This is a genomic window from Oceanobacillus jeddahensis (assembly GCF_000750635.1).
GTDB classification, from domain to species: Bacteria; Bacillota; Bacilli; order Bacillales; family Amphibacillaceae; genus Oceanobacillus; species Oceanobacillus jeddahense.
This window is the reverse complement of sequence record NZ_CCDM010000007.1, coordinates 57,672-115,342: the sequence shown is the minus strand read 5'-3', so window position 1 is coordinate 115,342 and position 57,671 is coordinate 57,672. Positions and strand designations below refer to the sequence as shown.

General features: G+C 37.5%; 55 protein-coding genes, 2 pseudogenes and 1 other annotated feature (1 of these 58 only partly in view). Of the genes and pseudogenes, 42 read left to right on the top strand and 15 right to left on the bottom strand.

All coding sequences use genetic code 11. The annotated features are described in order from the left end of the window. A protein-coding gene (locus BN986_RS23245) for an endonuclease MutS2 (protein ID WP_040984731.1) crosses the window boundary here: on the top strand, positions 1-233 show its 3' end. It extends 1,669 nt beyond the left edge of the window; only the last 233 of its 1,902 coding nucleotides appear in the window; its start codon lies off the left edge, out of view; its stop codon occupies positions 231-233. Between the two features lie 879 nt (positions 234-1,112). Here the strand turns inward: BN986_RS23245 and BN986_RS23240 are convergent. Further along, positions 1,113-1,634, bottom strand: a complete 522-nt coding sequence (locus BN986_RS23240; protein WP_040984729.1) for a GNAT family N-acetyltransferase — start codon at positions 1,632-1,634, stop codon at positions 1,113-1,115. Positions 1,635-1,849: 215 nt separating this feature from the next. After that, positions 1,850-2,117 (top strand) — a binding site (T-box leader). A gap of 64 nt (positions 2,118-2,181) precedes the next feature. Between BN986_RS23240 and BN986_RS23235 the strand changes: the two genes are divergently transcribed. Beyond that, a complete protein-coding gene (locus BN986_RS23235) occupies positions 2,182-3,867 on the top strand; it encodes a 2-isopropylmalate synthase (protein WP_052401120.1) in 1,686 nt (561 codons plus the stop codon). A gap of 78 nt (positions 3,868-3,945) precedes the next feature. On the opposite strand, the gene BN986_RS23230 is transcribed toward BN986_RS23235, so the two are convergent. Continuing rightward, positions 3,946-5,097: a VanZ family protein gene (locus BN986_RS23230; protein WP_040984727.1), complete on the bottom strand. Its 1,152-nt coding sequence runs from the start codon at positions 5,095-5,097 to the stop codon at positions 3,946-3,948. A 296-nt stretch (positions 5,098-5,393) separates the two neighbouring features. Between BN986_RS23230 and BN986_RS23225 the strand changes: the two genes are divergently transcribed. The 7 genes from BN986_RS23225 (at position 5,394) to BN986_RS23195 (ending at position 10,266) form a co-directional block, all read left to right on the top strand. Further along, on the top strand, positions 5,394-6,353 hold the full coding sequence (locus BN986_RS23225) for a 2-hydroxyacid dehydrogenase (RefSeq protein WP_040984725.1): 960 nt from the start codon (positions 5,394-5,396) through the stop codon (positions 6,351-6,353). Positions 6,354-6,645: 292 nt separating this feature from the next. Beyond that, positions 6,646-7,062, top strand: coding sequence for a DUF5367 family protein (locus tag BN986_RS23220; RefSeq protein WP_040984723.1), 417 nt, complete (start codon positions 6,646-6,648; stop codon positions 7,060-7,062). An 83-nt stretch (positions 7,063-7,145) separates the two neighbouring features. Then, positions 7,146-8,228 carry a bifunctional transcriptional activator/DNA repair enzyme AdaA gene (locus BN986_RS28035; RefSeq protein ID WP_052401118.1) on the top strand — a complete coding sequence of 361 codons (1,083 nt, stop codon included), beginning with the start codon at positions 7,146-7,148 and terminating at the stop codon, positions 8,226-8,228. A gap of 169 nt (positions 8,229-8,397) precedes the next feature. Beyond that, positions 8,398-9,207, top strand: a complete 810-nt coding sequence (locus BN986_RS23210) for a DUF817 domain-containing protein (protein WP_052401116.1) — start codon at positions 8,398-8,400, stop codon at positions 9,205-9,207. A 40-nt stretch (positions 9,208-9,247) separates the two neighbouring features. Then, complete coding sequence (locus BN986_RS23205) at positions 9,248-9,730, top strand: DUF2975 domain-containing protein (RefSeq protein ID WP_040984719.1); 483 nt, start codon at positions 9,248-9,250, stop codon at positions 9,728-9,730. Positions 9,731-9,739: 9 nt separating this feature from the next. Then, the gene (locus BN986_RS23200) at positions 9,740-9,967 is read left to right on the top strand and encodes a helix-turn-helix domain-containing protein (protein ID WP_040984717.1); all 228 of its coding nucleotides are present in this window, start codon (positions 9,740-9,742) and stop codon (positions 9,965-9,967) included. Continuing rightward, positions 9,964-10,266 (top strand): hypothetical protein, encoded by a 303-nt coding sequence (locus BN986_RS23195; RefSeq protein ID WP_040984716.1) that lies wholly within the window; start codon positions 9,964-9,966, stop codon positions 10,264-10,266. The genes BN986_RS23200 and BN986_RS23195 overlap by 4 nt, the downstream gene beginning before the upstream one ends. Positions 10,267-10,334: 68 nt before the next feature. Here BN986_RS23195 and BN986_RS23190 read toward each other — a convergent pair whose 3' ends face one another. After that, the gene (locus BN986_RS23190) at positions 10,335-11,045 is read right to left on the bottom strand and encodes a MerR family transcriptional regulator (RefSeq protein WP_040984714.1); all 711 of its coding nucleotides are present in this window, start codon (positions 11,043-11,045) and stop codon (positions 10,335-10,337) included. A 259-nt stretch (positions 11,046-11,304) separates the two neighbouring features. Here BN986_RS23190 and uvrA point away from each other — a divergent pair, with 259 nt between their 5' ends. The 6 genes from uvrA (at position 11,305) to BN986_RS23160 (ending at position 18,630) form a co-directional block, all read left to right on the top strand. After that, positions 11,305-13,761 (top strand): excinuclease ABC subunit UvrA, encoded by a 2,457-nt coding sequence (uvrA, locus tag BN986_RS23185; RefSeq protein WP_040984712.1) that lies wholly within the window; start codon positions 11,305-11,307, stop codon positions 13,759-13,761. A gap of 212 nt (positions 13,762-13,973) precedes the next feature. Next, a complete protein-coding gene (locus BN986_RS23180) occupies positions 13,974-14,696 on the top strand; it encodes a DUF998 domain-containing protein (RefSeq protein WP_244445079.1) in 723 nt (240 codons plus the stop codon). A gap of 448 nt (positions 14,697-15,144) precedes the next feature. Then, positions 15,145-15,927, top strand: a complete 783-nt coding sequence (locus BN986_RS23175) for an ABC transporter ATP-binding protein (protein WP_040984710.1) — start codon at positions 15,145-15,147, stop codon at positions 15,925-15,927. A gap of 109 nt (positions 15,928-16,036) precedes the next feature. Next, positions 16,037-17,140, top strand: coding sequence for a hypothetical protein (locus BN986_RS23170; RefSeq protein ID WP_148417199.1), 1,104 nt, complete (start codon positions 16,037-16,039; stop codon positions 17,138-17,140). 121 nt (positions 17,141-17,261) lie between these two features. After that, complete coding sequence (locus tag BN986_RS23165; protein WP_187378612.1) at positions 17,262-17,447, top strand: hypothetical protein; 186 nt, start codon at positions 17,262-17,264, stop codon at positions 17,445-17,447. Between the two features lie 286 nt (positions 17,448-17,733). Continuing rightward, on the top strand, positions 17,734-18,630 hold the full coding sequence (locus BN986_RS23160) for a diacylglycerol/lipid kinase family protein (RefSeq protein WP_040984704.1): 897 nt from the start codon (positions 17,734-17,736) through the stop codon (positions 18,628-18,630). 73 nt (positions 18,631-18,703) lie between these two features. Here the strand turns inward: BN986_RS23160 and BN986_RS23155 are convergent, their stop codons facing one another. Together BN986_RS23155 and BN986_RS23145 are read right to left on the bottom strand one after the other, a co-directional pair. Then, positions 18,704-18,949: a phage holin gene (locus BN986_RS23155; protein WP_040984702.1), complete on the bottom strand. Its 246-nt coding sequence runs from the start codon at positions 18,947-18,949 to the stop codon at positions 18,704-18,706. Positions 18,950-19,398: 449 nt separating this feature from the next. Next, positions 19,399-20,316 carry a LysR family transcriptional regulator gene (locus BN986_RS23145; protein WP_052401114.1) on the bottom strand — a complete coding sequence of 306 codons (918 nt, stop codon included), beginning with the start codon at positions 20,314-20,316 and terminating at the stop codon, positions 19,399-19,401. Between the two features lie 347 nt (positions 20,317-20,663). On the opposite strand from BN986_RS23145, the gene solA reads away from it, so the two are divergent. From solA to BN986_RS23060, 17 genes and pseudogenes are all read left to right on the top strand, one after another. Further along, complete coding sequence (gene solA / locus BN986_RS23140) at positions 20,664-21,833, top strand: N-methyl-L-tryptophan oxidase (RefSeq protein ID WP_040984699.1); 1,170 nt, start codon at positions 20,664-20,666, stop codon at positions 21,831-21,833. Positions 21,834-22,232: 399 nt separating this feature from the next. Continuing rightward, positions 22,233-23,447, top strand: coding sequence for a formaldehyde dehydrogenase, glutathione-independent (gene fdhA / locus BN986_RS23135; protein WP_040984697.1), 1,215 nt, complete (start codon positions 22,233-22,235; stop codon positions 23,445-23,447). Positions 23,448-23,594: 147 nt separating this feature from the next. Further along, positions 23,595-24,005 (top strand): GlcG/HbpS family heme-binding protein, encoded by a 411-nt coding sequence (locus BN986_RS23130; protein WP_040984695.1) that lies wholly within the window; start codon positions 23,595-23,597, stop codon positions 24,003-24,005. 718 nt (positions 24,006-24,723) lie between these two features. Next, positions 24,724-26,646 (top strand): threonine--tRNA ligase, encoded by a 1,923-nt coding sequence (gene thrS, locus BN986_RS23125; protein WP_040984693.1) that lies wholly within the window; start codon positions 24,724-24,726, stop codon positions 26,644-26,646. A 93-nt stretch (positions 26,647-26,739) separates the two neighbouring features. Beyond that, positions 26,740-27,195: a GNAT family N-acetyltransferase gene (locus BN986_RS23120; RefSeq protein WP_040984691.1), complete on the top strand. Its 456-nt coding sequence runs from the start codon at positions 26,740-26,742 to the stop codon at positions 27,193-27,195. A 273-nt stretch (positions 27,196-27,468) separates the two neighbouring features. Continuing rightward, complete coding sequence (locus BN986_RS23115; protein ID WP_040984690.1) at positions 27,469-28,194, top strand: GntR family transcriptional regulator; 726 nt, start codon at positions 27,469-27,471, stop codon at positions 28,192-28,194. Between the two features lie 61 nt (positions 28,195-28,255). Beyond that, positions 28,256-29,308, top strand: coding sequence for a TRAP transporter substrate-binding protein (locus BN986_RS23110; RefSeq protein WP_040984687.1), 1,053 nt, complete (start codon positions 28,256-28,258; stop codon positions 29,306-29,308). Between the two features lie 11 nt (positions 29,309-29,319). Next, positions 29,320-31,221, top strand: a complete 1,902-nt coding sequence (locus BN986_RS23105) for a TRAP transporter large permease (RefSeq protein WP_074435740.1) — start codon at positions 29,320-29,322, stop codon at positions 31,219-31,221. A 20-nt stretch (positions 31,222-31,241) separates the two neighbouring features. Beyond that, a complete protein-coding gene (locus BN986_RS23100; RefSeq protein WP_040984686.1) occupies positions 31,242-32,432 on the top strand; it encodes an iron-containing alcohol dehydrogenase in 1,191 nt (396 codons plus the stop codon). Positions 32,433-32,553: 121 nt separating this feature from the next. Next, the gene (locus BN986_RS23095; RefSeq protein ID WP_040984683.1) at positions 32,554-33,468 is read left to right on the top strand and encodes a selenium metabolism-associated LysR family transcriptional regulator; all 915 of its coding nucleotides are present in this window, start codon (positions 32,554-32,556) and stop codon (positions 33,466-33,468) included. Positions 33,469-33,635: 167 nt separating this feature from the next. Next, positions 33,636-35,414, top strand: a complete 1,779-nt coding sequence (gene xsc / locus BN986_RS23090; protein WP_040984681.1) for a sulfoacetaldehyde acetyltransferase — start codon at positions 33,636-33,638, stop codon at positions 35,412-35,414. 332 nt (positions 35,415-35,746) lie between these two features. Then, entirely contained in the window at positions 35,747-36,280 is a 534-nt protein-coding gene (locus BN986_RS23085) for a putative sulfate exporter family transporter (protein WP_052401112.1), read from the top strand. A gap of 188 nt (positions 36,281-36,468) precedes the next feature. Next, positions 36,469-37,011, top strand: coding sequence for a GNAT family N-acetyltransferase (locus BN986_RS23080; protein ID WP_040984680.1), 543 nt, complete (start codon positions 36,469-36,471; stop codon positions 37,009-37,011). Positions 37,012-37,069: 58 nt separating this feature from the next. Then, positions 37,070-37,177: pseudogene (locus tag BN986_RS26545) on the top strand (metallothiol transferase FosB); the annotation flags it as partial. Between the two features lie 182 nt (positions 37,178-37,359). Beyond that, positions 37,360-37,893: a cysteine hydrolase family protein gene (locus BN986_RS23070; RefSeq protein WP_040984675.1), complete on the top strand. Its 534-nt coding sequence runs from the start codon at positions 37,360-37,362 to the stop codon at positions 37,891-37,893. Between the two features lie 116 nt (positions 37,894-38,009). Further along, entirely contained in the window at positions 38,010-38,195 is a 186-nt protein-coding gene (locus BN986_RS23065) for a hypothetical protein (protein ID WP_040984673.1), read from the top strand. A 14-nt stretch (positions 38,196-38,209) separates the two neighbouring features. Further along, positions 38,210-38,464, top strand: a complete 255-nt coding sequence (locus tag BN986_RS23060) for a spore coat protein (RefSeq protein WP_040984671.1) — start codon at positions 38,210-38,212, stop codon at positions 38,462-38,464. Positions 38,465-38,827: 363 nt separating this feature from the next. Here the strand turns inward: BN986_RS23060 and BN986_RS23055 are convergent, their stop codons facing one another. Beyond that, entirely contained in the window at positions 38,828-39,451 is a 624-nt protein-coding gene (locus BN986_RS23055) for a response regulator transcription factor (RefSeq protein ID WP_040984669.1), read from the bottom strand. Between the two features lie 437 nt (positions 39,452-39,888). Then, on the bottom strand, positions 39,889-40,278 hold the full coding sequence (locus BN986_RS23050) for an SLAP domain-containing protein (protein ID WP_040984667.1): 390 nt from the start codon (positions 40,276-40,278) through the stop codon (positions 39,889-39,891). 156 nt (positions 40,279-40,434) lie between these two features. Here BN986_RS23050 and BN986_RS23045 point away from each other — a divergent pair, with 156 nt between their 5' ends. Then, positions 40,435-40,650, top strand: coding sequence for a DUF2187 family protein (locus BN986_RS23045; protein ID WP_040984665.1), 216 nt, complete (start codon positions 40,435-40,437; stop codon positions 40,648-40,650). Between the two features lie 120 nt (positions 40,651-40,770). On the opposite strand, the gene BN986_RS23040 is transcribed toward BN986_RS23045, so the two are convergent. The 4 genes and pseudogenes from BN986_RS23040 to BN986_RS23030 form a co-directional block, all read right to left on the bottom strand. Beyond that, positions 40,771-42,657 carry a PTS fructose transporter subunit IIABC gene (locus BN986_RS23040; RefSeq protein WP_040984851.1) on the bottom strand — a complete coding sequence of 629 codons (1,887 nt, stop codon included), beginning with the start codon at positions 42,655-42,657 and terminating at the stop codon, positions 40,771-40,773. 66 nt (positions 42,658-42,723) lie between these two features. Next, positions 42,724-43,155: pseudogene (locus tag BN986_RS28160) on the bottom strand (PTS sugar transporter subunit IIA); the annotation flags it as partial. Positions 43,156-43,180: 25 nt separating this feature from the next. Beyond that, on the bottom strand, positions 43,181-44,092 hold the full coding sequence (gene pfkB, locus BN986_RS23035) for a 1-phosphofructokinase (protein WP_040984664.1): 912 nt from the start codon (positions 44,090-44,092) through the stop codon (positions 43,181-43,183). After that, positions 44,093-44,839 carry a DeoR/GlpR family DNA-binding transcription regulator gene (locus BN986_RS23030; RefSeq protein ID WP_040984662.1) on the bottom strand — a complete coding sequence of 249 codons (747 nt, stop codon included), beginning with the start codon at positions 44,837-44,839 and terminating at the stop codon, positions 44,093-44,095. It abuts the gene before it with no gap. Positions 44,840-45,056: 217 nt separating this feature from the next. Between BN986_RS23030 and BN986_RS23025 the strand changes: the two genes are divergently transcribed. Continuing rightward, positions 45,057-46,082, top strand: coding sequence for a PTS sugar transporter subunit IIC (locus BN986_RS23025; protein ID WP_040984660.1), 1,026 nt, complete (start codon positions 45,057-45,059; stop codon positions 46,080-46,082). A 229-nt stretch (positions 46,083-46,311) separates the two neighbouring features. Here the strand turns inward: BN986_RS23025 and BN986_RS23020 are convergent, their stop codons facing one another. Further along, positions 46,312-48,225: a vWA domain-containing protein gene (locus tag BN986_RS23020; RefSeq protein ID WP_040984658.1), complete on the bottom strand. Its 1,914-nt coding sequence runs from the start codon at positions 48,223-48,225 to the stop codon at positions 46,312-46,314. Positions 48,226-48,259: 34 nt separating this feature from the next. Continuing rightward, positions 48,260-49,129 (bottom strand): AAA family ATPase, encoded by an 870-nt coding sequence (locus tag BN986_RS23015; protein WP_074435739.1) that lies wholly within the window; start codon positions 49,127-49,129, stop codon positions 48,260-48,262. A 219-nt stretch (positions 49,130-49,348) separates the two neighbouring features. Between BN986_RS23015 and BN986_RS23010 the strand changes: the two genes are divergently transcribed. Then, positions 49,349-50,302 carry a D-2-hydroxyacid dehydrogenase gene (locus tag BN986_RS23010; RefSeq protein ID WP_040984656.1) on the top strand — a complete coding sequence of 318 codons (954 nt, stop codon included), beginning with the start codon at positions 49,349-49,351 and terminating at the stop codon, positions 50,300-50,302. Between the two features lie 41 nt (positions 50,303-50,343). Then, on the top strand, positions 50,344-50,874 hold the full coding sequence (locus BN986_RS23005; protein WP_052401110.1) for a thermonuclease family protein: 531 nt from the start codon (positions 50,344-50,346) through the stop codon (positions 50,872-50,874). 64 nt (positions 50,875-50,938) lie between these two features. Here the strand turns inward: BN986_RS23005 and BN986_RS23000 are convergent, their stop codons facing one another. Next, complete coding sequence (locus tag BN986_RS23000; RefSeq protein ID WP_040984654.1) at positions 50,939-51,814, bottom strand: GNAT family N-acetyltransferase; 876 nt, start codon at positions 51,812-51,814, stop codon at positions 50,939-50,941. Positions 51,815-51,977: 163 nt separating this feature from the next. Between BN986_RS23000 and BN986_RS22995 the strand changes: the two genes are divergently transcribed. From BN986_RS22995 to BN986_RS22985, 3 genes are all read left to right on the top strand, one after another. Continuing rightward, complete coding sequence (locus BN986_RS22995; RefSeq protein ID WP_040984652.1) at positions 51,978-52,265, top strand: GNAT family N-acetyltransferase; 288 nt, start codon at positions 51,978-51,980, stop codon at positions 52,263-52,265. Continuing rightward, on the top strand, positions 52,266-52,496 hold the full coding sequence (locus BN986_RS22990; protein WP_040984650.1) for a helix-turn-helix domain-containing protein: 231 nt from the start codon (positions 52,266-52,268) through the stop codon (positions 52,494-52,496). It begins immediately after the preceding gene. A gap of 83 nt (positions 52,497-52,579) precedes the next feature. Next, complete coding sequence (locus BN986_RS22985; RefSeq protein WP_040984648.1) at positions 52,580-53,491, top strand: RluA family pseudouridine synthase; 912 nt, start codon at positions 52,580-52,582, stop codon at positions 53,489-53,491. Between the two features lie 73 nt (positions 53,492-53,564). Here the strand turns inward: BN986_RS22985 and BN986_RS22980 are convergent, their stop codons facing one another. After that, positions 53,565-54,551, bottom strand: a complete 987-nt coding sequence (locus BN986_RS22980) for a P1 family peptidase (RefSeq protein WP_040984646.1) — start codon at positions 54,549-54,551, stop codon at positions 53,565-53,567. A gap of 98 nt (positions 54,552-54,649) precedes the next feature. On the opposite strand from BN986_RS22980, the gene BN986_RS22975 reads away from it, so the two are divergent. From BN986_RS22975 to BN986_RS22965, 3 genes are all read left to right on the top strand, one after another. Continuing rightward, positions 54,650-55,165 carry a redoxin domain-containing protein gene (locus BN986_RS22975; protein WP_040984644.1) on the top strand — a complete coding sequence of 172 codons (516 nt, stop codon included), beginning with the start codon at positions 54,650-54,652 and terminating at the stop codon, positions 55,163-55,165. A 265-nt stretch (positions 55,166-55,430) separates the two neighbouring features. Beyond that, positions 55,431-55,616 (top strand): hypothetical protein, encoded by a 186-nt coding sequence (locus BN986_RS22970; RefSeq protein ID WP_040984642.1) that lies wholly within the window; start codon positions 55,431-55,433, stop codon positions 55,614-55,616. A 29-nt stretch (positions 55,617-55,645) separates the two neighbouring features. Beyond that, positions 55,646-57,532, top strand: a complete 1,887-nt coding sequence (locus BN986_RS22965) for an ABC-F family ATP-binding cassette domain-containing protein (protein WP_040984639.1) — start codon at positions 55,646-55,648, stop codon at positions 57,530-57,532. Positions 57,533-57,671 lie beyond the last annotated feature (139 nt).

Sequence of the window (57,671 nt, the reverse complement as noted above, 5' to 3'; positions counted from 1 at the left end):
AGAGTGTTGATTCACAATATAATGTAGCCGTTTTTTATAAAAATGAACTGCTTACGGTGAATGTCAAGCGGCTTTCTTTAGAGATCAAAGGGAAGGATTTATATCCGGCAGGTTATGATCTGGACACTTTATTCGAGGACTATCATTCTCTGAAAATGCAGCATGATTTGGAGCGGGGATCTAAAAAAGCGCTGCGGAAAGTGGAGAAAGAGATTCGAGATAGGAAAAAGTAAGTTAAATAACTGGTTACTGGTTTAGTTATATAAAAGGTTAGTTATATCTTTTTTGAAAAAGAGTAACTAACCTTTTTATTTTATAACTCAACTTACGCACCTAAGAATAAGCATATAAATCTTGCTAATTCAGGATTGTCGTGATCTTCATTATTGTGCTTGCTTTTTAGTTAAATCAGCTTTTTTTGAACGAATGATTAGTGTATAGCTTCCGCTCCGTCCAACCACTCCGCTTTCCATGGGGACGGCTTCAGCTAACTTGAAAAGAAGACCGCTTTTCAAGTGGATCTTCAGCTCGCCCTGTTCCCATAGGAGTCTGCGTGGTTGGCCTCCGCTGAGTTAGGAATCTACAGCGAATGAAAGAAATAACATCCTGTTGGATTGCATGAAATAGTAGCTCTTTCGTTTGATAACACACAATCATTCCAGTATTTCAAATGATTGATTTAGCAGTTCGAATCAGGACAGCATAGATAATTAACATTAGGAATAGCTTTCAAACAAAAAAAGAAATCATTGCTGAACATTTTTTCCATGCTCCACAAAAATCTCTTCTGTCTGAACTACCTTTTTTTGTTCAGCTATTTCACGTATAGAAGATCTAACCAGCGGAGGCGGACCGTTTTGACTCCTGTGGGATCAGCACCATCTGAAGATCCACTTTTGCCAAGCGCTCTTCTTGGCAAAAGTTAGCTGAAGAGCGTGCCCCTAGGAAAGCAAAACGGTCCGCCGCAGCGGTAGCATATCAGCGGTGCTTTACACTACACCTTCTCTTCTTTCTTTGTCAAGAGAGTTTTCAAAAGAACGATCAACTCTTGTTTCTATGGAAATGAAGTTACTTTTTAATGTACGAAAGTTGAGTTTTATAATTAACAAAAATTAAAGGGTAATCCAATATCTCCGGATAAGTATATTATTGCTATCAATTATTTTATTTTCTAGTTTTCCATTATTTGCTTCAATCACACTGGCAGAAGCAAGGTTAGAATCATCGCAATTAACAAGAACACGATCTAAATGATTTTCTTTTGCTTTTTTTAATGTTAATTCGAGTATTTTCGCCCCATATCCTTTTCCTCTTTCATCAGGGTGAATAGAGTAGCCAATATGCCCTCCATATTGTTTTAGAAATTCATTCGTTAATTCAAATCTTAAATTTGTTATCCCCAGCAGACGATTGTCAGATTCTCTAATTAAGAGCCATGTACCTGCAGGAGCGTATCCAGCTGGAACAGTTTCTTTTTTTCGATATTTATCCACATCCACTATCCATTGTTTAATAGAATCAGCTTCTGATAGAAAACTGGTACCGTGTAAAACTTCTTCTTTTTCCAGGAAAGCAGCTTTATATGCTGCGATTTGCTCTGCATATTCTTCACTAGGTGTCACTAATTTAACCATATCTACCAATCCTTTCCGAAATTAAATTAAACTAATTAAACCACAATGATTTATCGGTTTCAATACAAAAATCCATCAAAACCCGCCTAAATAAATTAATTTTACGCTTTATTTAGAGGCGGAAGTTTTACGGGCGTTTCTCCATGATAAAATAATTTTAAAATTTCCCTTTCCATTCTCTGATAAATCTGATAAGATAGTGAAAATATCAAAATTGGAATGCAAGGATAAGGAATAGTACTTGTCTGACTTGTTTACAGAAAGTTGCTGGTTGATGGAAAGCAACAACAGGAAAGCAGGGAACTCACCTTAGAGCAGCCTTAGTGAAACAAAAATAATTTAGAAGTAATTAAGGACGGAACCCCACCGTTACATGGGAAGGATATAAGACAAATTTGTCTGTATCTGGATAAGTGCATGATAACATCGGTTTATCATGAAATCGGGGTGGTACCGCGTAAGAATAAGTCTTTCGTCTCCAAGCAAAGTAAATTGCTGGAGAGGAAAGGCTTTTTTTATTTCAATTTAATTTGAGGAGGAATAGGTTATGTTTAATCATCAAAAATACGGCAAGCAATATTTTATGCCACCTGCACTGTCTTATGACTGGGTGAAAAAAGAAACGATAGAGAAAGCTCCGGCGTGGTGTAGTGTTGATTTACGGGATGGGAATCAGGCACTGCCGATCCCAATGAATTTAGAAGAGAAGCTGGCAATGTTTCAGCTATTAGTCGATATCGGATTTAAAGAAATTGAGATTGGTTTTCCAGCTGCCTCTGATACAGAGTTTAATCTGATACGGAAATTGATTGATAATCATATGATTCCGGATGATGTAACGATTATGGTGATTACACAGGCAAGAGAGCATATTATTCGCAGAACCTTTGAAGCGATCCAAGGCGCTCCCAAAGCTATTGTGCATTTATATAATTCAACTTCAGAAGCTCAGCGCAGGCAAGTATTTAAGAAATCCAAAGAAGAAATTAAACAAATTGCTCTAAATGGGGCTGTTTTAGTGAAAGAGCTTGCGGAAGAAGCGGAAGGAGATATTTACTACCAATATAGTCCGGAAAGTTTTTCGGGAACAGAGGTAGAGTATGCTTTAGATATTTGTAATAGTGTTTTAGATATTTGGAAGCCAACACCTGATCATAAAGCGATTATTAATATTCCAGCAACCGTTGAAGTTGCGATGCCGCATATTTTTGCCAGTCAAATTGAGTATATTCACAAAAATTTGTATTATCGGGATGGGGTAACTTTATCCATTCATCCGCATAATGACCGTGGAAGCGGCGTGAGTGATGCTGAATTTGGCGTTTTAGCTGGTGCAGAACGGGTGGAGGGCACTTTATTTGGTATTGGCGAGCGTACAGGAAATGTTGATTTGATTACTTTAGCAATGAATATGTATTCTCAAGGTTTTGACCCTGAATTGGATTTCAGTCAGATGAATGCGATCCGTGAGAAATATGAGAAGCTGACGAGAACAGAAGTACATGAAAGACACCCTTATTCCGGGGACCTTGTTTTTACAGCTTTTTCCGGTTCCCATCAGGATGCGATCTCTAAAGGAATGAAATATCGTCAAGAAACGAATACAGAGAAGTGGGATGTTCCATATATTCCCGTAGATCCTGTGGATATCGGCAGAAATTATCAAGCAGATGTTATTCGAGTCAACAGCCAATCTGGAAAAGGCGGGATCGGTTATATCCTTGAAACGAACTTTGGCGTGAAGCTGCCATATAAAATGAACGAAGCAATGGGATATGCAACGAAAAAAGTATCTGATCAAACAAGCAGAGAGCTTTCTGCGGAAGAAATCTATCACGTCTTTAGAGAAAATTATGTGGCGTATCATCCTCATTTTGAACTTGTGGATTACTATTTTAATAAAGGGACCGGGCAAGAAGTGACGTTAACTATTCAAAAGGATAATGAACGAATCGAATTACAAGGAAAAGGTGCCGGAAGTTTAGACGCCATCAGCAATGCATTAAAAGTACATTTTCATATGGACTATGCGCTGGAGGTCTATGAACAGCAATCTTTAGGAAAGGATTCTTCTGCAGAAGCTTGTGCACAGATTGGTATTTCCCATGAGGGAGAGATTTACTGGGGAGCAGGAATTCATGAGGATATTACTGCAGCATCGGTTTATGCTTTAGTGGTAGCGGTGAACAGACTGGAGGATTCTTTAACAAGTAAAAAAGAAATTGTGAAATGATGAAACCAAAAAGTTTTAAATGTATATAAAACAAAGGCTCCTTCCTCCACATCAAATGGAGGAAGGAGCCTTTGTTTTTTAGTCATCTTTTCTTGGGATGATACTTGCTACTTCATCGAAATAAAAGGTTCGATTTCCTTTTTTAATGATAATGAATATAGCATGAATAAATAACACAATCCACATAATGAAAAGAAACCCAAGTATGCCTGTTGTTATCAATGCATGATACGTGTAGAAGGTGGAACCCATATCCAATTCCATACTGGTTAATATATTGAAGAACGCAGATACAACCCAAGGTAAATAGAGTGCGAGCAATCGTCGGATCAGTGATTGCCATTTAGGTATATTTCCACTTTCATTCGTAAGTTTAAATCGCAATATGTTTGTTCCTATTGTTTTTCCCTCCCATAAAAGAGGTATAACAAAATAAAGAATAGCAAATCCAATTGTTTTATAAATAAATTCTGTCAGTCCATTATTTGCAGTAAAAAGACCAATTGTCAGATTCCAGCTAATATGAATAATCATGTAATCGATAAGAACGGCTAACAATTGTGCTAATGGACGAACAATCTGGCTTTTCCTGAGTCTCTTCTTCTTCAATTCAAGGCTTTTTTTAGATGGGAATAAAGCCAATATCATTGGAGCAATGAAGAATCCAAGTAATGCACCTGAGGTATTCAACAAGAGATCATCCACATCAAATATACGATATGGACAATGATAAATCCCATAAATTCCTGTTAATTGAGTTATCTCAAAGAAAAGAGATAAACCAAATCCTAAAACGAATGCACGTATCCAATACTTTTTCTTTTGAAAAAAGTATCTTAGATAGACGCCTAACGGCAGTAATAAGAGTACATTAAAAGCTGCTTGCCAGAAAGCACTTTGATTAAAAATGTGTATATAAGTAGACGGTTGTGTCCAGACAATATTACTGCCTCTCAGTGTATCTGATATAAAACTAAATGGAGTAAGGGAATAGTATACACTGTCAGCTGGCTGCAGAGCACAAGTATTACGAGTATCAGGCAACGGTAATAGCACTAAAAATAGTGCGGATAACATATAAAAAATAAAAGAAAAGGTTACAATAGAAGCCCAAATGCTTAAATAACCATATTTCCTGTAAACATAGATTAACCATGGGACGGTAAGCAGAAATAATAATCCAATAAAAATAAAAAAAGCTGTTTGTATTGGTATCAAGTAGGTTGACATATATTTCCTTCTTTCTAAAAAAGAATCGCATATTTAATTTACCATATCATGAGCATTTGTAAAATTTTTGCTGAAAAAATAAAAGGATATGAAGAAATTTCTCACTGAAATCAAACTGTTTAACTGGTTCATAAAGAGAATCTGTAATTGGTTCGGATGATGCCATTTCTTGAGAAAAAGTAATATTAACGATTATAATGGGGAATAGAATAAGAAAGGTATTTTGAATAACTTCGCAGCACAAGCAAATAAATGGAATGAGTAAAAGTTGAAGTTAACAGGAGGAAACGAAAGATATGTTAGTAAAATTATTGGAACCATTAAATGTTACAGATTCACTTATTGAGAAATTAGCAGAACCGATTAAACAGAAAGGGCATGAATTTACTTACTATAATGAAAAAACAACGGATACCAATGAACTGGCAAAACGCAGTAAAGACGCAGACGTTGTCATGATTGCAAATAATCCGTATCCCACCAAAGTAATCGATCAAAGTGAGCATTTAAAATTAATTAATGTTGCTTTTACAGGTGTCGATCATGTAGGAATTGCGGATGCAAAAAATCAAGATATTATCGTATGTAATGCAGCCGGATATGCAAATCAGGCGGTTGCCGAACTAGCCATTGGCCTGGTAATGGATTTGTATCGCCGTATCACGCAGGGGAATAGTGATATCCGGGCGTCTGATTATCCTGGCGCTTTTCAAGGGAAGGAAATCAAGGGGAAAACAGTCGGTATCATCGGTACAGGGAAAATTGGTATTGAGACTGCCCGTTTATTCAAAGCATTTGGCGCCAAATTGGTTGCCTCCAATCAGGCGAGTATCAATCCGGAAGCAGTAGAACTCGGTGTAGAGTATATGGATTTAGATGATGTATTGGTTCAATCGGATATTGTATCATTACATGTGCCGCTGATGCCAAACACAAAAGGGCTGATCTCTAAAGAGAAACTGGACTTGATGAAAAAATCAGCTGTTTTAATTAATTGTGCACGCGGACCGATTGTGGATAATGATGCATTGGCTGATGCACTGAATAATGGAACAATCGCTGGAGCAGGAATCGATGTATTTGATATGGAACCGCCAATTCCAGGAGATTATAAATTGCTGCATGCGAAAAACGCCATTTTAACTCCTCATGTCGGCTTTTTAACAGATGAAGCAATGGAATCACGAGCTGAAATTGCTTTTGATAATACGATAGCGTTTTTAGAAGGAAAACCTCAGAATGTTATGAAGCGATAATTTCCTGGAAAATGGATGTGCAGGAAAAAAATAATATGGACTTGTTTTCTTGATTCAGGGAGGGGATGATATAATGCCTTTATAAAGGCATTATATCATCCCCTTTGTAGTTTATTCATCACGAACTTAAAATATATAGCCGGCATCTTCTGTTAATCTTTTCTCTTTGGAAACGTGAAGAATCATATGCAACGCAATCGCTGACAGAGTAGTAATAAAGATGGCTTATGTATTTTAAGAGCCGAAAAAGCTTCTAGAAGCACTTAAAATTTAGGTTGAAGGAGGTAACGGAATGAAAACCTATTTGTTCACAGCCGCATGGGGCGTATTCGTCTGGGCAGCTGCCACATTATTTTTCCGAATTTTTGGAGAAGAAGTTCTTTTCACGCCTGGTACAGAAGCATTTATGTTTAGTATCGCAATGCTCCTAGTTGGAACAGCCATTTTATTAACACTGGTTATCTATCTTTATACATTATTTGATAAAAAGGATTATGCAGCGATACGATTTGGAATTGTAGGAACCATGATTGGTTTAGTATTAGACAGCTTTGTTTTTTCAAATTATCAAATGATATTTCCCAATTTAGATGAGACGCAAGTCATTGCTTTTTCATCCTGGATGTCTTTTGCTTATGCCTTATATTTAGTTATTCCCTTTTTATTTCCACAGAAAATCAGGCAAAAACAAGTTGTAAGAAGAAAATAAAAACTTTCATATCTTGCTTTTTAATTCATTCTCTCTTTATTTCTTATTGTTCAGGTGTACAATGAAAATAGAGGTGGTAGCCAATGCCTTCAAAAATAACTGCAGAGCAGCGAAAGGCAATTATAGAAAATGATAAAGCATATGACGGGCAATTCTTTTATGGAGTGAAAACAACGAAAATCTTTTGTCGTCCTTCTTGTAAATCAAGAGTACCTAACTTTGATAATGTTACGATTTTTAGAAAGATGGAAGATGCTTTACAAGCTGGATATAGACCTTGTAAAAGATGTAAGTCTGGAGGAGCTAATTTGCCAGATGAAGAATGGGTTCTGCAGGCGGAAGCATATATGAAAGAAAATTATGCCAGATCTTTAACATTAAGTGAGCTTGCAGAAGCAGTTCATGGCAGCCCGTATCACCTGCATCGTGTGTTTAGAAGATTAAAAGGAATAACCCCCTTGGCTTATTTACAGCAAATTCGTATGCAGAAAGCAAAAGACTATTTAATAGAAACGCCTTTATCAGTAAAAGAGATAGCGTCTCTTGTGGGAATTTCGAATCCAGCCCGCTTTACCACCGTATTTAAAGAGAAGAACCACCTAACGCCCCGTCAATTTAGAATGAACTATGGAGAGAAGGTGTCTACAATGAAGAATAAACAGACGGAGACTATTTATTATGGAAAATTAGAACATAACGGTTGGTCGTTCTATCTTGCGGCAACAGATAAAGGATTGTGTTATGTCGGTTCTCAAAATAATGCATTCGATGAAATCGAAAATTGGACATCTAAAAAAAGAAAAGATGCGATGCTGGTTCAGGATGAAGAGAAAATCAGTCTTTATAAAGAGCAGCTGATTTCCTATCTGGATAGCGAAAGAACAGCACTCGATTTACCAATCGATTTAAACGGAACTGCATTTCAAGAATCTGTTTGGAAAGAATTACAAAATATACCTTATGGAGAGACGGTCTCTTATATGGACATAGCTGAGAAAATAGGGAAGCCAAAAGCTGTAAGAGCGGTAGGAGCTGCAATTGGTGCTAATCCAGTAATGATTCTTGTTCCATGCCATCGTGTGCTTGCGAAGGATGGTAAGCTGACGGGATTTCGTGGAGGCATTCCGATGAAGGAAGCATTATTAGCGTTAGAGAGTAAGAAATAGGTTCATTAGAAAAATAAAACGATGAAAGATGAAGGCTAAATCAAAACGGTTTAGTCTTTTTTTATTTCCGAAAAAATTTATCTATTTTTAATAACTATTTATTGATTTTCGATAAATATATATTTATAATCAATGTTAGTATCATAAAATAAAAATGGAGATTGAAAAAATGAGAGCAATCAAACAACTTATACGATTTGGCTATCAACAAGCGCTATCCTGTATTTTTCCGGTAATTATTTTTGCGTCTTTAGCAATTACAAAATTTATTGAACTTCCTTTCTTATCAAGATATGATTGGTTATTAGTCATCTGTCTATTGACACAGGTTTTTATGATCGCATCCGGATTGGAAACAAAAAAAGAGCTGGTAGTTATCACATTATTTCATATCATCGGGTTGAACCTAGAAATCTTTAAGGTGAATATGGGATCCTGGGTGTACCCGGAAGAAGCGTATACGAAAATTTTTGGCGTTCCGTTATACAGTGGATTTATGTATGCCAGTGTAGCCAGCTACTTGTGCCAGGCATGGAGAAGACTAGATGTACGGCTGGTAAAATGGCCATCTATTCTTTTAGCGGGTCCGCTCGCAGCAGCGATTTACCTGAACTTCTTTACCCATCATTATTGGCTGGATATCCGGTGGTGGCTATCTGCATTGGTCGTTATCGTTTTCCTTAGAGCATGGGTGGATTATAAAGTTGGCAATAAACGTTATCGTATGCCAATTATCCTTTCTTTTTTCTTGATTGGTTTCTTTATTTGGATCGCTGAAAATATAGCAACTTTCTTCCAGGCCTGGGAATATCCTAACCAGGCGGAAATGTGGAGTATGGTCCATCTGGGAAAAGTAAGCTCCTGGCTGTTATTAGTCATTGTCAGTTTTTTAATTGTGGCAATGTTAAAACAATCCCAAGGGAAAATTGAAGGATTACTGGATAGAAATAATCAAGATATTGCCAAAAGTAAAAGTTAATGAAATATGAAATATTGAATTTATCAATGAGGTGACAGTTATGCCAAAAAGCTCAACAGTATTTTTAAAAACAGTCGTTTATTTAATGGGGTTACTTATATTTGCATTGAGTATCTTCTTAATCCCGCAAATCATAATCAATATTTCGGACGGACCGTCTATGGTGAAATGGGTAATCTACCCAATAATCATCGGATTTCTGTTAACCACGATTCCTTATTATATGGCACTTTATCAGGCTTTAAAACTATTAAAGTTAATTGACAAGAATGATGCCTTTTCAGAATCCGCCGTTTTTACATTAAAAAAGATAAAGCAATGTGCCTTGATCATTACGGGAATTTATATTATTATGATGCCATTTATCTATATTTTCGCAGAGAAAGATGATGCTCCAGGGGCTATCATTATTGGCTTTGTTCCAATGTTCGCATCCTTTGTGATTGCTGTATTTGCATCCGTATTGCAAAAAATATTAAAGAATGCTCTCGATATTAAAACAGAAAATGATTTAACGGTGTGAGGTGAGATAATGGCAATTATGATTCATATTGATGTCATGTTGGCAAAACGCAAAATGAGCGTGACAGAGCTGACAGAGAAGGTCGGTATAACAATGGCGAATCTCTCTATTTTAAAGAATGGAAAAGCGAAGGCCATCCGTTTTTCAACGTTGGAAAAGATTTGTGAGGCTTTGGAATGTCAGCCTGGTGATATTTTAGAATATGTTCCGGATGATAAAGAAGGCGAAAACACATGAACAAGCCTACCCTGTATATAACAATAATGGTTATTTTATTTGTTATAGCGCTGCTTAATTTCTTATTTGTATATCCGTTTCTGTTGATACAGTATACAATTTATATCTTAATCATAGCAGGTTTCTTTTTCAATATGCTGTTCAGTTTGTTTGCGGTCAGAAAAAGGTATCCGTTCATTATTGTTGCTAATGCTCTGATTCTTTTATTGCTTTGCTTATTTGTAATTTTTATTTATTTTATTGGAGAAGGCGGCTATCCACCGGCTATTGATCTTTTCAATAATGAAATAAATGTATAATAAGTCCTTTTATCTTGAGGTTATCCCGCTTTCTGCTATTGTGTATAGAAATTTCGGGATAACCTTTTTTACTGCTTATCCTGTTCCTTTAACAAATCAATCAAATTATATAGATAATAAGCTCCTCTTAATTGCTGTTCAATTTGATAATCCATATAATCCAGTGCATCAATAACAATTTTTCTCGCATCTGTTAAACTGTGGTGCTGTATCTTGTCCAATATATCGCGTACGGTGTCTAATAAATAAACAGAAGATTGTACCGTTTTGATGATTAATATTCTCCTCATATCTTCCCGTGTATATAATCGGTAGCCATTTTCTGGGTTCCTTTCGGGTGTGATCAGCCCTTCCTTTTCCCAATGTCTGAGGGTAGTCGCAGCGACGTGCAATTCGTCTTCTACTTCTCCTATCGTGTAATACTTCTTCTGTTGTTTTTTCATAAAATCTTGCATGTTATTCGGGCTTAAGATAGTAACGGCATCTAACGCCTGCTGCTTTCTTTCAAATAGCTCAGCCTGTACTTGGTTGACTTCCCATAAAGCTTCGATATATTTATTTTCCTGCAGCAGAGGCATCACTCTGCGGACGGTTCCCATACCAAAACCAGGGTACATGGCCCGGATGCACTGAAAATAAGCTTCGTGAACCTCTGTATACACACGATATCCATTTGCTTTCCGAATAGCTTTTGGCACAATGCCCCATTCTTCATAGTGTCTTAATGCACTTGTTCCTACATCCAGTTTCTTCGCAATATCAATTGGCCGCAGTTCCATGATTACCTCCAAAGATTAGATTAAAACCTTATAGACCCATGACGGGTTTTGGTTAATCAACGTTATTATAGCTTATCATTTTAAGTCAAACTTTGCACTTGCACAAATGTTATATGATAGTAATAGATGTTTGAAAGGAGGGATATCAAGATGCAATGGCTTATTAAAATGATCATGCATCAAGTCACCATGAAAAAAACATTGCACTTGCAAACAGAAAACAGGAAGAAAACAGAAATCACGGAGGAGGAATATCAACATGCATAATCTAATGACCGTAAAAGGAGCCCGGGAGAATAATCTAAAGAATCTTTCTGTGTCTATCCCTAAAAATAAACTGATTGTTGTTACAGGTCCCTCAGGATCTGGAAAAAGCACGCTAGCTCTGGATACCTTATTCAATGAATGCCAGCGTCAATATTTAGAATCAATGGGGATGCAGGGAATCAACAAACCGAAAGTTGACTCTATCAGCGGGTTATCACCTGCCATTAGTATTAATCAGCATATTACCAATCGGAATCCGCGTTCGACAGTCGGGACAATGACGGATATGTATACCAGCTTACGAATGGTATTTGAAAAGCTTGGAGAAAGAGCTTGTCCCAAGTGTCAGCATAGAATTGATCCCATAGCTTATGAAGGAGAAGTAGAGAGAGAAGCGGACAGTTTTACAGAATATATCTTTTGTACGAATTGCAATGAGCGAATGGAAAAACTGACGCGAACCCATTTTTCTTATAATACAACAGAAGGAGCTTGTCCGACCTGTAAAGGATTGGGAGAAACGGTAGCTATTCATTTGCCATCGGTTTTTCATGAAGAGCTTTCTCTAGAGGATGGTGCTGTGGATATTTTTGCTGGACGTTATGGAGAATATCAAATTGCTGTTTTAAAAGCTGCCTTTCAATATTATCAGCTGCCGGATGCAGATAATGTACCTGTCAAGCATTTTAATGAAGGACAAAAGGCTATTCTTCACCATGGAGTAGAAAGTAATGAGGTAAAGCAGCTATTTCCAAACGTAAAGCCTCCCAAAACAGTAGAGAAAGGAAAATTCCCCGGCGTATTAACCTCTATGTGGCGCCGTTATGCAGAGCATGATGGTTCTTCAGCTGAAGCAGATGCTTATTTCTATTCGCAGATTTGTCCCGATTGTCATGGAGACCGTTTAAATGAAGTGAGTAGAGCAGTTACTGTTGGCGGCTGGACGATTCCGCAATTGGTTGTCCATTCCTTAGAAGAAATGGAAGCTTGGATACACAATTTGGAAACATCACTGGAGCAGACAAGTTATCAGCTTGTCGAAACATTTATTCAAGATATAAAAACAAAGCTTTCCCGTATTATCAAAATAGGACTGGGTTATCTGACGTTGGATAGACAAGTCATTACGTTATCCGGTGGGGAGGCACAGCGGATACGGTTATCTGCACTGCTCGATTCCGCACTTACCGGCGTATTATATATTATGGACGAGCCGACAGTTGGTCTGCATCCTAAGGACACAGCCGGCCTGATTAGTATCTTAAAGCATTTGCGTGATTTAGGGAATACAGTTTTATTAATTGAGCATGATGTTGATGTGATGAAGGAAGCAGATCACATTATTGATATTGGTCCGGGAGCTGGAAAGCTTGGAGGGACAGTTGTTGGTCAAGGAAGCTTGCAAGAATTAATCGATGAAGAAACATCTGTTACAGGTCAATATTTGCGTGCTGAAAAACCGAAGAAAATGAATTATCGAACTGGGAAAGAGGAAGGAATATCGATATATCATGCTATTGCAAATAATCTTCAGGATGTGACTGTAACCTTTCCTAAAGGCTGTTTAACAGCAGTAACCGGCGTTTCCGGTTCAGGAAAATCTTCCCTACTATTTGATGTACTGGCAAAAGCAAATGAGACAATTTATGAAGGATTTGAAAAAGTAACCGGTCTGGAAGCTTATGATCAGATGATTATTGTCGGCCAGTCTCCGCTCAGCAGAATGAAACGGTCAAACACCGCGACTTATATTGATTTATTTACAGCCGTTCGTTCGTTGTTTGCTAAATTGCCTGAAGCAAAAGAAAAGAACTTTTCATCAAAGCATTTTTCTTTTAATACCGCTGGAGGACGTTGTGAAAACTGTCAAGGGCTTGGTTATGTAACGACCAATATGCTCTTTTTCCCTGATTTAGAGGTGATATGTCCAGAGTGTCAGGGGAGAAGATTTAAAAAAGAAGTGTTAGAAGTGAAGTATCAAGGTTACTCTATCAATGATATTCTTGAAAGCTCTGTGCATGAATGTCTTTCAATCTTTGAAGGGGAAAAGAAGATACAAACGATTTTAAAACTCCTGACAGAAATCGGTCTGGGCTATTTAAAAATGGGACAATCTTTAACTACTTTATCAGGAGGAGAAGGACAAAGATTAAAGCTTGCAAAAGAGTTAATGAAGCAGGGCAAGAAGACTTCTCTTTATTTATTAGATGAGCCGACCACTGGATTACATCCGAATGATACGATTCAGCTGCTTAAGCTGTTAAATCGTTTAGTGGATGCGGGAAATACGGTAATCATGGTGGAGCATAATAGTCAGGTTATTGAAGCGGCAGACTGGGTAGTTGATTTAGGTCCTGAAGGTGGCGCGAATGGAGGAGTGGTGATTGCAGAGGGAACACCGGAAATGATAAAGGCAAATAAGGATTCATTTACAGGGCAGTATTTGTAGACTGAATTATGATAGTATTGCTTTAAAAGGTCATCCAGATAAGGGTGACCTTTTAAATATTTAAATAGGAATAGGAGGTAAACCTTCTCAAACAAAAATGGGAGGAATCTTTATTAGGTGAAACAACGTAAATAAAAGAAAGAGATACCTATACAACTGAAGACAACTTTGCCAAAGGATTACACAATCAATTAACAAAGGAGGTAGATAATGTGAGCTATGAATTTCATGTGATAGCGATGCTGATTGTTATATTTATAGCTGCATTGGCAATATTTTTATTGCGTAGATCTAATAACAGACTATCTATTCGAATTGGCCTGATTAGCTGGATTGCATTAAGTGCCTACTTCTTTATCGAAACGATCATTATCCGGGCAACCACAGCTTCTTACAGTTTCCTGAATCAGCCGATGAGTGATTTAGGAGTGACTACCTGTGGGACGGATACTTATGTACTTGCAAGTTACGCTATTTGTTCACCTTATCATTGGCTGATGAACTGGACGTTTTTCTTAACAGGATTGGCTATTCTAATTGGGGCTGTGTTGATCTATCCTCTATGGCCAAAGGTCCGCTCAACGAAAGTAGCGAGTGTTTTCATTGGGATTTTTGGAGTGAGCTATGGGATTTCGGGAATTATCCCTGCAGATATTGATTTTAATTGGCATACGTTAAGTGCACTTCCAGGAATGGTGGTGCAGATTCCAGCAATGATTTTAATCAGTATTGCTACTTATAAAAAGTTGCCCCGTATATTTTGGTGGACGATTATTTGTACGACAATCACTTCAGCAGCACTTTTAAGTCTTTTCTTACAGCCTGTATTTACCAGTCTCCCAGGTGGATTGCTTCAGCGCATACTTTATGCTTCCGTATATATATGGTTGACAGGTACTTCAATTGGTCTTTGGAGCAGGAAGTTATCCAAGTAATGAATTTTAATATGATTATTTATCACGGAGAACCGCCCGTAAAACTCCCGCCACAAAATAAAGAGTAAGAATGAATTTATTTAGGCGGGAGATAACGGGCGCTACCTCCCTGAATCACTTAGGCTAATTCAGTAGGAGAAGGGCGAAAACTCCCACTGAATGAAGTTTCGTTTTATGAAGTTTCAATGTACAGTCCAGTCCTATAAACATAGGACTCTTCAGAAGGATTAGCCTCTGGAATGCTCTTGTTAAAAGAGAGAGATTTTTACATGGGTTAGTTATATAATATTAACATGAGCTGGCGAATAGTTTGCTGTTGTCAGTCTAATAGCTGACCAAAAAAGCCAATACTAAATCAAAAAAGTACATTTTACTAGAAAAACAAGTCATAATATAGTATTCTAGCGGAATAATTAACAGACTATTCAATTAGATGAAGGGGATAAAAATGGAGAATATTGTTTATTTTGATCAGATAACATGGCGCAGAAACAATCAAGAAATTTTACAGGATATCAATTGGCAAATTAAAGAAGGAGAGCATTGGGCCATTTTAGGTTTAAATGGGTCCGGAAAAACATCCCTTTTAAATATTATAACGGGCTATAACTATCCAACATCCGGAAAAATGACCGTGCTAGATCAGCTTTTTGGAAGAACGGATTTATCTGAATTAAGAAAATCAATTGGTTATGTAAGCAGTGCGTTAGACCGTTTTCAAGAGACGATTCAGCTGGAACCGGTTGAAAATGTAATTGTCAGCGGGAAATTTGCTTCCTTTGGTATATATGAAGAAGTATCAGAAGAGGATTGGCAGCAGGCTGATCAGATTCTTTCCGACCTTCGTTTAACATATTTAAAAGGAAAAAAATTTAATATGCTCTCCCAAGGTGAAAGAAGAAGAATTCTGATTGGCCGAGCACTTATGAGCAGACCGGAAATTCTGATTTTGGATGAACCATGCTCTGGTTTAGATATTTTATCACGTGAAGAAGTACTGGAGTTAATGGATGATTTAAAAGAGAATACGCATCTGCTTTATGTCACCCATCATATTGAAGAAATTACAGAAGCTATTTCTCATGTTGCATTAGTGCGCGATGGGGAATTAGTCGCTACAGGGCAAAAGCGTGATGTTTTAACAGACGCTCTGTTAAGTGAAACGTTTAAAATTCCTGTCCAGATACATTGGGAAGGCGGCAGACCCTGGTTAACAATTGAAAAAAAATAATAGTTCGATAGACGTGGTCCAAAATAAATGCATTCCTCCCTTAATAGATATTTCTAATTTTATGGAAAAGGTGTATGATAAAGAAGAAATTAGAAATGGAGGAAATAAGATGAAAAGCAGATTTTTTAGGTTTATGGTTATGGCTATAACTATCGTATTATTACTGGCAGCCTGCAGTAATGATGATGAAGAAGTTGAAGAGCCAGCACCAGAGCCGGATGAACAGACAGAAGAAATTCCTGAATTAGAGGAAGAAGAAGCAGAAGAAGTATTACAAACTTATGAAGAAACATATCAAAATGTCACGGAAAATGCAGAGGAAGACGGAGAAGTAACCGGATTTGATTCCTTGGAAGAGCTTCAACAGGAATTCTTAACGATTGTGTCCGAGGAATTAGCAGAAGATATCACAGATACTTATTTTGAAGAGAATGAAGAAGGTTCCATCTACATAAACACTTCAGAAGAGCCTGCCTGGTTTGATGAAGAAGAAACATATGAATTGGAAAAAGTAGAAGATGGTTTATATGAAGTAGAACAAGAGCAGATGGATCATATGCTTTTGGCTACGTATTCTATTCTTTGGGATGAGGAGAAGTGGATTGTCTCTGACGCCGCTACAGAAGAAATTCCGGTAGAGGAAGATAATGCTTTTGATAATGAAGCAGAAGCGGATAGTGATACGGATCAATCCGGGCAAGAAGATAGTACTGATAATCAATCGGCAGACGAAGGAACAAATGAATTAACAAATGAAGAAACAGCGGATGAAACAAATGGAGAGACGTTACCTGAAAACGATACGAGTGGCAGGGAAGATATAGAGGGAGATCAAACCAGTCCGGATAGTGAGGTAAATGATAATACTGACCAGAATGAAGCGGATTCTGGCAGTACAGAGGCAGATACATCAGATGATACTGATTCAGACAACTCCGAAGACAACCAGAATTCAGATTCTGTAGAGAATGAAGAAGAGAACGGCGAACAACCAGCTGGAGAAATAGATGAATCAGCTGCTGAATCGATTGTGAAAGCATACTTGGACATGGATAATGAAGATTTGCATTACGTAACCGATCATCAAGATGAAAATGGAAACTTTGTTGTTCAGGTATATTCTATTGTTGGACAGGGAGAATCTTCACAGACTTCTACGTATGGCTGGTTTATCGTGAATAAAGATACTGGTGAAGTAGAACCAATGGGATAAATTCCGATAAATGCTAGTTGAACCAATCAGGAGATGAAGAGCCCGTTTCCCCCAACCAAGTAAAAAGTATTTCCGGCAGGGGAATTACGGGCACTCATGCTGTGATAAAGGGTGAATATATGTGAATAATGTTTTGTTAGGATTATATGCAGTACTTTTAGCAGTACTCTCGATATTTACTGGAGAAATTGTTACGTTTATTATGCTTGGATTCATCTTAATAGCATTGGTAAATATTTCTCGATCGTTGAAGCAATTAATTGAAATACAAAAAGAAAAAATACAAATAACGAAAGATAGTGAGTAAGAGCTTGACTGGTGGGATGTTCTTTATGAAAGGAACGTTTCACCAGTTTTTCTATCATCGATCCATATTGGTCATGTCGTGTGACCAATGTCGATTCTAGGGAATTGTGCCCGTCGCACTTTCCTACTTGTATCAAAAAGCAATACGCCTTCGATACTTTCTTTTTAGGAGGGGAAGCGGTACTGATATATAATATAAACAAATGATTTTGTGCATGAAGACAACTTCCTATTCATAGGAATAATTTTCACACAGTAAAAATTTTAATTTGCGAGGAGCGAAAAAAATGAAAAAAGTCGCTTTAATTATAAATATACAGGCAGGAAAACAAAAATTAGCACAAGAATTAGAAAAAGTGGAAGCTAGATTAAGAAAAGTATTTAAGGAAGTAACCATCTATCAGACCAAACAGGAAGGCGATGGAAAACGTTTTGTTGAAAAACACGCAGAAGAAGTTGATTTACTGATTGCTGGTGGAGGAGATGGGACCGTTTTTGAAATTATAAATGCGCTTGCTCCATTAAAAAACAGGCCAGTGTTTGCTATCTTACCGGGTGGCACCTGCAATGATTTTTCCCGGACACTTGGAATCAGCCAAAAGCCATTAGAAGCATTGGAACAGATTATTAAACAGAAACGAATGTCGGTTGATGTGGGTAAATACGGGGAGAATTACTTTTTAAATTTTTGGGGGATCGGTATTATTTCCAAAGTTGCTGAGGAAATGGACGAGGCTAATAAGCAGGTTCTCGGAAGAATTTCTTATTATTTGAATACATCAAAACTTGTTTTTAAGAATGAGGCCTTTTCATTGAAATTATCCAGTAAGGAATTTGATTTTGACAAAAAAGCTGAATTGCTGGTTGTCGGCAATGGTTCTTTTCTTGGCGGAATTCAATCCTTCTTTCCCAATGCAGACGTACAGGATGGAAAATTCGATGTCCTGATTGTCAAAGAAGCAAAACTAAAGTATTTAAAAAAATGGCTTGAAGCGAAAATACAAGATGATTATCCGGAAAATGAAAAAGATGACGATATCATTTATTTCCGAACAAATCGCTTGGAAGTATCTGCTTCTCCGGAACAAAATATTGATTGTGATGGAGAATTTTTAAATCAAACGCCAGCAACTGTTGAAGTAATCCCTAAACACTTGGAAATGATTTATGGAGAGACAGAATAAAAAAAGAGCTGATGAATAAGAGCATGCCGATTCTGAATAAGGCAAAGACTTGTCCATCAGCTTTTATTTACTATTATCGTTTGAGCTTTTCCATGAATTTATCAGCTTCTTTTGCCTGAGATGTATAGCTGTTGTTTTTCCAATGATTCCAAATTTCTGATACGAATAAGGCAATAAGAGATAATACGGAAACAAGTTCTTCATTTGATAAAGGAATAAGCCTGTAGCCTAAAAGCATGGCAGCTGTATTTAAAAAGACAATAATTAAAACAGCTAGGCGTACCCATTTGTTATTTATTTTTGCTAAGTTTTCACTCAAAGAATAAGCCTCCTTTTATCGCAGAGTAAGCTTAATTCGTTCAAGAGTTTGTAGATTATACCCGTGCAGAGCAAATAACGGTTTTGATGGGGAGAGTAAATAGCAGCCTCAACGGAATGAAGCTTCCCTTTTAGCGTATGGTCTATTGCAGATAAATATGAGGATAAAAGAAAATAGATAAGACAGGATAATAAATTCAGTTATAGAAGCGGGGATGTTTTCTCGCTGATAGAAGTGGAATGAGATAAAACATAATAAGAAAAAGGGGAATCAATGTTTTTAGCACTTGAATCCCCCATTGTATTTTTATGTGGTGGTTTTCTAATATATTTGTTTGGAGAGTTCTATTCTAAAATAAGGCATCTAAGGGATGATATGGAAATAATCTGCGACAAAAATATATTTTTGGAAGTGAATGAAATCTTAACGACTTTTGAAATAATTAACTTTTATACAGGATACTTATTATAATCTGAAACATTAAAAATCGGTGTTATTAATGGAGGACGAGACTCTTTTTTAAATTCATTAATGGTATCGATAAATTTTTCCATTGTATTTGTTAAATAGGTGTCTGCTCTTCTAATAAAGACAGTTGATATAGCACTATACTCTTTAGGAATTGGATAGCACTGAATTATTCCTGCTGCTTCCAGATGACTAACTGCAGATCGGGAAACCAGGCTAATGCCAAGTCCGGATACAACGCCTCCCAAAATGGTTTCCAATGCACCGAATTCCATAATTTTTGGATTCATTATACCCTCTTCATGCAGCCAGTTTTCCAAACGTGTCCGGTAACTGCATCCCGAATTGAAAACGAGTAAAGGTCTAGTTTTGAAATGTTCATAGTAAACGGTTTTACGATCAGATATGATAACTAATTCTTCTTGAAAAATGTCAATTTGTTCAATCTCCGGATGTTTACCAAACCCGGTAACAAAAGCGCCATCCAGATCATTTTTCAATACCTGGTTAATAAGATCTTTTGATACGCCGGTTTTCAGTGTTAAATCCACATTCGGGAAGTTTTTATGAAAGATGGATAAGACCATCGGAAGTTTCATAATGGTCTCTATTGTACCAATCTCGAGCGAACCCGATGGATTTTCAGAGTCCCGGAAATCCTTATTCATTTCCTCTATCATAAATAGTATTTTTTCCGTATAGACCAGAAGTTTTTCTCCTTCTGAATTCACCGTCGTCCCCCTGCTGTGGCGATCAAATAACTGGGTTTGTAATTTTGATTCCAAAGATTTTATTCTCGCTGTGATATGTGATTGAACATAATTAAGTTCCTCTGCAGCTTTGCTAATACTCCCATTGTGGGCAACGCTTTGAAAAATCAACAAGTCTTTGATCTCCATTTACAGCCTCCTTATTTTCCATTCATTCATAGTGATAGCAGCTATCTTTTTAAATCATTATACGTGATTACGCTTTCATTTTATAATATATACTAATATTTAACAAGTTGAAATTATCCGAAAATAATATTGGATCATCCGTTAAAACGGTTCTTTTATTTGAGGAGAAAGTGAATAATCATTTCTGAAATGTCTTCAAAAAATGACGGCCGGCTTGTAACAGAGTGCCATACGGTATTGTAAATGCTAATTACATGTCGTTGTTCACTGATTTAAAAATAAAAGAACCTGTGAAAAAAAGCATGAAATACGAATCAAATACTAATAAAATCAAGGAGGGTTTTTATATGACGAAGCATTATGATGTAATTGTTGCTGGTGCGGGTTCTATGGGGATGGCTGCGGGATATTATTTGGCAAGGCAGGGAGTGAAGGTGTTGCTCGTTGATTCTTATCATCCTCCACATGATCAAGGGAGCCATTACGGGGAGACCCGGATCATTCGTCATGCTTATGGAGAAGGAAGAGAATATGTACCGCTTGCTCTCCGGTCGCAGGAACTTTGGAACGAACTTGAAAAGAAATCGCACCATAAAATATTCACACAGGTTGGAGCTATTGGATTTGGGCCAAAAAATAATGCTCCATTTATTGATGAAGCGATTGCAAGTGGAAAAGCGTATGGCTTAAATGTTGAGCATTTAACAGGAGAACAGTTAAGAGAACGATACCAGGGGCTGCATGTCCCGGATGATTATAGTGGTTTTTTTGAGCCTGATTCAGGGATTCTATTCAGTGAAAATTGTAATCAGGCATACAAAGAGCTGGCAATACACCATGGAGCAGAGGTTTCGTTTTATAATCCGATTACCGACATTGAGGCATATGAAGATTCCGTTAAAGTGATCTCAGAAAAAGGAATATTTACTTCAGATAAGTTAATTATCAGTGCCGGGTCCTGGTGTGGGAAATTAACTGAAAAAGTGGGGCTGCGACTTCCTCTTGTCCCGACAAGACAGCCTGTAGCCTGGTTTGAAGCAAATGAAGATTTGTTTAATTCAAACGTATTCCCTGTGTTTATGGTGGAAGTTCCATCAGGTGATACAAGAGCCATTTATTATGGGTTTCCTACCTTTAATGGTTGCGGAGTAAAGGTAGGGAGACATGATTATATTAATGCGATAGATCCGGATACAATGAATCGGGAATTTGGATCAGAAGAAGAAGATCAGGGCCATTTAAGGGAATTTCTGGATCAATTCATGCCACAAGCTTCCGGATCTTTAAAGAAAGGGATGATTTGTTTATATACCAGAACGCCTGATGGCCACTTTATCATTGATAAGCATCCGGTCCATTCGCATATCTCTATTGCTGCAGGATTTTCAGGACATGGATTTAAATTTGCCAGTGCAGTAGGGGAAATCTTATCTCAACTTACTCTGACCGGTGAAACAGAGCATGATATATCCATTTTTAAATGGAATCGACCGGGTCTCCATAAAACGGTCAATTAAATCAATAGTTAACAGAACAATGGAAACTCAAGTGGAAGAAAATGATACAAAATTGGTTATTTCAAGTTTACCTGATATTAAAAAGGGAACAGTACCTGAAACGAAAAATATATCAGAAATAATGATAGATGTACATGTTTGATGATAGCGTAAAAGGTTATCAAAGAATGGTTGATACAGTTCCTTTAGAATACTTTTATGCCATCAGTTTTACAGATAGATCATATCAATTTTAGATATTTTACCTCTAGATAAAAAGAATTTATGATATGGATAAATATAAATTTTTTGGGAAATGGTGCTAACTTGTTTAGTAATTCAAAGGAGGGATGAAGTTCATATTTATATGAAATGAAATCGTTTACGCATTATGGTTATAACAAAAACCGAGGAGGTATGATGATGGCAAATAAAGGAGTAGTGTATAAGGAACCAGGAGTGGTTGGAGTTGAAGAAATCGGATACCCGGATCTTGTTTTAAGAGATGGTCCTGGTGTCAACCCTTTGAATGTTGGCAGGAAATGTGAACATGGTGTTATTGTAAAAGTAGTTACAACAAACATATGTGGAAGTGATCAGCATATGGTTCGCGGAAGAACAACCGCTCCATCTGGGCTGGTTCTTGGTCATGAAATCACAGGAGAAGTCATTGAAACCGGCCGCGATGTAGAATTTATTAAAAAAGGTGATCTTGTTTCTGTACCATTTAATATTGCTTGCGGGCGCTGTAGAAATTGTAAACAGCAGGATACGCATATTTGCGAAAATGTGAATCCGGATCGTCCCGGTTCTGCTTATGGATATGTAGATATGGGCGGCTGGGTCGGCGGCCAATCCGAATATGTGATGGTTCCTTATGCAGATTTTCAGCTGTTGAAGTTTCCGGATAAAGATCAAGCAATGGACAAAATTCTGGATTTAACCATGTTATCTGACATCTTTCCTACTGGATACCATGGTGCGGTAAGTGCAGGTGTGAAAACCGGATCAACGGTGTATGTAGCGGGAGCCGGTCCTGTCGGGTTAGCAGCAGCTCACTCCGCTCAGCTACTTGGTGCGTCAGTTGTCATTGTTGGAGATTTAATTGAAGAACGGCTTGAGCAGGCGAGGAGTTTTGGCTGTGAAACAGTAAACTTACGGGAGCATGCTAATTTGGAAGAACAGATCGAACAAATTTTAGGTGTGCCGGAAGTAGATTGTGCGATTGATGCGGTTGGCTTTGAAGCGAGCGGTCATGGACAAAATGCGGAGGAGGCTCCGGCTACTGTATTAAATTCCATTATGGATATTACCCGCGCCGGCGGCCGTTTAGGAATTCCTGGGCTCTATGTAACAGGTGACCCGGGTGCCAAGGATAAGGATGCACAGGAAGGAGCATTAAAAATCCGATTCGGTTTAGGCTTCGCCAAGGCGCATACATTTGTCACCGGGCAAACACCTGTCATGAAATATCACAGAGATTTAATGCAAGCTATTTTAAACGGCAAGGCGCAGATTGCCAAAGCTGTAAATGCAACAGTTATTTCATTAGAGGAAGCCCCAGCCGGGTATAAAGAATTTGATGGTGGTGTTGCAAAGAAATTCGTCATTGATCCACACGGTTCATTAAAGTAATTTTTGGGAAGATATCTCCCTATTTTTATCTTGAAAAAGCGCTCGTAAAACTCCCGCCGCAAAATAAATTTAATTAGGCGGGAGCTAAGGGGAGCTAACTCCCTGAATCACTAAATGAAGTTTTGTTTTATAAGGAGGAATTGCTTGATGCGTGAAGTGAATCTTGAACTAGCAAAAAAACTTATTGAAGGTGCTGAAAAAGAAGCTCAAAATATTGGTGTTTCCATGGTTATATCCGTTGTTAACGAGGGAGGAAATCTCGTGGCTGTACATCGTATGGATGACGCATGGCTGGCCAGTATTGACATCGCACAAAATAAGGCTTGGACTTCCGTTGCGTTGAAGATGCCAACTTCGAACTTAGCTGAGGCAACAGTTCCACACGCGGAACTGTATGGATTAAATACCACAAATAATGGACGGATTGTAGTTTTCGGGGGAGGTATTCCATTAGTAGAGAATGATCAAGTCGTAGGTGCCGTTGGGGTAAGCGGAAGTTCTGTGGAGCATGACATGCAAGTAGCCCAGGCGGCAGTAGATGTTTTTAATAATGGATAAATTCTGGACCGTTTCATGGACTTTCGAAAATAAAAATAAAAGTCAGCTTGCATAAAATAAAAATATTTAGTATGATATTCTATAATTTATTAACGAAAAGCGATGAAGAGGACATGAATAACTTGGAAGGTTTAAAGAGAGGAGAGCAGAAGGTGAGAGTTCTCCAACAAAGAAGAGTCATTTACCACCTCGGAGCCGTGTTAGAGTAACAACTGACACCGTACGATGCAGCGTTATTGCAAAATGAAGCCGTCAATCAGGTTGACGGGAATTTGGGTGGAACCGCGGAGATAACACATTCGTCCCTTCTTAGGAAGGGGAGGATGTGTTTTTTTAATACGATAAAACATAAGAATCATCAAAACGATGAAGAGGACACGAATTATCTGGAAGGTTTAAAGAGAAGAGAGCAAAAGCTGAGAGCTCTCTAACCAGGAAGGATTATTTACCACCTCGGAGTGTGTTAGGGTAACAACTAACACCGTAAACATGCAACGTTACTGCAAAATGAAGCCGTCAATCAGGTTGACGGGAATTTGGGTGGAACCACGGAGAAGCATATTCGTCCCTTTGTGATAGAGGGAAGTGTATGCTTTTTTATTTGGCAGTTAAGAAAGTGTAAACTTTCTTACTGCATAAGTATAACTAAGATTGTCACCTAAAGGCTTGGTGACAACCAAGTTTTTCTAACGACAAAATGAGAAGGAGTATCAAGAAAATGACAAATGAAGTGAAAATTATATTTCCAGATGGAAAAGAGAGCTATGTAGAAAAAGGAATTTCATTAAAAGAAATCGCAGAAAACATATCCATCGGTTTAGCGAAGAAGGCTGTAGCAGGAAAGGTGAATGGCGAACTGGTAGATGTTGGTTATTCGATTTCTGAAGAGAGTGCGATTGAATTAGTGACACTGGAGTCAGAAGAAGGACTGGAGGTTATGCGGCATACTGCTGCACACGTGTTAGCACAGGCTGTGGAGCATCTTTACGGAAAAGGCAATGTTCAGTTTGGAATTGGTCCGGTGATTGACCATGGATTCTATTATGATATGAAATGCAGAGAATCGATCACACAAGCTGATTTGGTGAAAATCGAGAAAGAAATGCAAAAGATTATTCAGGAGAATATTCCGATTCGTTCGTATGAATTCACTTTAGAACAAGCAGAAGCGTATTTTAAACAACAGAACCAGCCTTATAAACTCGAATTGTTAAAAAGCATTCCCAATGATGAGCGGATTACTATTTATGAGCAGGGAGATTTTTCTGATTTATGCCGGGGGCCGCATCTGCCATCTACTGGTTATGTAAAAGCATTTCACCTTACAAATTTGGCAGGTGCATATTGGAGAGGAGATAGCGATAATGAGATGCTTCAACGTATTTATGGCATTGCATTTGCAAAGAAAAAAGAATTAGAGGCGCATTTGCATTTCTTAGAAGAAGCTGAAAAAAGAGATCATCGTAAATTAGGAAAGCAGCTGGAGTTGTTTATGTTTTCGGAAGAAGCGCCGGGCATGCCATTTTATTTGCCCAATGGTCAAATGGTCCGTCAGAAGCTTGAGGATTTTTCCAGAGAAGCGCAGCTAAAAGCAGGCTATCAGGAAGTGCGTACACCGCTTTTGATGAACCAGCAGCTTTGGGAAGAATCCGGACATTGGGATCACTACCATGAAAACATGTATTTTTCTGAAGTAGATCATACCAATTTTGCATTGAAACCGATGAATTGCCCGGGGCATATGTTAATTTATAAACAGAAACTCCATTCGTATCGTGATTTACCAATCAGACTGGCTGAATTTGGGCAGGTACATCGTCATGAATACAGCGGAGCATTAAATGGGCTGCTTCGTGTCCGTACTTTTTGTCAGGATGATGCCCATATTTTTGTTCGTGAAGATCAAATTGAAGCGGAAATGGAAAAGGCGATTCACTTAATTGATGAAATATATGGCGTATTTGGTTTCAGCTATGCTGTTGAACTGTCTACACGGCCGGAGAAATCAATGGGAGATGATGCTGCTTGGGAATTATCAGAGCAAGCTCTAGGAAATGTTTTAGATCGGATGGAGCTTCCTTACCAAGTTAATGAAGGAGACGGTGCATTTTACGGCCCTAAAATTGATTTTCATATCAAAGATGCCTTAGGGCGCAGTCATCAATGTGCGACATTGCAGCTTGATTTTCAGATGCCGGAGAAATTTGATTTAACGTATATCAATGCAAATAATGAAAAGGTCCGTCCAGTTGTGATTCACCGGGCTATTTATGGTTCGATCGACCGCTTCCTGGGGATTCTGATCGAACATTTTGCAGGTGCTTTCCCTGTATGGCTGGCTCCTGTTCAAGCGGTTATTTTGCCGGTTTCATCTGTCCATCAGGCCTATGCAGACCAGCTAAAGGAAACTTTCCAGGAAGCTGGTATACGTATTGAAACAGACTATCGGGGAGAGAAGCTGGGATTGAAATTAAGAGAAGCACAGATGAAGAAAATACCTTATCTTTTTGTTGTTGGTGATAACGAAGAAGAACAGCAAACCATCAATGTCCGAAAGTATGGAGAGAAACAGAGTCAGAGTGTATCTGTTGAGGAGATATTAAAGCACCTTAAAAAAGAAATAAAAGAAAAGAACGGATAGTATTCATCTGATATCTTTGAGCAATTACTGTCCATACTCCAACCTTTAGTATAAAATGGAAGTATCATCTATAGCTAAAGGGGATGAGTGAGGATGACAATTACATTTAAGAAAATTGACAGTTCGAACTATAAGAAATGCTCGCTATTAAAGGTGAATGATAATCAAAATGATTTTGTAGCTCCAAATTGGTATTCTGTTTTAGAGGCAGTGTACGAAGAGAACGAAAAACATCCATATGCTATTTATCATGATGAAGAAATGGTTGGGTTTTTAATGTATTCTTATTATCCGGCAGATGAGGAGTATGATAAAGATTCCTGGTGGATGGAACGGTTTATGATTGCGAAGGATTTTCAAGGTAAAGGATATGGCAAAGCCTCTTTAAAGAAATTTATAGAAGACTTTCAACAAGATTATCCGAAAGAAGCATTACGAACGTCTGCTGTGAAGGATAATCATGTAGCAATCACATTGTATGAACATTGCGGTTTTAATAGGACAGGAGAGTTTGTTGAAGGAGAAGCGGTGTTGTTGTTGGAGGGGTAGAAGGATATCTAAGGGATGTTGATTTATTAAAATCATCATCCCTTTTTAAATGAGAAGAAGACTGTTATCCAAGAATAATGTTGAAAGTAATAATACCTCATATAATATCAGTTATGAATTCTTTCAAAAGATTAATAAAATTTACTAATAAGCCTTATTAAAATTTACAATAATGTAATTTTTCAAAAAATATTGATTTGATTATTTATTCATGTTTTAATTTTTTATAGTGAGAACTGGTAGTGATGTCACAACCATAGAGGAGCCGTGTAGATGATTGATGAAACATTATATATACCTTTACATATCCAGCTCAGCAAAAGTTTGGAAGAGAAAATAAAGACACACGAATATGTTGAGAGAATACCTAGTGAACGGGAATTAATGGATATGTACAATGTCAGCCGAACTACAGTTAGAGAGGCAGTAACAAAGCTGGTAAATGGCGGGTGGTTAATTAAAGTGCATGGTAAAGGAACTTATGTAAATCAGAGACCCCCGATTCAAGAGTGGTTATCTTCTTTAAACAGTTTTACAGAAACAGTAAGAAGGATGGGGATGATACCGTCAAGTAAATTACTGACTTCTAAGAAACTTGTTGCTGATGAACAACACATCAGTGTATTAAAAAATGAGGTTTATATGATAGAAAGGCTTCGTTATGCTGATGGAAAACCCGTTGCCATTGAACAGCATTACTACCCAATTTCAATTGGAAAGCGTCTAGCTGAATTTAACTTGGATCAAGAAACAATATATGACTTACTTGAAAATGAGCTTGGCATTATGCTTGATGAGGCAGAACAGTTTATAACAACAACCGTTATTGAAGAGCATTTAGCAAAGTTTTTAGAAATACCAAAAGGATCTAATGTTTTATTAGTAGAGAGAACAATAATAGATAGTAAAGGAAATGTTATCGAATATTATATCGGAAAATACCGCCCAGATATGTATACATTTCGAGTGAAAACAAAAAGAAATATTACAAAAAAATAAAGGATAAAGTGAAGGTTTCTTTTTTACCAATTATGTAAGCGTTATCAAAGGAGAGGATGCTATGAAAAAATTATTTCTCCCGATTCTTGTCACTCTCGTATTTGTTTCGATGGTTTTGTTAGGTGATGCAAGATTAGCCAGACTTTCCGGATCAACAGAATTAGATGTAATTACACTTAGAGCTGCTCAGTCAAAGGCATGGAATCATCCCGTTTCACTAGGAATTGATAAGTTTGCAGAATTAGTAGAGGAAAAATCAGATGGAGAAATAATCATTGAAACATACCATGATGGGTTGATTGGAGATGATAGGGAGGTAATAGAAAGTGCCCAAAGAGGAAGTATTGCTTTTGCCAGCTCGTCTACGCCAAATATGACAAGCTTTACAAATTATTTTACAGCCTGGGACTTACCTTACATTTTTGAAAACAAAGAAGAGGTGTATAAAGCAATTGATGGAAAGCCGGGAGATATTGTTCGTGAAGAGATGGAGAAATCAGGGTTTAAAGTTATTTTCTTTCCAGACTATGGTTTTCGGCAAATTGTCAATAATACGATGCCTATAGAGGAGCCATCCGATCTTAATGGAATGAAGATAAGAACAACAAATTCAAGAATTGAACAAGCTGATTTTACCGCATTTGGTGCCAATCCAACTCCAGTAGCATGGTCTGAAGTTTTTACAGCATTGCAGCAAGGTACCGTAGATGGAGAGGGAAATACGTATTCGCTTCTTTGGGATTCGAAGCATCAAGAAGTACTTTCTCATGCAGCGGAGGTAAATTATAACTATAGTTCAGATATTCTGGTTATGAACAAGGACTTATATGAAGAACTGGAACCATACCAGCAGGAAATTATTATGGAGGCTGGTGAGGAAGCGATGGAGTGGCAAAGAGTTGTTGCAACAGAAAGAGATGAGGAAGCAAAACAACAGTTTATCGATTATGGTATTGAAATATACGAACCGACGGAAGAAGAATATTTAGAATGGAAACAAGCAACGGAAATAGTTTGGGACCAATATGTAAGAGAAGGTTATGCAGATCCTGAATACGTTGATATTATACTGGACACGATTGATAAAACTAGAGAAAGTATTTTTGAAGAGTAGGAGGAGGGGCTGTGGAAGCAGTAGTAAGCGGTAAAGCAAATAATAGTCCGGAACAGCCGTCAAGTTTTTGGAAGAAATTTCTTTCTTTTATTGATCGACGATTTGAAGAAATACTTATTGTATCAGGGTTTCTAATTTTTATTATACTAATAAATTTACAAGTAATTAACCGTTATTTACTCCCGTTTTTAGATATTGGAAACATTACTACATGGACAGAAGAACTATCTAGATATTTATTTATATTCGTTTCTTTTCTCGGTGCTAGCCTAGCCATACGCAAAAGAGAATCTATTCAGGTTAGCGTAATTATTAACAGGTTTCCGAAATCAGTTCAAAAAGCACTTCATTTAGCTAATATGCTATTTATGTTTTATTTTAGTTACATGATGGTAATGAACGGGTTTCAGTTGATATCTTTTCAAATGGAAACACAGCAAACAACACCAGCTTTATCAATTCCAATGGCTTTTCCGTATAGTGCAATACCAATAGGATTTGCGTTAATTATGATTCGCTTGATTCAAATGTTTATCAAAGATATGAAACATATGACAATTCAAGAAGGACTGCTTGGACTTACTTTTGCTATTGTTATGATTCTGCCGATTGCTTTCCTGGATAATGCCGGAATTGCAGTGGTATTATTCGGTTACTTTATACTTTTTATTATTATTGGTATGCAAATTGCATTTGCGTTAGGGGCAAGTACATTAGCAACAGTTCTTGCTACAGATGCTATACCGGTTGATTTTTTTCCGCAAACAGCATTTACAAGTATTGATAATTTCCCGATTATGGCTGTTCCATTTTTTATTGCTGCCGGTATTATTATGGGTGGAGGAGCTATTATTAAACGGTTGTTGAATTTATCAGATGAGCTTCTAGGTTTTCTGCCTGGTGGGTTAGCATTAGTAGCAATTATTACTTCCATGTTTTTTTCGGCGATAAGCGGTTCGGGACCCGCAACGGTTGCTGCTATCGGGACATTATTAATTCCTGCCATGATTAAACAAGGCTATCATGCCGGATTTGCTACAGGCGTTGTGGCAACTGCAGGAACAATCGGGGTCATTATCCCTCCTAGTAACCCGCTTGTTATTTACGGAGTAGTATCACAAGAATCTATTTCTCAGTTATTTCTCGCTGGTATCTTCCCCGGTATTATTACTGGACTATTACTCTTGCTGGTAGTTTATATTATTTCTAAAAAGAATGGCTGGCAGGGGGAACGCAAAACATTTAATTTAAACCGCTCAGCAAAAGCAGCTTGGGATGCCAAACTTGCCCTATTGGTTCCTGTCATTATTTTAGGTGGGATTTATGGTGGATTGATGACCCCTACTGAAGCTGCAGCTGTGGCAGCTGCTTACGGAATCATTATTGGTATGTTTGTCTATAAAGACTTGGGTTTAAAAGGTGTTTATAACAGTCTTGTTAAAGCAGGGGTTACTTCGTCAATTATTATCATGTTAATGGTTATGGCAAGTATATTTGGACGGTTAATCACATTAGAAAGAGTAGCAGAAATTGTTGCCGAATCTGTCCTTGCTTTAAGTGAAAATAGATTTGTAATTCTTTTACTTTTAAATTTATTTTTATTAATTATCGGGTTATTTTTAGAAGCGTTAGCAGCAATTGTTATTTTAACACCTATTCTGTTACCTATGGCCACAGCAATTGGTCTTGACCCTGTTCATTTTGGTTTGATTATGATATTTAATTTAGCTGTCGGCTTTATTACCCCGCCTGTAGGTGTGAATTTATTTGTGGCAGCAAGTACTGCAAAAATAAAAATTGAAGAAATTATTAAAGGAAATAAATATTTATTGTTAACCATGTTGGCCTTACTATTAATTATTTCGTACGTTCCTGAAATTACGATGTGGCTTCCGGAGTTAATCAGGAACTAAACATAAAGGAGTGCATTTTTATGTATACGGTGTTTCAGCCAAAGCAAATTATAATTGGTGAAAATAGTTTGGAGAAGCTGGGTGAAAGTGCTAAAAAAAGAAATATAACAAATTTGTTGGTTGTAATAGATCATTTTTTAACACTCTCTCCATTAGATTATGATGATAAGATTAAAGAGAGATTAAAACAAGAACATATCGATGTGACATTCTTTTCTGATTATCGAGGTGAGCCATCTTTACAGCATTTGCGGGCTGCTTTAACAATAGCAAATAAAGAAACGATTACTGGAATTGCTGCGGTTGGGGGAGGGAGTGCTATCGATATTGCGAAAGCAGCAGCTCTCTTTTATAAGAATCCTCAAATGGATTGGGATGCAATCCCAAAACAGGAAAGCTTAGACAGGCTGCCTTTAATTGCAGTTCCAACCACTGCTGGAACAGGATCAGAAGCAACAAAGGTTATGGTTATAACAGATACCGAAAAAGGGATTAAAATGAATCCGGGACATTCTGATTTAATCCCAGATACAGCAATACTTGATTCAGCTTTAACAAGCAGCCTGCCAAAGAATTTTACGGCATATACCGGAATAGATGCTTTAACGCATGCAATTGAAGCATTTGTATCCACAAAAGCCAACATAGCAACGGATCAATATGCTTTAACAGCAATTCAAATTGCAGGTAGATCTTTACCAGTTGTATATCAAGATGGCATGAACATGAAAGCCAGGGAGGAAATGCTTTTAGCCAGTTCTTATGCGGGTATTGCATTTTCTAATGCTTCAACCAATTTAGCACATGCTGCCGGAAGAGCCTTAGGAGCAAGATTCCATATCCCTCATGGGCTAAGTGTAGCAATTTTATTGCCATTAGTAATGCGTTTTGGTTTGCAGGCATCACCGGAAAGATATGCGCAAATTGCGGTTGCATTAGGAGCGGATGCAAGTAAAGATGTATATGAACTGGCTGAACAATCAATAGGAATAATTGAGAACTATTGTGATGAATTTCAAATTTGGAAAGACGCATTAAAATATATTCATCTTAAGGAACTAGAAAACAACATAGATTTATTAGCGCAAGATGCTTTGGAGGGTAATGGTATTTTAACGAATCGCATTGTCCCCACAAAATCAGATATAAGAAAGTTATTTTTAGATTTAATTGAAAAATTAAAAAAGAAAAAAGTAATTAAACAAGTATAATCAAAGAAAATTTTAGCAAAAAATTAATTTTTGGTGAGGAGGAAACTTATTTTTAATAAAATATTTATTTGAACTGGTCGTGATGTCAGTATGTCTATAATAATGAATGGGGTGGGAGAATATGAACTATGAAAAACTAAAAACCTTTATAGTTGTTGCTGAAAAAAAGAGTTTTTCAGAAGCTGCAAAACGATTATTTGTCACCCAGCCTACTATTACAGCACAGATTAAAGCTTTGGAAGAAGAACTGAATACGAAATTATTTGAAAGAACTACCCAGAAAGTAAGTTTAACTCAATCCGGCTTCATTTTGATGAATCATGCCAAAGAAATCGTCCGGTTAAATGATACTGCTCGTAAAGAGATTACAGAAATAGATAATATCGTTCATGGAGAATTAAGTATTGGGTGTAGTTTTACAATTGGAGAGTATATCATGCCTGAGTTTCTAAAAAAATTCAAAGACATGTACCCTCTTATCCAGATTAAAGTAGATATTACCAATTCTAATAATATTATTTCTAATATTAAGGATCAACGTGTGGATGTTGGTTTGATAGAAACGCCGATAGATGACAGTGAAATCGTTATTGAATCGTTTTTAGAGGATGAATTAATTCTCATTGCTTCCCCGCTGTCTCTTCCATCTGAAAAACTTAGTATATCAATGAATGAATTGAAAGCGTTGCCGTTAATTGTGAGAGAAAAGGGGTCAGGGACAAGAGCTGTAGTAAATCAATATTTAAATCAGTTAAATGTAAAGGAAGAAGAATTGAATATTGTAATGGAGTTAGGAAGTACAGAGGCAATTAAAGCAGCGGTTGAAGCAAAATTAGGTGTCTCTATCACTTCCAAAAGTGCAATAAAGAAAGAACAGAAGCTTCATTTACTAACAGCTTATAAAATAAAGGAGGTATCCTTCTATCGATTTTTTTATACAGTTTACGGAAAAAACCAGGTTTTAAAATCTACTGCAGAATTGTTTATAGAAGAGTTATATAGGATGACCAAGAAAAAGGGGGAGCTTCGATTGTAATAACACTTTGCTAATCTAAAAAGTGTCTAAATAAATTCTTAAAAGAGATTCAAAAAGGGGGTGTTTGCAAAATTATGGTATCCAAAGAGGTTTATTCATTCGTTTTAATATAAAGCGTTATTAAGTTCGTTTAATTTTTAAATATAATGATACAAGGAGGAATTACGATGGCAAAGCAATCTTTAGATTTAAATCAGGTGACAAATCAAAAAATGAAGATGACACCGAGTGAAGCAATTGTTGAAACACTGGTAGCAGAAGGGATAAAAGAAGTTTATGGTATTGTTGGATCAGCCTTTATGGATATGCTCGACTTATTTCCAACAGCAGGAATTAGATTCCTACCAGTAAGACATGAACAAAGCGCAGCTCATATGGCCGATGCCTATACACGTGTTTCTGGTACTGCCGGAGTTATTATCGGTCAAAATGGACCAGGGATTACCAATATGGTGACCTCAGTAGCGGCTGCAAATCAGGCACATACACCAATGGTGATTATTTCACCATCAGCAGGTACACCAACAATTGGCTTGGATGGATTTCAGGAAGCTGATCAAGTATCTATTTTCCAAGCAATTACAAAAGAAACAGTAAGAGTTACGCATAAAAGCAGAGTTGCAGATTGTTTACGTACAGCTTTCCGGATAGCTTATGCAGAACGTGGTCCAGTCCTTTATGATATTCCGCGTGATTTATTCTATGGCGAACTTGAAGACCAAATTTTACAGCCTTATCAATACCGTGTGGATTCCCGGGGAAGTGGAGATCCTGTACTATTAGATAAAGCAGTAGACTTATTAAAGAATGCGAAATATCCAGTGATTATTTCTGGACGAGGTACAGTTGATTCCAATGGGATAGAAAGAGTTAAACAAATTGCTGAACATTTAACGATCCCTGCTGCTGTATCATATATGCATAATGATGCTTTCCCAGCAGAACATCCATTGGCTGTAGGTCCAATTGGATATATGGGATCTAAAGCAGCGATGCATACGCTTCAAAAAGCGGATGTGGTACTGGCCATAGGAACACGCTTGTCTGTATTTGGGACATTGCCTTGTTATGATATTGATTATTTCCCTAAAAATGCTAAAATTATTCAGGTTGATATTAATCCAAGAAATATTGCAAGAACACATCCAGTGGAAGTTGGAATTATTGGTGATGCAAATGCAGCAACAAAAGCATTATATGAAAAATTAGTGGAAGAGGTACCAAATACCGTAGAAAATCAAGCTAGATTAAAAGAAGTTGAAGAGGTGAAAGAAGAATGGGAGAAAGAATTGGTAGATTTGGCAATGAAGGATGGAAACCCTATTAATCCACGCCGTGCTTTATTGGAGTTGACCGAAGTACTACCAGAGAATACGATTATTTCAACAGATATTGGAAATGTTTCCTCTACAGCAAATGCTTATTTAAAGTTTAATCAAACGAGACGTCACATTGCTGCTTTAACATTTGGAAATACGGGCTTTGCATACCCGGCAGCGCTTGGGGCACAGCTGGCAGATCCTAATGCACCAGTTGTTGCAATTATTGGTGATGGTGCTTGGGGGATGAGCTTACATGAAGTTAGTACAGCGGTAGAGCAAAATATCCCTGTAGTAGCTTGCGTTTTTAATAATAAATCATGGGCAGCAGAGAAGAAAAATCAAGTGGATTATTATGATGATCGCTACGTTGGATCTGATATTGAAGCGCCGGAATTTGCAGAAGTAGCTAAGTCAATGGGAGCATCAGGATATACAGTTGAAAAAGCAGAGGAAATTGGCCCGGTTATAAAGGAAGCATTAGACTCGAAAAAACCAGCAGTTGTCAATATTTATGTTGACGGAACACAATTAGCACCTCCATTCCGGAGAGATGCACTGCAAATGCCAACCCGCTACCTTGATAAATATAAACATTTGGATTATGAGGTGTGGGGAAAGGAATAAACTAGCATCTAAAATTTACGTATCGGATATCCGATACGTAAATTTTAGATATATTAATAAAGTTGCATTAGAACCTGTTATGGATATGTTAGGTCAGATAGTTTTTTTTATCACGGAGAACCGCCCGTAAAACTCCCGCCACAAAATAAAGAGCGAAAATAAATTAATTTAGGCGGGAGATAACGGGCGCTAACTCCCTGAATCACTTAGGTTAATTCAGTAGGAGAATGAAGGAAGCAGACTAAGTTCGCGACGTCCTGGGACTGGGACTGGGACTGCGATTACTCGCCCCACCGAAGAGCTTTTGCGATTACTCGCCCCATCGTAAAGAGTTGTGCGTCGAAAAACTCCCACTGAATGAAGTTTCGTTTTATGACCAGCTCTTTCATAATCCGGCAGTCATTGAAACGGCAACAGTAACAAAATTGACAAGAAATTTGTTTATTATTGCTATTATTCCGCTTGTATCTTATTTATTTTTTTATCAAAAAAGGAAAGAATCGGGTCAAGATAACATCGAAAAGGATAAAGTACCGAAATGGTATACATTTATTCCGTTATTTGTAATTGGATTTTTGATTCTTTCTGTTATCCGTACCATTGGGGATGCAACTTTAGAAAGTTCGGGAGTTTCTTTTGGTATATTTACTGAAAACACATGGAAATCTATCTACACTAGTCTAAGTTCATTTGGAACGACATATCTGCTTGGTATTGCTATGGCAGGTGTTGGTTTATCAACTAACTTTAAAAATTTTAAAGGGATGGGACTGAAGCCGTTTTATATCGGGTTTATTGCAGCGTTGGCAGTTGGCGCTGTAAGTCTTATTTTTGTTTCCTTATTTGGAGGTTTTGTAAAAGTGTAATGATTCATCAAAATAATTTACAAGAGATAGTAACATTCTTTATAACAAATTACGAAATCACAAGTATTATCTTAGTTATAACATTGATTTATATAATGTTGGTAGAAGAGGCAATAACATACTTGAGATGATTTTCTTGCTTTCCTGTTATAAAATAAAGAAAGTAATTTATTTCAGGAGGTTTTATAGTGGACTGGTTTCAACGATTAAATGAATATTTCCCAGTGGAAGAAATGAAAGCAAAAGAACAAATAGAAGCTTTGTTGAAAGACAAATCGGACCATTATTATAAAGATGAAAGTGATTTGCATATTATGATGTATGCGGAGTATGCCGAATTTATTTTTATTGATTTCTTATGGGTTTCTGAGAAAGCCCGCGGAAAAGGGATAGGTAAAAAGCTGATTCAGCAGCTGAAAGATAAACGGAAGACGATTATTTTGGAAGTAGAGCCTGTTGATGAGAATAATGTAGATACGGAGAAACGTTTGCGTTTTTATTTTCGGGAAGGATTCAAGGTGTCAGGAAACATCTCTTACCAGTTTCAGGCATTGGTATCTCATTCAGAAATAGATCTGGATATCATGTACTGGGATGAACAAGAGAAAACAGACGAGCAATTATTAGATTATATGATAACCATTTATGAAGAAATTCATTCTTACAAGCAGAAAGAAATCTACGGATATGATCCAAAACCTGCAAGTGATGTAGTGAAGTTAAAAGTTTAATAAAAGAAATTTGAAAACAGGAGGATTTTGATGCAGGTTCAAGGAGTAAATCATCTTTTATTTTTCAGATTTTGACGGGCATAAGTTTGAATTACATACTGGAATGCTTCAAGACCGGATGGAGTATTATCAAAACGAAAAAAAGCATATGACTTATTATCCGTAAAATATAAAAATATGAAAGAATAAGTTGATGAAAAGAGTTCTCCGATATAAGGAAACTCTTTTTTTTGGTAAAAAGCAGGAATTAGAAAAATAAAGTGGAATTTAAAAACAAAAGGAGTTGATTCCAATGGTATATCCAGCTTCCACAAATTAAAAAATTTAAATATCATTGGGGGAGTTACGTTGAAGGCAGTATTAGCAATTGATATGCAGAAAGCACTGATTAATGAACAGTATGACCTGGGGCAACGTGTAAAAAATATGGAAACGGTGCTAGAGGATTTTTCAAATCAGAATTATCCTGTTTTCTTTATGCAACATACTAGCGAAAATAGAGAAGATCCGTTCTATATTGAGGGAAAGGGTGCAGAGGTTTATCCGCCTTTAAAAAAATATGCTACAGAAATAATTCAAAAAGAAACTCCCAGTGCCTTTTACCAAACAGATTTATTGGAAAAGTGTCAGGCATATAAAGTGGACGAGCTTATTATTATTGGCCTTAACACAGAATTTTGTTGTTTATTTACAGCAATTGCTGCATATGATAGAGGTTTCAAAGTTGTATTTATAGAGGATGCTACCGCTACCGTAAATAATGGAGAAGTATATGAGGTGTCAGAATTAGATATTCCAGATTTTATTGGAACTGTTTTGCATTGGTCAGGATCGATAGATGTGCTTGATATGGAAGAATATAAAGATTGGATTCAGATTTAATTCGTTTTAATTAAAGAAAAGCAGTAAAAAATTTCTTTATCACACCCACCTAAAGGCATATAAATAAATTCATTGGGCATAATAACTTTGATTAATTTTGGAAAGGGGTTTGTCTGATGAGCCAATTAACGCAAACGGAATTAGAGACATTGCGTAAAGTTATTGGAGAGCATGGGATGATTGTGAATAAGCTGGAGGCTTATGCTGAACAGGCACAAGATCCGGAGTTTAAATCTATTCTGCAATTTGATGCGCAAGATGCTCGCAATGCACAGCAACAATTAATGTCATTTTTACAATAGGAGGGTGATAAAAAATGTTTCAGGATAAAGAGATGGTAAATGATTATTTAAACGGTCTGAATGCAAGTCTGAAAGGTTATGCTGGTTATATTTCTGAATCAAATAATCCTGCATTGCGCCAAAAATTTGTGGAACTAAGAAACAAGGATGAAGCGCGTCAATTAAAAGTGTATCAATATGCATTGCAGCATGGTTATTACCAGCCTGGGCAGACAGCAAGTCCTCAAGAAATTCAACAAGTACAAACTGAATTATCCCAAGGTAGCTAATCACATAAGAGGTTAATATCAAAATGCTGGCGAAATTGCGAGCTGTATTTTGATATAAAAACGAGAAGTCTATTTATTTCATAGGCTTCTCGTTTTGCTTCATTATTTTTTTATCACGGAGAACCGACCGTAAAATTCCCGCCTCCAAATAGAGCGTAAAATAAATTTATTTAGGCGGGAGATCAGGTGAGCTAACTCCCTGAATCAATTAGGCTAACTCAGTTGGAAAAGAACAGCAGACTAAGTTCGCGACGTCCTGGGACTGGGACTGCGGTTACTCGTCCCACCGAAGAGCTTTTGCGGTTACTCGTCCCATCGTAAACAGTTGTGCGTTGAAAACTCCCACTGAGTGAAGCTTTCGTTTTATATCCAGCCTTTTCGATATGCTAAAAGCATCGCATTTGTCCGGTCATTTACGTTGAGCTTTCGTAAAACGGTTGTTACATGATTTTTCACCGTTTTATCGGAGATTTCTAAGTTTTTGGCGATAATTTCATTATTGTTTCCTCTGGATATTTCAAGTAAAACATCCCATTCCCGTTTGGTAAGAAGGCCCTCTGGACGGGACTGTAATGTAGAAGATAGAGTTAAAAACTCGTCGTGCAATTCCTTAGCTAGCTCGGGGTAAACATAAATGCATCCTTCATTAATGAAACGGATTCCTGATATGATTTCATTTAAACTCATATTTTTAACAAAGTATCCATCTATATCAAATTCATATAAGCGGATAATATCTTTCATATTCAAATTAGGCAGGATAATTGCAGTTTTAACGTCTTTTAACTGCTCCTGTTCAAGAATACGTGTGATATCGTTGTATTGATAAATTGGAATCATAATTAGATCTGGTATATTGGATGAACCAAGCTGAAAATCATCTAAATCTCGTAAAGATAGGATAGAAATATTCAAATTCGTTTTTTCTGATAGCGTAAATGCGTCAATAAAATTCAAAGTTGAGTTCGAAGTTGGTGTTATACTCAATATTATCATCTCCTGTCGTTTGAGTGAGTATTTTCGTGATGTCAATAAAAATGAATAATTATACGATCTTGAGTCTTGATTATAACTTACGGGTTTCGACAAAATGATTCGAAATTGTTTTTTATATAAGGATATGAATTTTTAAACTTGTTGATGATGAAATCCCATCTTCAAATATAGCATACGATTGTAGGAATTTAAATGTTGTAACCATTTCTTAATGAAAAATGATAATTATATCCTGGTTTAAAAAAGAAAAAGTACCTACATATGCATGAATATCCAAGTAATATACTATTTATAAAACGAAACCTAGTTCAAAGGATTCGTTTGTTAACCTGGTGAGACACATCCTTCATTTAATTTGAAATATGGTGACGTTTTTTCGTTTTCCCCTCGTCATCATTTGATTTTTATCTACATTTAATAAGGAGAAATTACAGACGCTTGTGCAGCTTTAAACTGCCGTCTAGATTAATGGAGTTACTAGTAAGACTGGATTTTGGAAAGATAAAAGTCCAAGGCATACTAGAGTCCGGAGGGACCAACACTCTTTCTAAAGTGAACTTTTGTATTGCTTTAACAGTATCATCTTCTACATATTCTAATATAGAATTATCAAATGAATATGCTTGTCCGCTAAAGTTATTAATCAAAACAGTAACCAATACATCTGACCGATGATTTCTTGCTTGCCATAAAGGGGTGAATGTAATTGATTTATCATCTAAATCGGATGGCACTATATTTTGAAATTTCTTCTCGATTTTTTGTCGGTCCGTATCGGGAAGGGCTTTATCCCATTTTGGCTCAAAAACAAGGTTCATAACAAATCCTCCTTATAGTACCTTGATTATATAAGATTCGAGCTCGGAAATAAATTTTTAGCGTTTCTTTTGAAAAAAAATATGATTCCTTATACACTTATGGTACGATGAATGAGGTAAATTACTAGTCCGTTACGAATTAAGGGAGGTTAAAACATGGAAGAAGAAAATTTAGAACAAGAACCGGTGAAGCCGGAAGATATTGCAGAAGTCGGTGAAACGATCAGTATTGTTCGTGGAGAATATAAAGGAAAGAAAGCAGAAGTGCTTATTATCCGTGAGAATTCTGTTATTGTCCGTATCGGAAATCATCCATCTACTGGAGAACCGATTAAAACAGTAGTTAACCATAAAAATTACAAGAGAAAATAGTTTCGATATAATGAATAGCTCTGGTATAGCAATTGTGCCAGAGCTTTTTATTTATTAAAAAAGAGGAGAGTTCAACATTTGTCGAACTCTCCCCTTGAAAATCCAGGTATTGATTCTTTCTTATTTGGAAACTGGTTTTTTCCATATACCAAGTATTAACGCTGAGATAACTGTACCAATAAGTAATGATAGTAAGAAGAACCACCATGCATTGCCTAAGAAAACAACGAAAATACCGCCATGTGGTGCTGGAATGGTACTATGGAAGAATTGAGTCAATCCTCCAGCAATTGCTGCACCGATAACAGACGAGGTAATTACACGCAATGGATCTGCCGCCGCAAATGGAATAGCACCTTCTGTAACAAAGGAGAGTCCCATAATATAATTGGCTGTTCCGGATTTGCGCTCATCTGCAGTGAATTTATTTTTAAAGATCGTTGTTGCCAGAGCGATGGCTAATGGAGGTACCATCCCGCCAATCATTGCTGCTGCCATAAATGCGCCCTCTCCTGTATCATTAAAGATACCGATCGAGAAAGTGTAAGCTGCTTTATTAAATGGTCCGCCCATATCGATAGCCATCATGCCGCCGAGAAGGATACCAAGCAGGACGATATTTCCTGTCCCAAGGCCTTCAAGGAAGTTGAGGATAAAACTATTAAGGGTTGAGAAAATCGGTCCGATCGCAAAGTACATTGCTACCCCGGTAGCGAGCAGTCCCAACACAGGGTATAATAAAATCGGTTTAAGACTTGCTAAAGATTGCGGTAGATTTTTTAATAAGTGTTTGATTAATACAATCAAGTAACCTGCTACAAAACCGCCGATAAGACCGCCGATAAAACCGGCGTCACTGTTATCTGCCATCATACCTGCTACAATACCAGGCATTAGTCCCGGCCTGTCACCAATACTCATGGCGATATAACCAGCAAGAATCGGAATTAAGAAGCTAAATGCTGTGTCTCCCACGCTGTTAAAGAAAAGGAAGACTTCTGATTCTTCTCCCAGTGCCCTTTCAAACAGGAAGGAGATAGCCAATAGTATTCCGCCGCCAATAACAAATGGTAGCATATGGGAAATCCCGTTCATTAAATCTTTATAAATCTTACCCCAAGCAGATTGTTTCTCATATTCTTCATCGTCCCCGGATTGTTCTCCTGAGGCATGATATATGGGTGCATCTTGATTAGATGCTTTTGTAATGAGCTCTTCTGCTTTTTTAATACCGTCTACAACCGGGCGCTCGACAACATGCTTACCATCAAATCGTGCCATTTCAACTTTTTTGCTGGCAGCAATGATAACGCCGGAAGCACGATTGATATCTTCATCTGTTAAATGATTTTTCGTGCCATCTGAGCCATTTGTCTCTACCTTAATATCTACATCCATTTCTTTTGCTTTTTTCTTCAGGGCATCCTCTGCCATGTAAGTATGTGCGATACCGGTAGGACATGCTGTAACAGCAACTACAAATGGTTTTTCATCACTGCTTGTTGACGGATCTGCTTCAGATGCATTTGTTTCATCCGTTTCTTCAGAATCTTCCGCCGTTGCCTCAAGAAAGAGCTGCTGTACTTCATCAGGAGTAGCCGCTTCTTTTAATTTTGCCACAAAACTTGGTTCCATTAATAACTTAGAAAGGGCTGCTAACGTTTGTAAATGTGTATCATTTCCACCTTCAGGAACAGCAATCATAAAGAAAAGATGAGCAGGCTGACCATCTAAGGAATCATAATCTACTCCATTTCTACTTTTTGCAAATAATACAGTAGGTTCTGTCACTGCTTTTGTTTTAGCGTGTGGCATCGCAATGCCATCGCCTAATCCGGTAGAGGATTGTTCTTCCCGGGCTAATATAGCTTGTTTAAAGGATGCTTGCTCCGTTAATACATTGTGTTTATAAAGGCTTGCAATCATTTCATCAATAACATCTTCTTTTGATGATGCTTGAAGATCTAAAAGCATCACATCTTTTTTCAATAAGTCGGTTACTTTCATCTCTTCATTTGTTTCTTCGTTTTTCTCCTCTTCCGGAGCTTCTTCTTTCGTTGCTTCAGCAAAAAGAGCTTGTACTTCATCTGGAGTACCTGCTTCCTTTAATTTACCAGTAAAATCTGGTTCCATTAAAAGGCGGGATAACGCTGCGATGGTTTGCAAGTGTGTATCATTTCCACCTTCAGGAACAGCGATCATAAAGAAGAGGTGGGCAGGTTGTCCATCTAAGGAATCATAATCAATTCCTGTTTTACTTTTAGCGAATAGGACAGTAGGTTCTTTCACTGCTGCTGTTTTGGCATGTGGCATTGCAATACCATCACCAAGACCGGTGGAGGACTGCTCTTCCCGGGCTAAAATAGCTTCTTTAAACGATGCTTGATCGGTTAATACATTGTGTTTATAAAGACTTGCAATCATTTCATCAATAACATCTTCTTTAGAAGAAGCTTGAAGGTCTAAGAGCATGACATCTTTTTTTAATAAATCAGTAACCTGCATGTTTCTCATCCTTTCTATCGTGAGATTAAATAGTTTCTATTTGAATTTGTGAGCGTAGATTTTCAATGGCCTCTGTGGTAGCTAAATCCTCAGAAAAAGCCGTTGCGCTGCCAGAGGCGACAGCTGTTTTAAACGATTCGACCGGGTCATTTGACTTTAAGAAGGAACTGATAAATCCTGCAACCATAGAGTCTCCTGCGCCGACAGAATTAATCAGCTTTCCTTCAGGTGCTTCTGCTCTGTAGTTTCCCCGATCCGTGATAAGCAATGCGCCATCTCCACCCATGGAAATAATAACGTGCTTAGCTCCTTTTTCTAAGAGTTTTTTTCCGTAAGTTATCACTTCTTCATTTGTTTTCAATTTCACATGAAATAATGCTTCAAGTTCGTGAATATTTGGCTTCACTAATAACGGCTTATAGCTTAAAGATGCTTCAAGCGCAGCTCCGGTTGTATCAATTGCAAACTCGGCACCTTGGCTTGTTGCTTTTTGAATGAGCTGTTCATAGAAATTATCAGGCAGAGATGGAGGCTTGCTTCCGGATAAAATGACTGTATCTCCTTCTTTCACCTCTTCTAACTGTTTCAGGAACCTGGTAACTTCTTCATCTGATAAAGCAGGGCCGCGTCCATTTATTTCTGTTTCCTGATCCGATTTAAGTTTGATATTGATGCGTGTATCTTCTTTGATATTTACAAAATTTGTACGAACGTCTAATTCGTTTAAAACATCTTCAATAAATTTACCTGTGAAGCCACCTACAAATCCAAGCGCTACAGAATCTGTTGAGAGTGCTTTTAATATTCTCGACACATTAATCCCTTTTCCGCCGGGGAGCTTATAGTCATTATCCATATAACTTAGCCCGCCTAACTCTATTTTATCGACAGGAACAATGTAATCGATCGATGGATTTAATGTGATGGTATAAATCATCTAATCTACCTCCAAAATTGTTGTGTGATTTAAATACGGTTGATGTATGGTGGATATTTTATTTGTAATAAACGTTACATCGGAAAAATCACATATCTTTGCAAAGCTGACTTTATTCCATTTACTATCATCTGCAAGAAAATAAGTGTCTGAAGCCCGTTCAATGGCTAATTGTTTCATCGATGCTTCCTCAGGATCTGGTGTTGTACAGCCATAGGTCATATCAATACTATCTACACCGAGAAAGGCTTTGGTGAATTGATAATTCATTAAAGAACGTTGACTAGGTGCGCCTACCATCGCTTTTGTAGAATGCTTTAATTTACCGCCTACGAGGTAAGCTTCAATTTGCCTGTCTGCAAGCATTGAAGCATGGGCAATACCGTTTGTAACAACGGTAATCGACGAATCTGTAAGAAATGGAATCATTTCCAGTGTAGTCGTACCTGCATCTAAATAAATGACATCATTCTCTTCTAAAAGTGAGACGGCATACCTCCCTATGTTCTTTTTTTGTTGACTGTTTTTGACTGTTTTTTCCTGATACGTTAATTCTGCTCCAAATGTAGCGTTTAATTTTGCTCCTCCATGTATTCGTAAGAGGAGGCCTTTTTCTTCCAAATACGCGAGATCCCTACGTATAGTGGATTCGGAGCAGTCAAGGCTCTCGATTAAATCAACAGACTTAACTACACCGCTTTCATTTAGGCGACGTAAAATAAATTGATGGCGTTCATCTGTTAGCATGATCTTCACCTCTTGATTTTATAATACCATTAAATTCATTCGGAAACAACCAAAATCGTTCACGGATTATTTGATGACTAAACATGCAGTAAAAATTATGATTGACTTGGATAAAAAATAGGTTTATTATGAGTAGCACTTTCTATTTAGAATTGAATAACATTTCCCACTAATTCAAAGAAAAGGAATGAAAGAAAAATTTTAGGAGGTAAAGAAAGTGAAAGAATCAACAAAGAAATACATAATTGATCGAATGTACAAAGCGTCACAAGGGTTGGCAAATGCCGTATTAGTGACACTTGGTATTGGATTGTTAATTGAAACAATCGGAACGTTTACAGGGTGGGAAGGTTTTCTATTAATTGGTAACGCTGCTCAACTGATGCTGGCTCCAGCGATTGGTGCTGGAATAGCTTATCAGCTTGGGGGAAATACATTGGTTATTTTTGGAGCGATGGCTTCCAGTACAGTTGGTGCGAATGCATTATCCATGACGAATGGAGAGTGGACGTTAATTACAGGACAACCGATTAGTGCAGTTCTGGCTGCGGTTATTGCTACATGGGTTGGGAAGCGTGTAACAGGGAAGACATCACTCGATATGATGGCAATTCCATTTTGTTCTATTTTTGTCGGTGGCGTTGCTGGAGTAGGTTTAGCTGCTGTAACAACACCTTTACTTGAGCGGATTAGTCAGATAATTGCTAACTCAACTACAGGCTCACCATTTGTTTCAGCTATCGTTATTTCATTAATTTGGAGCATCTTTTTAATGTCACCTGCATCCTCTGCAGCAATAGCCATTGCGTTGCAGCTTGATCCCGTATCAAGTGCTGCTGCTTTAATTGGTTGTACTGCTCAATTTGTAGGGTTTACAGCCATGTCGATAAGACAAAACAATTTAGGTGCGAACATTGCCCAGTTCTTCTTAACACCAAAAGTGCAGGTTCCGAACATTGTTAAGAATCCGCGCTTAGTTATCGGACCGTTCGCATCATCGATTATATGTGCACCAATAGCTATTTTAATATTTGATTTTGAAGTACCTTATGAACTTGCCGGTTTAGGGTTAAACTCCTTTATTGCACCTTTAAATATTTTAGCCAATCAAGGTATCAGCGTTTTAATAATGTATATTGTAGTTGGTGTCATCACACCGGCAATTATTTCCGTTATGACATATCAAGCGTTACGCATGAAAGGCTGGGCAAAAACAGGCGACTTGCATATGGAAGTGCAATAATAACTATATAAAAAATGTTAGTATGAATATTTGATTCTCAACTTTCGCGCCTAAGAATAAGCATATATATCTTGCTATTCTTAGTTATCGAAGGAACAATCAACTCTTGTTTCTATAGAAAGGAAGTTTCTTTTTAAGGTGCGAAAGTTGAGTTAAATTCAGAAAAATAATATATATTTGTATTTATTAAAAAGGACAGCATTTGCATGAAATGCTGTCCTTTACGTGATTAAAGTGCCTTCAATAATAAGCGTTTGAGCAGAGGGGTGAAATGCTCTGGCAGAGCACTCACATCTGGAACCATAATCCGTTCTTTCCCGTAGATATTTTGCATCATCGTGTCATCATTCTCTTCAATCTGTCCGTTTGCGAGAAACATTCCAACTACATCAATTTGATGCTTTCGAGCGTTGGCTACAGCTTGATACGTATCCACAATACCATTCTGATCATAGTCGGAAGCTGCCGGCTGTCCATCGGAAAAGACCAGCAGAAATTTATTTTTCTCATTTCGATTAATTAATTTTTTGGTAACATGACGGATGCTAAAACCATCTCGATTATCCTCTTGTGCTTCCAGCTGTATAATTTTAGCTCCTTGTTCTTTATACAGGGAATCTTCTAATGTTTGGATATATTGGAGATAGTTTGGCTGATAGTTTTCACTAACTTTATTTGCATCTTCCCAAAAACCGATAATTTCATGCGGGATGCGCAATTCTTTCAATACTTCATGAAACAAGGTTACTCCGCGTTTCGTTTCTTCCATCTTATTCTCCATTGAAGCGGAACAATCAATTAATAAGGTAAAAACAGCATCAAATTCCTTGGATTCTTGTTCTTTTTTATAAAATACACGTGGAGAATCTTCTAAAAAGACAGGGAGCAGTTTTTTAGAGAGCCGGCCAAACAATAAATTTGTCCGAGGTGCATCTTGTTTATGCTCCAACGTTAATTGAATGGTTTTAGCCAGTTTTCTTTTATAAGGATCAATTTCCTCCACAAACTCCCGGTACTGCAGCTCCTCATCTGTTGTAGGGACTTCTGCATATTCGGTAAACATTTGTGCATGTTCATTTTCTTTACCAAAGCTTGATCCGCTGCTGTTTTCAGAAGAACTTTCTTCTTTCGTTAACGTTTCTTTATCTGAATAATCATTTTGCTTACTTTGACCTGAAGCTCCCTGAATCGCAGCCATAGCCTGATCGCCATCCTCTGTTTCACGAGCTCCACTGCCAAGCATGGAGGTTTTGGTTCCTTGTTCTAATTCGAATTGCAGAAAATTTTGCTTGCGGTCATCATTTTTATTTTCCCGATGCCAGGTAGAGAAAGTCTCATCAAAGTATTCATTTTCTTCGTTTGTTTCTTCTTGTTGATCATCATTTACCAGTGGATCGGTGCGTGTTAATTCATCAAATAGTGTATTTTTTTCATACGCCTCCACGTGTCCGACTGGCAGAATAAAGTATTCATGAATCGAATCCGTGTAGCCTGCTTGTTGCATTTTCTGTACAATTTTTTTTGTTAAGGAAATATTATCACGTGTATGTCTTGTTTCAAAGACGCTGTATAAATACGGTTTTAAACGGTCCAGCATATCCAATTGTTTTTCTTTCACGCGGGGAAAGCTTGGATCTGGCTGGTTGGCAAATAGTTGTAAATAAACCATACAAAATATTTCATCTGTCGCATAACTGCGTGTAACATTAGACTGCAGCTGTGTGGTGAAATAATGGTGGAAATATTGTTGCCGATAAGCGAAATGTTGCTTTGTACCAGGTCGTTTTTTGCGAATGGCATCCTCTAAACGAATATCTTCTAATAAAGTCAATAGTTGTATAGCGAATCTGGGAAGCAGGGAATCTTGTATATCCTCTTTAAATTGCTGCAGGTTTTTTACATCTGTCTGATGCATCGTACCTAATGTTCGCAGGATAACATCTGATTTAGCTCCGGCTTCCTGTGTTTCTGAGGGGAGCCGGTCCCAAAAACGGCTGGCTGTTACTTTGTTTTCTACTACATCAATAAAGGAACCAAAGCTGGACTCGAATTGCAGCTGTTCATTTTTAGCTAAAACAGTCGTCAGATCCTGCAATTGCATAAATAAATGGGTGTCAACTTTTGTTTGGTGAAATCGATACATATCAAAGTTACTCCTTTTGGAACTTCCTCTTTAATTAAAATAATGTGTCTGCTAAATTCTCTACAAATGCTTTCTCACGATCTTCATCCAGTTTATCAACAATGCTCCGTAAAATAGCCCGTTTAGGCGGCAGGTACGTCGAGAGATCACAAGCATCCAGCAAGGCGCGGATGGAAGCAGCGTCTTCTGCTAACTTTCCTTGGCTAACTGCTGTAATGAGATCGTTAGATAACGTAACAAAACGCTCGATTAGCTGCTTATCTGCCAGGTTGGTGGTATCAGCTATTAATTGTTCCAATTGTTCTCCTTGAATATAAGGCACATCAATAACGATAAAGCGGTTTTTAAGTGCTTCGTTTAAAGGAACTGTTCCAATATAACCTTCGTTAATTGCTGCAATTACGCCAAAGCCTTCTACCGCTGTAACGATTTCGTTAGTGAAAGGATTGGTAATTGTCCGGCGGTAATCTAAAACACCATTAATCAATGGTAATGTTTCCGGCTTAGCCATATTAATTTCATCGATATAAAGAAAAGTTCCTTGTTTCATTGCATTAGTAACTGGCCCAGGGACAAATTGGATCGTTTGCTTCTCTTCTTCATAAGCAAGTGTTTTGAACCCCATTAAACTTTCAGCATCCAAGTCTACAGAACAGTTTACACTGTACATAGGACGCTCAAAAAGAGAGGAAAGTGTTTCTGCAAATTTTGTTTTTCCTGCTCCGGTCGGTCCTTTTAATAAAATGTTTTTGCCCATGCTTAAGGCAACAATCGCATCAATTAATAATTCTTCACTAGGAGGGAGGTATCCGCCGGAACGAATGAGCTCCTCACGATCTGTTGTTTGTTTTTTATTATTTTCCAGCAGCTCCTGAACTGCCTTTGGTAATTGAATTGCGGTCATGATTGTTTCTCCTTTCGAAATCAACGACAATGATTCCGTTTTTAGTAGTGTTTCTGAACATATAAGCTCCGATCATAATTGTATTACTAGTGCTGCAAAAATACAAAGAATGCGCAGTCGTTGCGATATTGATAAGCAATTGCTAAGATAAATATAACTATTACAAAAAGAAGGATACCATCGGTTATAAAGGAAAAATGGTGTCGGGCAGGAGGATATATGGCGAAACGGACAATGGCAATTCATTTAAATTTAAAGGATAAGTATGTCAAAGAAATTAAGGAAATTGCTCCAGATTGGGAGGTATATGTCGGAAAAGAGCTTTCTGATGACATTCTAAAAAAAGCAGAAATTCTTGTTAATTGGCAAAAAGATCAAGAGCGTACGTACTTGGAAAGCAGCAATCTAAAGTGGGTACAATCCTGGAGTGCAGGCGTTGACTCCTTAAATTTGGATAAAATTGTGGAAAAGGACATTAAACTGACAAGTGCTAATGGAGTACATAGCTATCCTATTTCCGAAACAATTTTTGCGTATATTTTGGGATTTACACGCTTAATTCATACGTATGTTAGACAGCAGCAAGAAAAGGTGTGGCATCATGCTGGCCTTCGGGGCGAAATTCATAACAAGACAATAGCAGTTCTTGGAGTTGGAAAAATAGGACAAGAAACAGCTAAAATCGCAAAAGCTTTTGGGATGAAGGTGCTTGGAGTCCGCCATTCCGGAAAAGCTGTCGATAACGTTGATGAAATGTACCAGCCTGACCAGTTAGACCAAGTGCTTCCGAAAAGTGATTATGTTGTTGTTACTTTACCATTAACAGAGGATACGCATCATCTGATAGGTGAGGAACAATTTAAGCAGATGAAAGAAGATGCTTTCTTTGTTAACATAGGCCGCGGTGCGATTGTTGACGAGAAAGCGTTAATCGAGGCGCTTCAGAATAATGAAATTGCTGGTGCTGGTCTGGATGTATTTGAAAATGAACCATTAGAAAATTCCAGTCCGCTTTGGGAAATGGAAAATGTTATTTTAACACCACATACTGCGGGAGCAACAGAGTTTTATAATCAGCGTGTTATTGAAGATATATTTATACCAAATTTAAAAAGTTATGTGAATGGAGAAACGCCATCGATCAATCTCTATCAACATGAACGCGGGTATTAATAGCTAGTGAAAGAATATCGATAAGGGTAAGGATGTAAGTGATGAAAAAGATATTTATTTTGCTTGCATTTCTGTTTCTTTTAACAGGATGCGGGCTGCTTGAATTTTTAGAAGGTGGAGAGCCTGCAGAAGATAGAGAATTGGTTACCGTTGAACGGGTGGTGGACGGCGATACGGTTATTGTTCATTTAGAAGATGGATCAAGAGAGCGCGTTCGCTTACTTTTAATTGATACACCAGAAAGTGTGAAGCCTGATTCAGAAGTGCAGCCATTTGGAGAAGAAGCAAGTGATTTTGCTAAAGAGCTGATGCCTGAAGGAGAGACGGTCGAATTAGAAAGAGGCAGTCCGGAAAGAGATGATTATGATCGAATGCTTGCTTATATCTGGGTAGACGATGAAAATGTTAATCAGCTATTAGTAGAAGAGGGCTATGCAAGAGTTGCTTTTGTGTATGAGCCTAATACAAAGTATTTAGAAGAGCTGGAGGAAGCGCAGGAAGAGGCGAGGGAAAAAGAGGACAATATTTGGTCTATTCCCGGATATGTAGAGAGCAGGTTTAATGAATATTAAAGCTTGAACAAGGAAAACGCGGCAATGTATGTCAAACACTGCCGCGTTTTTTAAAGGGGTAGATTTATGATAGCTTTTCCCATTCTGCTCTATCCATTCCATACAAGAACCACGGTGAATCTAATTCAAATGGATGATCGGCAGGCAGCTGATCGATTAAAGAAGCAGGGATATCAATCCATACGTGGACTTCTTCATCCGGGCATGCTATTTGCAATTCGTTTTGAGCTTTGGCAATGGTCTTCCATAGACCTGGACGCTGGAATAAGTCCTTATGTGGATAAATGGCGTGAAGATAGGTCTCTTTTTTTATATCCTTCTTTGTAATTAAAGGAGGCAGACCATCTTCTTGGAAAAAACGCCAGCTATTTATCTGTTCTTCTTGAAAAAGCCTCGGTGAGCTCGGGAAAGGATAGTAGCATTCGATTGGAAAGATCGTATTTACTTTCACGTGGTATGTATCCAATAATTCCTGTTTTTCTTCCAGGTGGGTAATTTCCGGCCAAACATTCTCTATGTCGGATAATCCATCAAGCATTTTCGCTGCGCACCCATAAAGTATGGCCTGTTTTTCTAAGCGGATGCTGCTCAATACATTTTGAGCCGGAATGTTATGTTTTTGTGTATTTGCGCCTACCCAGTCTAAATCTTCTGCTTGAAAAGCCTGGTCACGAATATATTCTGTGAGCTGCTTGGAATAGCCATTTCCTTGGTAACGGAGGTCGCTTCTCAATCTGCCGAGCATCGCATAGTGCGATGAAAAAAGAGAATAGCCAGCTGTACTGACCAATTGATTATCTATAAAAAGCCCAAAAAGTACATGATTTCCAGTACATAATTTATCAAAAATGCGTATAATATAATCATCTTCTATACCTGTATACATGTTCTCCATTAAATTTTTATCTGATGGTAATAATTGTCGGATAATTGGATTCATAAAATCACCTCAGGGTCCATTATAAAAAGAAGCATTTCGTTTCGTCTAGTAATTCCTTTTAAGAAAACACACAATATTTAAAACGCTTACAAAAATAATACCTTGAGACGTGAAACTTGAAAGAGTATAATGAAAGAAATGTTGAGATTTTAGGAGGGCTAAAATGGCTACAATTCATAAAGGAGAAACAAAATTTTATGTTGGGGAGGATATCCGAGATCCAGAAGCAGAAATTACTTTTGTACAATCAGGATCGAATCGTTTAGTTATAGATCATACGTATGTGGCAAAAGAACTCCGAGGCCAGGGGATTGCTCAACAGTTGCTGGAGCAGGCTGTTCAATATGCTAGAGAAAATGACAAGTATATTATCCCTTTATGTCCGTTTGCGAAAAAACAAATGCAGAAAACAGAAGCGTATCATGACGTCCTTCAAAAACAATATATATAAATGTATCTAACAATAGAAGAAACAGCGGCATATTTATCTATAGACGAAACGGTTGTACGAGCTTATGTATTACAAGGTAAGATTCGTGCCGTTTATGATGGGGAAAAATATTTAATTAATAAAGAACAATTTACAACATATTTTGAACAGGTTGAGAAGTATAGGAAGGTCATTCAAGCATACTTAGACGAGCCGATCCCGGAAGATATCGATGTGAAGGATGAAGATTGAATTCGATCCATAAGGTTAAATCTGCTGATAATTGTTTGAAGAAAATGAAATTCCATACGTGTAAAGAATAAAGGAGATTTTAAATGAAAAACAAAAAACGTCCCCGATCGAAAAAAACTGCTCCCTTTCTGACTTATGAGGTTACGGAAGCTCAGGAGCTAATTTCTTTTTTAAGAGAAGTTTTAGCGAATCGCAGCCGTAATTCTGTGAAATCAATTTTGACTAGAGGACAGGTCTCTGTAAACGATCGTATCCAAACACAGCATAATTACATGCTGGAAAAGGGACAAATTGTTAAAATATTAAAAAATAAAGAGGCTGTCAAACAAGAAGTCTTTATTGGCATGTCCATTGTTTATGAGGATGAAGATATTATTGTTATTGATAAGGAAGCAGGACTCCTTTCTATTGCAACAAAAGAAGAAAGACGGCAAACAGTATTTCATCAGTTAATGGATTATGTGAAACAAGATAATCCTATGGGCCGGATCTTTGTTGTTCACCGCTTGGATAAAGAAACCTCTGGTGTGATGGTTTTTGCAAAAAGCGAAGAAGTGAAACGTAAACTTCAGAACAATTGGAAAAACATTGTGAAAGAAAGAACCTATGTTGCTTTAGTAGAAGGTAGGGTTCAAAAAGAAAAGGGGTATATTGTTTCGTGGTTAAAAGAAAGCCCTACACATAAAATGTATTCCAGCCGTGTTAAAAATGATGGGCAGCGTGCAGCGACGCGTTACCGGGTTATTCAATCAAATCAACAATTTTCACTAGTAGAACTGGAGCTGGAGACCGGAAGAAAGAATCAGATTCGTGTCCATATGCAAGAACTGGGCCATCCAGTTGTAGGTGATAAAAAATACGGCGGTGGTCATCGGCGGATGATTGGCCGATTAGGCTTACATGCAAAAGCATTGGCACTTTATCATCCAAGCACTAATAAACTGATGTTTTTCCGTTCAGATGTTCCCAAGTCTTTTTATCATAAATCGAAATAATGTAAAAGCCATTATCCATTTGAGGTTAATGGCTTTTACTATATTGGAAAGCAAAAAGCTGATAGAAATATCGTTAAATCGGAGCTTTCTCCAATTTTCTCCCTCCACGCCCCACGGTTGTTTCTGCCTGCTGCAAAGAACGGTAAATGGCTTCTTCAATCACTTCAGCAACAGCTTGGAAAAATTGATTCATTATCGGATGATCGTCCCGGATCATTGTCATTGATTCGATTACTTGATTGGAATGATGATTGATTTTTGCAGCTGTAGAGAAAGCGATAGCAATATCGCCGCTACCATTATCTATTGTGCTGCCTGTTCTCCCAAGCCCAACCGCACAGCGTTTTGCAAGCCTTTTAAGCTGACGATCCGAAAAAGGAGCATCTGTAGCTAGGACCATCATAATCGACCCGTCAGGTGTATCCGGATTTTCTATCGTATTGGCAGTAAATAGTGCCTGCTCCCGTGTGCCAAAGTTACTTACAACGAGTGCCCCAAGCGTATATTTTTTGTTTTCAGCAGAGATGAGTCTGGAAGAAGTCCCGACGCCGCCTTTGTAGCCAAGACATTGCATCCCGGTACCAGCGCCAACCGCTCCCTCAAGGCTGCTTTCGGTGGCTGCATTTTGAATGGCGGTTATAGCGTGCTCCGGCTTTACTGCTTGCAGACGTATACTATTTAAATAACCATCATTGCATTCTCCGACGACTAAATTAATCGTTCCCGCTGTATCACCGATTTCCGCTGTTTCATTAAGCATATACGCTAAGGTTCCCTGCATAACAGCTCCCACACTTAGTGTATTTGTCAGCATAATGGGAGATTCTAAAACACCCAGCTCATCTATTTGCATTAATCCTGTTGTTTTCCCAAAGCCATTAATGACGGCGTTTCCTGCGACGACCTTCTTTCTGAATAGATTTTCGGAATGAGGCAAAATAGCTGTAACTCCAGTACAAATTGTATCTTTTTCATTGACATGCTTATATAACGTCACATGACCTACATGAACGTCAGGGACATCGGTAATACAATTTTTTATTCCTTTTGGTAATGTCATACACTTCAAAACCTTTCAATTTTATTTAAATTATAACAAATTGTATATCCATTGTATGGGATTGGCGGTATCGGAGAAATTAATACAGAGGTGATTATATGGGGAGAAATAAAATCAACATTTTTATAAGTAGTTTGCTTCTATTTTTTCTGACGATACATTCTGTTTATGCAGAAGATGTGCAAGAAGGTGTAGAGATTGGTGATAAGGCCCCGGATTTTATGTTGGAGACACTCGATGGGGAAACGGTGCAGTTGTCCGACTTTAAAGGGGAGCGTGTCATGATAAATTTCTGGGCGACCTGGTGTCCGCCTTGCAAGCAAGAGATGCCGGATATGGAACGATTTTATCAGGAGCATGATCCGGTAATTCTGTCTGTAAATTTAACGGATGGAGAGATAAATACAGCGGATGTGGAGCAATTTATTCAGGAACTTGACCTGACTTTCCCTGTGTTATTAGATAAGGAAGGTGAAGTCAGTAATTTATATCGCATTCAGCCCATTCCAATGACGTATATGGTTGATGCAGAAGGAATTATTCAATTTAAATCATTTGGCGCATTAAGCTATAAGCAGATGGTGAAGCAATTTGAGCAGATGGAGGATGAATAATTTATAAAGAATCTAAAAAAACAAGCATGAAAACCTTTGCCGATAAGGGGGCATGCTTGTTTTTTATACGGACGTGACTAAATGAACGGCTTCTTTAAGTAAATATAATGAATTTAGATAGAAAAATGCCTGCGTATGCGATAAAATATACGTTAGGTGTTTTTTTATCATGGAGAATCGGTCATAAAAATCCCGCTGGATGAAGTTTTGTTTTATAGCATTAAATCAAAATACATAGATAAATTAAACTGGAGGAGGCGTTATAATGAAATTACTGCTTGGTCAGTTTGTGGTTATTTTAATTGTGTGGCTGGGTTTACTTACTTTTTTTCAAGATATGAATCAAGCAAGTCAGCTTATCTTCTACTTAGTTACTTCATGGCTATTATTACTTATCGTTTTAATGATTAAGACATGGATTAAGGAAAAGAAAGGTACAAATAAATCATAATCCATATTTTTATAAGGAAGTGATGCGTTATGTTACGTATTGAAAATCTCAGCAAATCTTATGGAGATAAAAATCTATTTACAAATATAAATGTTGCCATTGGTGATTTTGAACGAATTGGCTTAATTGGCGTAAATGGAACCGGGAAATCGAGCTTTTTAAAAGTCATTGCAGGAATAGATGAGCCGGATCAAGGAGAATTAAAACACGCAAAGGACTATCAGATTGAGTTCATTGCTCAGGAAATGGATCTTTATGAAGATTTAACAGTGATTGAGCAGATTTACTATGGTGAGTCAGAGCAAATGAAATTAATGCGTGCCTATGAACAAGCATTACTCAATCTGGAAAAAGATCCGGAAAAAGAGTCTTTTCAGCAGCAGTTATTCCAACTGCAGCAAAGGATGGATCAGGCAGAGGCTTGGGAAGCGAACGCCAATGCAAAAACAATCTTAACAAAGCTTGGGATAACTGCATTTGATAAAAAGGTTCATGAATTATCTGGAGGTCAACGGAAAAGGGTCGCTATTGCTAAAGCGCTGATACAGCCTGCTGATCTGCTTATTTTAGATGAGCCTACCAACCATCTGGATCATGAAACGATAGAATGGCTGGAAAAATATTTGCAAAACTATCGCGGTTCGATTCTTTTAGTAACCCATGATAGATATTTCCTGAATCGGGTAACCAACCGTATTTTTGAACTGGAGAAAGGAAACCTCTATGTTTATGAAGGAAATTATGAACTGTTTTTAGAGAAAAAAGCAGAACGGGAAGCACAGGAAATAAGTGATGAACAAAAGCATCGTAATGCATTAAAACGTGAGCTTGCCTGGCTGAAACGTGGAGCAAAAGCGAGGTCGACGAAGCAGAGAGCCCGGGTGGAACGCGTAGAAGAAATGAAGGAAAAGAAATTTGATACGAAAAAAGAAAATCTTGCTATTCAAGCTGGATCAAAACGGTTAGGAAATGATGTTATTGAGCTGGAAGAAATCTCAAAATCCTTTGATCAGCAAACCCTTATTCATGATTTCTCTTATCAAATTATTCCAGGTGATCGAATCGGGATTATTGGACCTAATGGTACAGGGAAAACAACGCTGCTTAATATAATGGCTGAACGTATTTTTCCTGATAAAGGAAATGTGAAATTAGGAGAAACTGTTCAAGTAGGCTATTATACACAGGATGATGAGGATCTGGATGGAAATTTACGTATTATTGAGTATATCAAAGAAGTAGCAGAAATCATGCATACTGCAGATGGACAAGTGATAACGGCAGAGCAGCTGCTGGAGCAGTTTTTATTTCCGAGATCGCAGCAATGGTCTTATATCCGAACCTTATCCGGCGGTGAGAAACGTCGCCTTTATTTACTCAAAGTATTGATGCACGAGCCGAATGTTTTGTTTTTAGATGAACCGACGAACGATTTAGATACACAGACGTTATCTGTTTTAGAAGAATATCTGGATTCATTTCCTGGCGTCTTTGTTACAGTTTCGCATGATCGTTATTTCTTAGATCGAATTGTTGATAAACTTTTTGTATTTAAAGGAGAAGGGGAGGTTTCTATTTATTATGGAAACTATAGCGAATTTCTAGAAAACAATACGATTCCAAAACAAGCAAAAACAGCAACTGCAAAAGAGTCGAAACGGGAGGCTTCCGTTAAAACGAAAAAGAAATTATCTTACATGGAACAGCGTGAATGGGAAACAATAGAGGATGAAATTACACAGCTTGAAACAAGGCTAGTAGAGATTGAACAGGAAATTGCAGAAGCAGGAAGTGATATTGGTAAGGTTCAGCCTTTATTTACAGAACAGCAAGAAGTAGAAGATAAATTAGAAGAAAAGATGGAGCGCTGGGAAGAATTATCATTGTTAAAAGAAAGCTTTGAATCTGGAAAATAAACTGCTGCAATATAATTTTGAAGTTATACAAAAAAACTGGGTAGCGTTCGAAGGTTTGGCGTGTTATACTTACGTTGGAAAATCACCAGATAGGTTCAAGAAAGTCTAGTGTGAAGGCGCTCACTGCACTTGTGACTAG

What these genes read in the sequence shown, in the direction of transcription:
- BN986_RS23240 (WP_040984729.1), bottom strand. Translation starts at nt 1,634, where the DNA reads ATGGTTAAATTAGTGACACCTAGTGAAGAATATGCAGAGCAAATCGCA.
- BN986_RS23235 (WP_052401120.1), top strand. Translation starts at nt 2,182, where the DNA reads ATGTTTAATCATCAAAAATACGGCAAGCAATATTTTATGCCACCTGCA.
- BN986_RS23230 (WP_040984727.1), bottom strand. Translation starts at nt 5,097, where the DNA reads ATGTCAACCTACTTGATACCAATACAAACAGCTTTTTTTATTTTTATT.
- BN986_RS23225 (WP_040984725.1), top strand. Translation starts at nt 5,394, where the DNA reads ATGTTAGTAAAATTATTGGAACCATTAAATGTTACAGATTCACTTATT.
- BN986_RS23220 (WP_040984723.1), top strand. Translation starts at nt 6,646, where the DNA reads ATGAAAACCTATTTGTTCACAGCCGCATGGGGCGTATTCGTCTGGGCA.
- BN986_RS28035 (WP_052401118.1), top strand. Translation starts at nt 7,146, where the DNA reads ATGCCTTCAAAAATAACTGCAGAGCAGCGAAAGGCAATTATAGAAAAT.
- BN986_RS23210 (WP_052401116.1), top strand. Translation starts at nt 8,398, where the DNA reads ATGAGAGCAATCAAACAACTTATACGATTTGGCTATCAACAAGCGCTA.
- BN986_RS23205 (WP_040984719.1), top strand. Translation starts at nt 9,248, where the DNA reads ATGCCAAAAAGCTCAACAGTATTTTTAAAAACAGTCGTTTATTTAATG.
- BN986_RS23200 (WP_040984717.1), top strand. Translation starts at nt 9,740, where the DNA reads ATGGCAATTATGATTCATATTGATGTCATGTTGGCAAAACGCAAAATG.
- BN986_RS23195 (WP_040984716.1), top strand. Translation starts at nt 9,964, where the DNA reads ATGAACAAGCCTACCCTGTATATAACAATAATGGTTATTTTATTTGTT.
- BN986_RS23190 (WP_040984714.1), bottom strand. Translation starts at nt 11,045, where the DNA reads ATGGAACTGCGGCCAATTGATATTGCGAAGAAACTGGATGTAGGAACA.
- uvrA (WP_040984712.1), top strand. Translation starts at nt 11,305, where the DNA reads ATGCATAATCTAATGACCGTAAAAGGAGCCCGGGAGAATAATCTAAAG.
- BN986_RS23175 (WP_040984710.1), top strand. Translation starts at nt 15,145, where the DNA reads ATGGAGAATATTGTTTATTTTGATCAGATAACATGGCGCAGAAACAAT.
- BN986_RS23170 (WP_148417199.1), top strand. Translation starts at nt 16,037, where the DNA reads ATGAAAAGCAGATTTTTTAGGTTTATGGTTATGGCTATAACTATCGTA.
- BN986_RS23160 (WP_040984704.1), top strand. Translation starts at nt 17,734, where the DNA reads ATGAAAAAAGTCGCTTTAATTATAAATATACAGGCAGGAAAACAAAAA.
- BN986_RS23145 (WP_052401114.1), bottom strand. Translation starts at nt 20,316, where the DNA reads ATGGAGATCAAAGACTTGTTGATTTTTCAAAGCGTTGCCCACAATGGG.
- solA (WP_040984699.1), top strand. Translation starts at nt 20,664, where the DNA reads ATGACGAAGCATTATGATGTAATTGTTGCTGGTGCGGGTTCTATGGGG.
- fdhA (WP_040984697.1), top strand. Translation starts at nt 22,233, where the DNA reads ATGATGGCAAATAAAGGAGTAGTGTATAAGGAACCAGGAGTGGTTGGA.
- BN986_RS23130 (WP_040984695.1), top strand. Translation starts at nt 23,595, where the DNA reads ATGCGTGAAGTGAATCTTGAACTAGCAAAAAAACTTATTGAAGGTGCT.
- thrS (WP_040984693.1), top strand. Translation starts at nt 24,724, where the DNA reads ATGACAAATGAAGTGAAAATTATATTTCCAGATGGAAAAGAGAGCTAT.
- BN986_RS23120 (WP_040984691.1), top strand. Translation starts at nt 26,740, where the DNA reads ATGACAATTACATTTAAGAAAATTGACAGTTCGAACTATAAGAAATGC.
- BN986_RS23115 (WP_040984690.1), top strand. Translation starts at nt 27,469, where the DNA reads ATGATTGATGAAACATTATATATACCTTTACATATCCAGCTCAGCAAA.
- BN986_RS23110 (WP_040984687.1), top strand. Translation starts at nt 28,256, where the DNA reads ATGAAAAAATTATTTCTCCCGATTCTTGTCACTCTCGTATTTGTTTCG.
- BN986_RS23100 (WP_040984686.1), top strand. Translation starts at nt 31,242, where the DNA reads ATGTATACGGTGTTTCAGCCAAAGCAAATTATAATTGGTGAAAATAGT.
- BN986_RS23095 (WP_040984683.1), top strand. Translation starts at nt 32,554, where the DNA reads ATGAACTATGAAAAACTAAAAACCTTTATAGTTGTTGCTGAAAAAAAG.
- xsc (WP_040984681.1), top strand. Translation starts at nt 33,636, where the DNA reads ATGGCAAAGCAATCTTTAGATTTAAATCAGGTGACAAATCAAAAAATG.
- BN986_RS23065 (WP_040984673.1), top strand. Translation starts at nt 38,010, where the DNA reads ATGAGCCAATTAACGCAAACGGAATTAGAGACATTGCGTAAAGTTATT.
- BN986_RS23060 (WP_040984671.1), top strand. Translation starts at nt 38,210, where the DNA reads ATGTTTCAGGATAAAGAGATGGTAAATGATTATTTAAACGGTCTGAAT.
- BN986_RS23050 (WP_040984667.1), bottom strand. Translation starts at nt 40,278, where the DNA reads ATGAACCTTGTTTTTGAGCCAAAATGGGATAAAGCCCTTCCCGATACG.
- BN986_RS23045 (WP_040984665.1), top strand. Translation starts at nt 40,435, where the DNA reads ATGGAAGAAGAAAATTTAGAACAAGAACCGGTGAAGCCGGAAGATATT.
- BN986_RS23040 (WP_040984851.1), bottom strand. Translation starts at nt 42,657, where the DNA reads ATGAAAGTAACCGACTTATTGAAAAAAGATGTGATGCTTTTAGATCTT.
- pfkB (WP_040984664.1), bottom strand. Translation starts at nt 44,092, where the DNA reads ATGATTTATACCATCACATTAAATCCATCGATCGATTACATTGTTCCT.
- BN986_RS23030 (WP_040984662.1), bottom strand. Translation starts at nt 44,839, where the DNA reads ATGCTAACAGATGAACGCCATCAATTTATTTTACGTCGCCTAAATGAA.
- BN986_RS23020 (WP_040984658.1), bottom strand. Translation starts at nt 48,225, where the DNA reads ATGTATCGATTTCACCAAACAAAAGTTGACACCCATTTATTTATGCAA.
- BN986_RS23015 (WP_074435739.1), bottom strand. Translation starts at nt 49,129, where the DNA reads ATGACCGCAATTCAATTACCAAAGGCAGTTCAGGAGCTGCTGGAAAAT.
- BN986_RS23010 (WP_040984656.1), top strand. Translation starts at nt 49,349, where the DNA reads ATGGCGAAACGGACAATGGCAATTCATTTAAATTTAAAGGATAAGTAT.
- BN986_RS23005 (WP_052401110.1), top strand. Translation starts at nt 50,344, where the DNA reads ATGAAAAAGATATTTATTTTGCTTGCATTTCTGTTTCTTTTAACAGGA.
- BN986_RS23000 (WP_040984654.1), bottom strand. Translation starts at nt 51,814, where the DNA reads ATGAATCCAATTATCCGACAATTATTACCATCAGATAAAAATTTAATG.
- BN986_RS22995 (WP_040984652.1), top strand. Translation starts at nt 51,978, where the DNA reads ATGGCTACAATTCATAAAGGAGAAACAAAATTTTATGTTGGGGAGGAT.
- BN986_RS22990 (WP_040984650.1), top strand. Translation starts at nt 52,266, where the DNA reads ATGTATCTAACAATAGAAGAAACAGCGGCATATTTATCTATAGACGAA.
- BN986_RS22985 (WP_040984648.1), top strand. Translation starts at nt 52,580, where the DNA reads ATGAAAAACAAAAAACGTCCCCGATCGAAAAAAACTGCTCCCTTTCTG.
- BN986_RS22980 (WP_040984646.1), bottom strand. Translation starts at nt 54,551, where the DNA reads ATGACATTACCAAAAGGAATAAAAAATTGTATTACCGATGTCCCTGAC.
- BN986_RS22975 (WP_040984644.1), top strand. Translation starts at nt 54,650, where the DNA reads ATGGGGAGAAATAAAATCAACATTTTTATAAGTAGTTTGCTTCTATTT.
- BN986_RS22970 (WP_040984642.1), top strand. Translation starts at nt 55,431, where the DNA reads ATGAAATTACTGCTTGGTCAGTTTGTGGTTATTTTAATTGTGTGGCTG.
- BN986_RS22965 (WP_040984639.1), top strand. Translation starts at nt 55,646, where the DNA reads ATGTTACGTATTGAAAATCTCAGCAAATCTTATGGAGATAAAAATCTA.